Annotated in this window: 46 protein-coding genes (2 of these 46 cut by a window edge); 10 read left to right on the plus strand and 36 right to left on the minus strand. The window is 52.6% G+C overall.

Translation table 11 applies throughout. The features are described from left to right. Window positions 1–426, plus strand: partial view of a ferritin gene (locus IDM49_RS07470; RefSeq protein ID WP_168615572.1) — the 3' portion only. The gene continues 93 nt to the left of window position 1, outside the view; 426 of the gene's 519 nt are visible here — the last part of the coding sequence; its start codon lies off the left edge, out of view; the stop codon is at window positions 424–426. A gap of 91 nt (window positions 427–517) precedes the next feature. Here IDM49_RS07470 and IDM49_RS07475 read toward each other — a convergent pair whose 3' ends face one another. The 25 genes from IDM49_RS07475 to dinB form a co-directional block, all read right to left on the minus strand. Next, complete coding sequence (locus tag IDM49_RS07475) at window positions 518–790, minus strand: hypothetical protein (protein WP_190724048.1); 273 nt, start codon at window positions 788–790, stop codon at window positions 518–520. Between the two features lie 12 nt (window positions 791–802). Further along, window positions 803–1033: a hypothetical protein gene (locus IDM49_RS07480; RefSeq protein ID WP_193836645.1), complete on the minus strand. Its 231-nt coding sequence runs from the start codon at window positions 1031–1033 to the stop codon at window positions 803–805. Between the two features lie 425 nt (window positions 1034–1458). Then, a complete protein-coding gene (dnaE, locus tag IDM49_RS07485) occupies window positions 1459–4998 on the minus strand; it encodes a DNA polymerase III subunit alpha (protein WP_190724050.1) in 3540 nt (1179 codons plus the stop codon). A 43-nt stretch (window positions 4999–5041) separates the two neighbouring features. Then, complete coding sequence (locus IDM49_RS07490) at window positions 5042–5992, minus strand: RluA family pseudouridine synthase (RefSeq protein ID WP_190724051.1); 951 nt, start codon at window positions 5990–5992, stop codon at window positions 5042–5044. A 3-nt stretch (window positions 5993–5995) separates the two neighbouring features. Then, on the minus strand, window positions 5996–6589 hold the full coding sequence (gene lspA, locus IDM49_RS07495; RefSeq protein ID WP_190724052.1) for a signal peptidase II: 594 nt from the start codon (window positions 6587–6589) through the stop codon (window positions 5996–5998). 113 nt (window positions 6590–6702) lie between these two features. Next, a complete protein-coding gene (locus IDM49_RS07500) occupies window positions 6703–7359 on the minus strand; it encodes a DivIVA domain-containing protein (RefSeq protein ID WP_190724053.1) in 657 nt (218 codons plus the stop codon). A gap of 358 nt (window positions 7360–7717) precedes the next feature. Next, window positions 7718–8017 (minus strand): YggT family protein, encoded by a 300-nt coding sequence (locus IDM49_RS07505; RefSeq protein WP_190724054.1) that lies wholly within the window; start codon window positions 8015–8017, stop codon window positions 7718–7720. 8 nt (window positions 8018–8025) lie between these two features. Further along, entirely contained in the window at window positions 8026–8652 is a 627-nt protein-coding gene (locus tag IDM49_RS07510; protein ID WP_168615564.1) for a cell division protein SepF, read from the minus strand. Between the two features lie 85 nt (window positions 8653–8737). Continuing rightward, the gene (locus IDM49_RS07515; RefSeq protein ID WP_190724055.1) at window positions 8738–9541 is read right to left on the minus strand and encodes a YggS family pyridoxal phosphate-dependent enzyme; all 804 of its coding nucleotides are present in this window, start codon (window positions 9539–9541) and stop codon (window positions 8738–8740) included. After that, window positions 9538–10311 carry a polyphenol oxidase family protein gene (locus tag IDM49_RS07520; protein WP_190724056.1) on the minus strand — a complete coding sequence of 258 codons (774 nt, stop codon included), beginning with the start codon at window positions 10309–10311 and terminating at the stop codon, window positions 9538–9540. Before IDM49_RS07520 ends, IDM49_RS07515 begins: the two co-directional genes overlap by 4 nt. Window positions 10312–10406: 95 nt before the next feature. Beyond that, complete coding sequence (gene ftsZ / locus IDM49_RS07525; protein WP_168615561.1) at window positions 10407–11636, minus strand: cell division protein FtsZ; 1230 nt, start codon at window positions 11634–11636, stop codon at window positions 10407–10409. A gap of 201 nt (window positions 11637–11837) precedes the next feature. Continuing rightward, entirely contained in the window at window positions 11838–12743 is a 906-nt protein-coding gene (locus IDM49_RS07530) for a cell division protein FtsQ/DivIB (RefSeq protein WP_190724057.1), read from the minus strand. Between the two features lie 54 nt (window positions 12744–12797). Then, on the minus strand, window positions 12798–14279 hold the full coding sequence (murC, locus tag IDM49_RS07535; protein ID WP_190724058.1) for a UDP-N-acetylmuramate--L-alanine ligase: 1482 nt from the start codon (window positions 14277–14279) through the stop codon (window positions 12798–12800). After that, window positions 14276–15373 (minus strand): undecaprenyldiphospho-muramoylpentapeptide beta-N-acetylglucosaminyltransferase, encoded by a 1098-nt coding sequence (murG, locus tag IDM49_RS07540; RefSeq protein ID WP_190724059.1) that lies wholly within the window; start codon window positions 15371–15373, stop codon window positions 14276–14278. Before murG ends, murC begins: the two co-directional genes overlap by 4 nt. A 106-nt stretch (window positions 15374–15479) precedes the next feature. Next, entirely contained in the window at window positions 15480–17300 is a 1821-nt protein-coding gene (locus IDM49_RS07545) for an FtsW/RodA/SpoVE family cell cycle protein (RefSeq protein ID WP_190724060.1), read from the minus strand. A 118-nt stretch (window positions 17301–17418) separates the two neighbouring features. Beyond that, entirely contained in the window at window positions 17419–18960 is a 1542-nt protein-coding gene (gene murD / locus IDM49_RS07550; protein ID WP_190724061.1) for a UDP-N-acetylmuramoyl-L-alanine--D-glutamate ligase, read from the minus strand. After that, complete coding sequence (mraY, locus tag IDM49_RS07555; protein WP_168615555.1) at window positions 18960–20075, minus strand: phospho-N-acetylmuramoyl-pentapeptide-transferase; 1116 nt, start codon at window positions 20073–20075, stop codon at window positions 18960–18962. Before mraY ends, murD begins: the two co-directional genes overlap by 1 nt. Window positions 20076–20099: 24 nt before the next feature. Then, window positions 20100–21656: a UDP-N-acetylmuramoyl-tripeptide--D-alanyl-D-alanine ligase gene (locus IDM49_RS07560; protein ID WP_190724062.1), complete on the minus strand. Its 1557-nt coding sequence runs from the start codon at window positions 21654–21656 to the stop codon at window positions 20100–20102. Window positions 21657–21670: 14 nt separating this feature from the next. Further along, complete coding sequence (locus tag IDM49_RS07565) at window positions 21671–23329, minus strand: UDP-N-acetylmuramoyl-L-alanyl-D-glutamate--2,6-diaminopimelate ligase (RefSeq protein WP_190724063.1); 1659 nt, start codon at window positions 23327–23329, stop codon at window positions 21671–21673. 70 nt (window positions 23330–23399) lie between these two features. Beyond that, window positions 23400–25244, minus strand: coding sequence for a peptidoglycan D,D-transpeptidase FtsI family protein (locus tag IDM49_RS07570; RefSeq protein WP_228008041.1), 1845 nt, complete (start codon window positions 25242–25244; stop codon window positions 23400–23402). Between the two features lie 40 nt (window positions 25245–25284). Beyond that, on the minus strand, window positions 25285–26001 hold the full coding sequence (locus tag IDM49_RS07575; protein WP_168615552.1) for a hypothetical protein: 717 nt from the start codon (window positions 25999–26001) through the stop codon (window positions 25285–25287). A gap of 13 nt (window positions 26002–26014) precedes the next feature. Further along, on the minus strand, window positions 26015–27016 hold the full coding sequence (gene rsmH / locus IDM49_RS07580) for a 16S rRNA (cytosine(1402)-N(4))-methyltransferase RsmH (RefSeq protein WP_168615551.1): 1002 nt from the start codon (window positions 27014–27016) through the stop codon (window positions 26015–26017). A gap of 43 nt (window positions 27017–27059) precedes the next feature. Continuing rightward, a complete protein-coding gene (gene mraZ / locus IDM49_RS07585; RefSeq protein WP_190724064.1) occupies window positions 27060–27488 on the minus strand; it encodes a division/cell wall cluster transcriptional repressor MraZ in 429 nt (142 codons plus the stop codon). Window positions 27489–27729: 241 nt separating this feature from the next. Further along, window positions 27730–28128, minus strand: a complete 399-nt coding sequence (locus IDM49_RS07590; protein ID WP_168615549.1) for a DUF3040 domain-containing protein — start codon at window positions 28126–28128, stop codon at window positions 27730–27732. Between the two features lie 143 nt (window positions 28129–28271). Continuing rightward, window positions 28272–29483 (minus strand): DNA polymerase IV, encoded by a 1212-nt coding sequence (dinB, locus tag IDM49_RS07595; RefSeq protein WP_190724065.1) that lies wholly within the window; start codon window positions 29481–29483, stop codon window positions 28272–28274. A gap of 146 nt (window positions 29484–29629) precedes the next feature. On the opposite strand from dinB, the gene IDM49_RS07600 reads away from it, so the two are divergent. Continuing rightward, the gene (locus IDM49_RS07600; RefSeq protein WP_190724066.1) at window positions 29630–30757 is read left to right on the plus strand and encodes a polyprenyl synthetase family protein; all 1128 of its coding nucleotides are present in this window, start codon (window positions 29630–29632) and stop codon (window positions 30755–30757) included. 107 nt (window positions 30758–30864) lie between these two features. Here the strand turns inward: IDM49_RS07600 and IDM49_RS07605 are convergent, their stop codons facing one another. Beyond that, the gene (locus IDM49_RS07605) at window positions 30865–31230 is read right to left on the minus strand and encodes an Rv2175c family DNA-binding protein (RefSeq protein ID WP_228008042.1); all 366 of its coding nucleotides are present in this window, start codon (window positions 31228–31230) and stop codon (window positions 30865–30867) included. Window positions 31231–31360: 130 nt separating this feature from the next. Between IDM49_RS07605 and IDM49_RS07610 the strand changes: the two genes are divergently transcribed. Then, entirely contained in the window at window positions 31361–32800 is a 1440-nt protein-coding gene (locus tag IDM49_RS07610) for a serine/threonine protein kinase (protein WP_190724067.1), read from the plus strand. A 105-nt stretch (window positions 32801–32905) separates the two neighbouring features. Here IDM49_RS07610 and IDM49_RS07615 read toward each other — a convergent pair whose 3' ends face one another. Next, window positions 32906–34267: a class II 3-deoxy-7-phosphoheptulonate synthase gene (locus tag IDM49_RS07615; protein ID WP_190724068.1), complete on the minus strand. Its 1362-nt coding sequence runs from the start codon at window positions 34265–34267 to the stop codon at window positions 32906–32908. A gap of 168 nt (window positions 34268–34435) precedes the next feature. Next, entirely contained in the window at window positions 34436–35140 is a 705-nt protein-coding gene (locus tag IDM49_RS07620; RefSeq protein ID WP_228008043.1) for a lysophospholipid acyltransferase family protein, read from the minus strand. A 320-nt stretch (window positions 35141–35460) separates the two neighbouring features. Between IDM49_RS07620 and IDM49_RS07625 the strand changes: the two genes are divergently transcribed. The 4 genes from IDM49_RS07625 to IDM49_RS07640 all read left to right on the plus strand — a co-directional run bounded on the left by IDM49_RS07625 (window position 35461) and on the right by IDM49_RS07640 (window position 41276). Beyond that, the gene (locus IDM49_RS07625; RefSeq protein ID WP_190724069.1) at window positions 35461–36207 is read left to right on the plus strand and encodes an alpha/beta hydrolase; all 747 of its coding nucleotides are present in this window, start codon (window positions 35461–35463) and stop codon (window positions 36205–36207) included. 8 nt (window positions 36208–36215) lie between these two features. Continuing rightward, entirely contained in the window at window positions 36216–38618 is a 2403-nt protein-coding gene (locus tag IDM49_RS07630) for an AMP-dependent synthetase/ligase (protein ID WP_190724070.1), read from the plus strand. Window positions 38619–38872: 254 nt separating this feature from the next. Further along, on the plus strand, window positions 38873–39022 hold the full coding sequence (locus tag IDM49_RS07635; RefSeq protein ID WP_168615541.1) for a hypothetical protein: 150 nt from the start codon (window positions 38873–38875) through the stop codon (window positions 39020–39022). A 1861-nt stretch (window positions 39023–40883) separates the two neighbouring features. Continuing rightward, window positions 40884–41276 carry a hypothetical protein gene (locus IDM49_RS07640; protein WP_193836647.1) on the plus strand — a complete coding sequence of 131 codons (393 nt, stop codon included), beginning with the start codon at window positions 40884–40886 and terminating at the stop codon, window positions 41274–41276. Between the two features lie 73 nt (window positions 41277–41349). Here the strand turns inward: IDM49_RS07640 and IDM49_RS07645 are convergent, their stop codons facing one another. Together IDM49_RS07645 and IDM49_RS07650 are read right to left on the minus strand one after the other, a co-directional pair. Then, window positions 41350–42759, minus strand: a complete 1410-nt coding sequence (locus IDM49_RS07645; RefSeq protein ID WP_190724072.1) for a mycothione reductase — start codon at window positions 42757–42759, stop codon at window positions 41350–41352. A gap of 194 nt (window positions 42760–42953) precedes the next feature. Beyond that, complete coding sequence (locus tag IDM49_RS07650; protein WP_190724073.1) at window positions 42954–46403, minus strand: pyruvate carboxylase; 3450 nt, start codon at window positions 46401–46403, stop codon at window positions 42954–42956. Window positions 46404–46747: 344 nt separating this feature from the next. On the opposite strand from IDM49_RS07650, the gene IDM49_RS07655 reads away from it, so the two are divergent. Further along, window positions 46748–47572 carry a ParA family protein gene (locus tag IDM49_RS07655; protein ID WP_190724074.1) on the plus strand — a complete coding sequence of 275 codons (825 nt, stop codon included), beginning with the start codon at window positions 46748–46750 and terminating at the stop codon, window positions 47570–47572. A 74-nt stretch (window positions 47573–47646) separates the two neighbouring features. Here the strand turns inward: IDM49_RS07655 and IDM49_RS07660 are convergent, their stop codons facing one another. From IDM49_RS07660 to IDM49_RS07680, 5 genes are all read right to left on the minus strand, one after another. Continuing rightward, window positions 47647–48234, minus strand: coding sequence for a MerR family transcriptional regulator (locus tag IDM49_RS07660; protein ID WP_190725453.1), 588 nt, complete (start codon window positions 48232–48234; stop codon window positions 47647–47649). A gap of 305 nt (window positions 48235–48539) precedes the next feature. After that, complete coding sequence (gene ftsR, locus IDM49_RS07665; protein WP_190724075.1) at window positions 48540–49298, minus strand: transcriptional regulator FtsR; 759 nt, start codon at window positions 49296–49298, stop codon at window positions 48540–48542. Further along, the gene (locus IDM49_RS07670) at window positions 49298–49750 is read right to left on the minus strand and encodes an FHA domain-containing protein (protein ID WP_168615152.1); all 453 of its coding nucleotides are present in this window, start codon (window positions 49748–49750) and stop codon (window positions 49298–49300) included. The genes ftsR and IDM49_RS07670 overlap by 1 nt, the downstream gene beginning before the upstream one ends. Before the next feature lie 294 nt (window positions 49751–50044). Further along, window positions 50045–50431 carry a glycine cleavage system protein GcvH gene (gcvH, locus tag IDM49_RS07675; protein WP_168615153.1) on the minus strand — a complete coding sequence of 129 codons (387 nt, stop codon included), beginning with the start codon at window positions 50429–50431 and terminating at the stop codon, window positions 50045–50047. A gap of 334 nt (window positions 50432–50765) precedes the next feature. Next, window positions 50766–54251 (minus strand): bifunctional proline dehydrogenase/L-glutamate gamma-semialdehyde dehydrogenase, encoded by a 3486-nt coding sequence (locus tag IDM49_RS07680; RefSeq protein ID WP_190724076.1) that lies wholly within the window; start codon window positions 54249–54251, stop codon window positions 50766–50768. Between the two features lie 156 nt (window positions 54252–54407). On the opposite strand from IDM49_RS07680, the gene IDM49_RS07685 reads away from it, so the two are divergent. Then, window positions 54408–55319, plus strand: coding sequence for a LysR family transcriptional regulator (locus IDM49_RS07685; RefSeq protein ID WP_190724077.1), 912 nt, complete (start codon window positions 54408–54410; stop codon window positions 55317–55319). Here IDM49_RS07685 and IDM49_RS07690 read toward each other — a convergent pair. After that, window positions 55302–56249: a sugar-binding transcriptional regulator gene (locus IDM49_RS07690; protein WP_190724078.1), complete on the minus strand. Its 948-nt coding sequence runs from the start codon at window positions 56247–56249 to the stop codon at window positions 55302–55304. The genes IDM49_RS07685 and IDM49_RS07690 overlap by 18 nt on opposite strands. 105 nt (window positions 56250–56354) lie before the next feature. On the opposite strand from IDM49_RS07690, the gene IDM49_RS07695 reads away from it, so the two are divergent. Next, window positions 56355–57671, plus strand: the 5' portion of a protein-coding gene (locus IDM49_RS07695; RefSeq protein ID WP_190724079.1) for a glycerol-3-phosphate dehydrogenase/oxidase. Its footprint extends 432 nt past the window's final position; only the first 1317 of its 1749 coding nucleotides appear in the window; its start codon is at window positions 56355–56357; its stop codon lies off the right edge, out of view.

The following is a 57671-nucleotide window of genomic DNA, read 5'->3' on the forward strand; positions in this document are numbered from 1 at the left end:
GCCGATGAGCAGGACCTTCCCGGCATTTCAGCCTGGTTCAACGCTCAGGCTGAAGAAGAAACTGAACACGCTCTCAAGTTCATCAAGTTCCTCTCAGACCGCGGTAACCATGCCAATATCGGCGCTATTGCTGAGCACAATGTAAAGACCGGTCTTACCCCCGTTGAGATGTTCGAAGCAGCCCTTGCCCACGAGCAGAAGGTTTCAGCGTCCATCCGCGATTTGTACCGAGAAAGCGATGCGGCTGGTGATCTTGAATCACGCCCTCTGCTCAACTGGTTTGTTGAAGAACAGATTGAGGAAGAAGCTACCGTCTCAGAGATTCTTGCGCATCTCAAGATGATCGGTAACGACGGCTCAGGTCTCTTGCGCCTAGACCGTGACCTAGCATCTCGCCAGCCCGCGCTGGACGCACCCGGCGAGTAAATGGTTTTATTCACTCAAAGATTGAGGGGTTCGGTACATCTACCCGATGTACCGAACCCCTCTTTTCGTAGTGGTTCAGTGTTTTGCCTCGTTAGTCGATGGTGCTGTGACGATGGCGTCCTACCAGCAGATACTCGAGCGAGAACTTACCGGCTCCGGTGAAGAAAAGAACCACGCCGGGAACAAAATAGAAGAGCGCCGGTTCAAAGCTCAAGCCGCCCTGCTCGCTGATCAAACCATTAGTGGGAATATTGACAGCGAGAATGATGAAAGCAAACATGCAGGCCAGCCAGAGGCCAGACCAGCGAGTGAAAATTCCAAGAGCCAGAGCAATGCCCAAAAGCAACTGCCCTGCAACAACCAAGAAACCGAAGAACTATGGAGCCAGCTCACCTACTGGAGCTGTTCCCAAGAATTTCACGATCCCCTGGTAGCCGTGAAGTTTATGCCAGTCGTGAAGGAAAATCGCCAAGGTTCCCAGACACAAAATCAGAAGACCGAAGCTTCGCATATTTTCGTGATTCAGGTAATCCAAAGTGACAAGGCGCTTCCAACCGCTGGTCTGTGCAGTGGAGTTGGCCGCGTACGAGCTGGTAGACGTAGTCATCATTTCTCCCATGAAACTATGAATGTAATGTGATGAATTACTTTCATTGTAGGAAGAGCTTTTAAAACTGTTAGTTATAAAACAACCTTATTACGTTGCCTTCTGCGGGGTTCACTGAAGAATCTAGGGCTGATAGCCATCAAAGCTTCTAGTCACCCGGGATATTCTTTCCAGCACCCAACTACCCCGCAGATACATTCACGCAGCACCAGCTATGAAGTTACCCAAATGTTAAGTTAGAGATTATAAGACTCAGAGTTCTCTCATCTTCTACGGAGTTTACACGTAAGAACTAGCAACCCTGCGATTGCTTCCAGAGCGTCCTTTACGAAGAGGGTTTCGTCCCCTCCCGGAGAAGACCAGGCATGCAAAAGCCCCGCATCAGCAAAGACTGCGGATGCGGGGCTTGAGTGTACTTCGATGGTCTATGCGGCGTCCAAACAGGTTGGCCCAAAGAGCACCTTTAGATCGCCGAAGAGGTTGGGATTAGGCGTCACCCGAAGGTTCGGCGGTATGCGCATGTGCACCTTCTTAGTGCGAGTTGAGAGCATAATGCGCACCTCTGACTCACCGCGGTGGTTCTCCAGCACATCGCGAAGCGCAGTAATTGAATCCTGCGTGGCCTTATACTCAGGGATAAAGATCGTGACCGGCCCTGCCTTGCCGTCAGCTGAAATCTCAGGAATCTGCATCTCCTGAGCAGAGATCGTCACAGAGCCATCGTCGCGACGCTGCAGGCGTCCCTTAATCGTACAAATCTGATCTTCGACGAGCGCGTTGGAATACGGACCGTAGACCTTACCGAAGAACATGATTTCAATCGAACCGGTACGATCTTCAAGTTCAATACGCGCGTACGGGTTACCGCTAGCTTTAGCGATACGACGCGATACAGAGGTAATCATGCCTGCAACAGTCACAATCGAGCCATCACCGCGCGTAGAGTCCTCATCCAACAGCGACTGTACAGACGCGTCCGACAGCGCATCCAGCTGCTCCTCTAAGCCACGCAGAGGGTGGTCAGAGACGTAAAGCCCGAGCATTTCGCGCTCAAAGTTGAGCTTGTCTTTCTTCTCCCACTCGGGAACATCCGGGATTGCAATCATGAGATCGTCGGAGGGATCATCGCCGCCCATTCCCATATCGCCAAAGAGGTCGAACTGGCCAGCAGCTTCTTGACGCTTGACCGAGACGGTTGCATCAATAGCTTCTTCGTGAATCATCGACAGCGGACGACGCGAGTGCCCAAGATCATCGAAAGCACCAGCCTTAATGAGTGAGTCCACGGTGCGCTTATTGCAGACGACCGCAGGGACTTTCTTCAAGAAGTCGTGGAAAGACTCAAAGCGTCCCTTTTCCTCACGGGTTTCGACCATTGCTGTCACAACGTTTGCGCCGACGTTACGAATAGCGCCCATGCCAAAGCGAATATCTTTACCTACAGGAGTGAAGTTCAGCGCTGATTCGTTGACGTCGGGCGGGAGCACCGTGATCTTCATGTGACGGCACTCGTTAAGGTACAGCGCGAGCTTGTCTTTATCATCGCCCACTGAGGTGAGCAGTGCTGCCATGTACTCCTGCGGATAGTGAGCCTTCAGGTAGGCGGTCCAGTAAGAGACCAAACCGTACGCCGCGGTGTGTGCCTTGTTGAACGCGTAGTCAGAGAAGGGCAGCAGAATGTCCCATAGAGCCTTGACAGCACCTTCTGAGAAACCGTTATCGAGCATGCCCTGGTGGAAGGTTGCGTACTGTTTATCCAGCTCCGCTTTCTTCTTCTTACCCATTGCACGGCGCAAAATATCCGCCTCGCCCAACGAGTAACCAGCGACCTTCTGAGCGATTGCCATTACCTGCTCCTGATACACGATCAGGCCGTAGGTGGTATCTAGGATTTCTGCCAGCGGCTCTTCGAGCTCAGGGTGAATAGGCGTGACTTCCTGCAGTCCGTTCTTACGCAAAGCGTAGTTGGTGTGCGAGTTAGCACCCATGGGGCCGGGACGATACAGTGCCAAAACCGCCGAAATGTGCTCAAAGTGATCGGGCTGCATGAGCTTAAGGAGCTGACGCATGGGACCACCATCGAGCTGGAATACGCCCAGAGTATCGCCGCGCGCTAGGAGCTTGTACGACTCGGCGTCATCAATCTCAAGCGTCTCAAGGTCGATCTCTTCGTTTCGGTTCATCTTGATGTTCTCAAGAGCATCCGAAATGATGGTGAGGTTTCGCAGACCCAAGAAGTCCATCTTGATCAGGCCAAGACCTTCACACGTGGGGTAATCGAACTGAGTGATGACCTGGCCGTCTTGCTCTCGGCGCATAATAGGAATCACATCGATGAGGTCGTGGCTCGACATAATAACGCCTGCCGCGTGCACGCCCCACTGACGTTTCAGACCTTCCAAGCCTTTAGCGGTCTCAAAAACCTTGGCGGAATCGGGGTCGGTCTCAATCAGTTCACGCAAATCACCGGCGTCCCCGTAACGCTTATCATCGGGGTTGTAGACATTGGCGAGCGCGATGTTCTTACCCATAATGTCTTCGGGCATCGCCTTGGTCAGGCGTTCACCGGTTGAGAAGGGGTAGCCGAGGACGCGAGAGGAGTCTTTCAGCGCCTGCTTCGCTTTAATGGTGCCATAGGTAACGATCATCGCTACCTTGTCTTCGCCGTACTTCTCGGTCACGTAGTGAATCACTTCAGAACGGCGGCGATCATCGAAGTCGACGTCGAAGTCGGGCATGGAGACGCGGTCGGGGTTGAGGAATCGCTCAAAGATGAGGTCGTGTTCAAGAGGGTTGAGGTCGGTAATACGCATAGCGTACGCCACCATGGAACCCGCACCGGAGCCGCGTCCGGGACCTACGCGAATACCCTGACTCTTTGCCCAGTTGATGAAGTCCGCGACCACAAGGAAGTATCCGGGAAAGCCCATCTGAGAGATGATGCCGACTTCGTATTCGGCCTGTTTGCGCACCTCATCGGGAACTCCGTTGGGGAATCTGTAGTGTAGGCCTTTTTCAACTTCTTTAACGAACCAGGATTCCTCGTTTTCGCCCTCGGGCACGGGGAAACGCGGCATGTAGTTCGCTTTGGTGTTGAATTCGACGTTGCAACGCTCAGCGATTTCTAGGGTGTTATCGCAGGCTTCTGGGAAATCACGGAAGAGATGACGCATTTCTTCCGGGGATTTCAAGTAGAAATCATCGGCATCGAATTTGAATCGCTTGGGGTCCTGCAGTGTTGAACCGGACTGCACGCACAGTAGAGCTGCGTGGGCTTTCGCGTCCTCCGCATGGGTGTAGTGAAGGTCGTTGGTGGCAACCAGTGGAAGATTCAGCTCTTTGGAGAGCTTGATGAGATCGTTCATCACGTTCTTCTCAATGGTAAGACCGTGATCCATGATTTCGCAGTAATAGTTTTCTTTACCGAAAATATCGCGGAAGTCGCTGGCTGCCTGCACAGCTTCTTTATACTGTCCCAGTCGCAAACGGGTTTGAACTTCGCCAGAGGGACACCCCGTGGTTGCAATCAGACCTTTACCGTAGGTCTGAAGCAGGTCGCGGTCCATACGCGGCTTATAAAAGTGACCTTCAAGCGATGCCAGGGAGGATGCGCGGAACAGGTTATGCATACCCTGCGTGTTTTCTGCCCACAGGGTCATATGGGTGTAAGCACCGCCGCCTGAGACGTCATCACGACCACCGTCAGCAAACTTCACTCGAGAGCGGTCCTGACGAGCAGTACCGGGAGTGACATAGGCTTCAACACCAATAATAGGCTTCACGTCTGCTTGTTTTGCCTTGTTCCAGAAATCAAAAGCACCAAAGAGAAAGCCGTGGTCAGTGGTCGCCAAAGAGTTCATGCCGAGTTCTTTGGTGTGGTCGAAGAGGTCAGTTAGACGTGCTGCCCCATCGAGCATCGAGTACTCGGTGTGTACGTGAAGGTGGGTAAAGCCTTTGCCGCTCACTGCATTCCCCTGTTTCTCGTGAAGTTATAGTCAATCAAAGTGTTTAGAAGTCGCCGTTGCGCAGAGTTTCTACAGCGTATTCCAGGTCTTGCGGGTACGGTGATTCAAACTCAACGTACTCCCCCGTGCCCGGGTGTGTAAAGCCTAGTTTGTGAGCGTGCAACCACTGGCGAGTGAGACCGAGGTTCGCACTCATGGACGGATCTGACCCGTAGGTTAGGTCGCCTGCGCACGGATGCTTGAGGGCAGAGAAATGGACGCGAATCTGGTGGGTTCGTCCTGTCTCAAGGTGAACCTCAACTAACGAAGCCGGTCCGAACGCCTCAATGACCTCGTAGTGCGTTACGGAGTCGCGTCCACCCTCAATAACCGCGAACTTCCATTCGTAGCCGGGGTGGCGTCCGATCGGCGCATCGATCGTGCCTTTGAGAGGATCGGGGATTCCCTGTACGAGGGCATGATAGACCTTCTCAACGGTGCGTTCTTTGAAGGCACGCTTGAGTTCGGAGTACGAGTTCTCATTTTTGGCAACCACCATGAGCCCGGAGGTTCCAACGTCCAAGCGGTGCACGATACCCTGGCGTTCAGCGGCTCCAGAAGTAGAAACCGTGATTCCTGCCCCGAGTAATACCCCCACTACGGTGGGGCCGTGCCAGCCTTGCGATGGATGCGCCGCCACACCGGCAGGCTTATCGACGACCACGATGTCATCGTCTTGGTACACGATAGAAAAGCCATCAACGTATTCTGGCTGCACATCGGTGATATCCCGCGGCGCAGGCGCATCCACCACCACGGTGTCGCCTTCAGCAACCTTGGCAGATTTTGTACTCTTAACCGGTTTACCGGCTCGCTCAATCTTAATCTGGCTATCTTTGGCCCAGTCAGCAGCAACGCCACGCGGCACATCCAGTGAGGACGCTACGAAGGCGTCCAAGCGCGTCCCTGCATTATCAGGGTCCACAGTCAGACGCTGGGTAATACGGTTACTCACTAGTTATTTCTCCTCGCTGGTTGATGCAGATTTTTCAAAGGTTCCATCGAGCTTAAGTCCCGCAACTGTCATGATGATGATTGCTGCCATCGCAAGGCAAATAGCGCTATCTGCAATATTGAAAATAGCGAAATTGCCCACGGAGATAAAGTCAACGACATGCCCAATCGCAAATCCAGGTGCGCGGAATAAACGATCCGTGAGGTTCCCTAAAATGCCGCCCAGCAGGCAGGCAAGAGATACGACCCACCACAGCGAACGAGCCCGCATCAATGCCGTCACAACTATTACTGCCGCGACCGCCTGAATCACCGTAAAAACCCAGGTATGACCTTCCCCGAACGAGAAGGCGGCGCCAGGATTCAGAATGTAAAACCAACGAAAAACACCGGGAATAACTTCAATCCTTTGCCCCAGTGTCATCGCGTGTTCGACCAACCATTTAGATCCCTGATCGATCATGTAGACCAGCACAAAGAGAACGATAGCGAGACCCCACTTAGAACGAGAACTCACTATACGACCGGTACGAACAACATCCTGTCCTGCGTTCACCTCACGCAACCCTTTCGCGAAACCGAATAACTTATCAAGCATACACGCGAGCTACCACTGAGACCTATGACCTCAGACGGCACACTCATCACACATAAAAATGGTGGGCAAGACCTGTACTGTCTTACCCACCACTTTCAATAAGTTTTATACGCCTAAACAGCGTCAGCCACTTGCGAAGTACTCACTTTCTGAGCTTCGATATTCGGCGTCGAATTCAGTTCTTTCAAATTCGCTTCCATGAATTCACGCAGACCCTGACGGTACTGCTTTTCAAAGGTGCGTAAGCTATCAACAGAATTCTCAAGCTGCTTCTTGGTCTGATCCAAATCAGCCAACATACGATTACGCTCGGTGCGAGCATCAGAAAGCATAGTGTTTGCTTCTTTTCGAGCCTCACCAATCATACGTTCTTTTTCTGCCTTGCCAGCAGCAACGTATTCGTCGTGCACCTTCTGAGCCATAGCAAGCAAAGAGGTTGCGTTATCAGGTTGCGCTGTAGAAACAGGTGCAACTTCAGGCTCCGCAACTACAGACTCAGTGTTCTGAACAACGGTTTCAGAAGCGTTAACAGGCGTTGAATCTTCAACCACCTCTGCCTCAAGCACTTCATTTTCAGAGGCACTAGCCTGAGACAGCTGATTCTCAGCTTCTTCGAGCTGCCGCTTGAGTGAAGCGTTTTCAGCATTCAACCGGCGAAACTCAACCACTACCTCATCAAGAAAGTCATCGACTTCCTCCATGGAGTAGCCCTTGGTGTACTTCGTGAATTTGAACCCCTTGTTGATCACGTTTTCTGGCGTAAGAGCCACGAGTGAATCACCTCATAATTTGAATACAACCGTTTTGGATAAAACGGTCAGATGTTACCCCAAAACATCTCTAACGGAATAAGATTCTACAATCTTTTGAGCGCTCGACAACCCCAAACCCGCCAGAAAACCCGTGCAGATTTATTTTCAAAGGAAATCTTTATCGTTATTAGTGTCTACACACAGAATTTGAAATGAAACACATCATTACGATACAACGCCCACCAATCCATGCGTTCGCTTTATGAAATGCTCAGCGTCATAGCGTTGGTGAAGTACTAAAATTCTATCCCCTAAACAGCCCACAAAGCTACCAAAAGAGAAAAATTTTATACTTAAAGCTCAAACAAATTAAAGACTATGAAAGTCCCGCAGTAATTCCACGCAAGATCGTCTGAGCAAAACCAACCGCAATCACAAGAATAAGGAAGCCGACATCCAGGCCAACAGCGCCAAGACGCAAAGGAGGAATCAGGCGTCGCAACGCATTCATCGGAGGGTCAGTAACGGCATAAACAGCCGACGCCACCACCAGCACAACGCCCTTCGGCTTCCAATAACGCGAGAACATCTGCACCCAGTCAAAGACCAAGCGCAAAATGAGAGCTATGTAAAAGAGATACACAGCGATTGTTAACAGCGCAAAAACGTATCCCATTCAACAACCTATGCCTGGTTGAAGAGGTGGTTTGAATCCTCATCTACAGAAAGAGGAATATCAGCACCTTCCGCACCTAACACCTCGAGGTTAGCGGGGGTCAACAAAAAGACCTTGTCTGTCACACGCTCAATGGAACCGTGAAGAGCGAACGCCAAGCCAGCTGAGAAATCAACCAAGCGCTTAGCTTCTCCCTCACCCATATCTGTCACGTTCATGATGACGGGAATATTCTCACGGAATGATTCACCGATAATTTTTGCATCATTGTACGAACGGGGGTGAATAGTGGTAATACGGCGCAATTCTTCTTCGCTTTCGTAGTGGGTTTCAAGAGGGCGGACGGCGCGAGCTGCTCTACTGCCAGAGGTAGAAGGTTGAGGACGCTCAGCAATAGGAGTAGATTCAAAAACCTCATTAAAATCTGACTCTTCTTCGACCTCTGGCTCTTCTTCTACGGGCTCAACTGTCGTAGTAGTGTAGTCCTCAAAGAACTCTTCGCGAGGGAAGTCCAAATCATCGTCGCTGTAATATTCTTCCTGATGAGCAGGTGCTTTACGCGGCTGATTAGGCACGGGCTCACCTGGTTCAGCGAGTCCAAGGTATGCCATAGCCTGCTGCAGGGTTCGAGCCATCGTCTCTCCTTATACTGAGCATTTTTATCAATAATAAATCTATTGGATTGGAACTTGCTGAAAACTACGCTCCTACCGATATGTTCTACTGTACCAGCGGACGCGGTCCCATAATCTGCGACCCCACACGAACGATGGTGGATCCCCAGCGGATTGCAGATTCCATGTCGCCACTCATTCCTGCTGAAATCTGATCTGCGTGTGGAAACTGTTCGCGAAGACGCGATGAAATACCATAAAGACGTTCAAAGGCCTGGTCAGGGTCTCCACCCAGCGGAGGAACACCCATCACGCCCGCGCAACTCAACCCCGGTAGCTCTTCAAGAAGTTGCGCAATCTCAAGAGCAGCATCAGCGTCGCTTCCGCCGCGCTTTCCTTCAGCAGCTTGACCTGCTGTTGCAGCAGCGTCCTCATCAAGGCTCACCTGCACAAAGCACTTCAACCCGCCCAAGCTGTGCGCCAACGGAGCAGAATCTTCTTCTGCCTCATAGCGGTTGAGCTGGTTAGTGTAAGCCTTCGCCAATGCCTTAGCCAGCGAAGGACGATCCACGGAATGCACGTCCGTTGCGTAGCGCACCACTGACTTTGCTTTGTTTGTTTGCAACTGACCAATGAAAGACCAGCGCAAAGGACTCTCATTGTTCAAGGTGAGCGAATCTAGATCACGTGCCTTGACAGATGCTTCTTGATCTCGGTTTTCACCGACATGGCGCACGCCGATCGAATAGAGTTTTTTCACATCGGATGCGGGAAAAAACTTGGTCACAACCATGAGCTCAACATCGCGAGAGGTTTCGTTCCGAACAGCAGAATAATCAGTGGATGCCTCAGCAATAGCGTCCTGAACTTTCTCAAGACGAGCCCGAAGCTCCTCTACACGTTCATTCATTGTTCTTCCTTCCAAATTACTCCAGCAATTCGGCCGTGGGGTGCGCCGCGTCTGTGCGAAAACAAATTCTTATTTTCAAAGGTGCAAGCGTTGAACTCTGTACTCACGCGAGCTACAAGGTGATGCCGGCTGGCAATAGCAACAGCTGCTGCAGGTAGATCAAGCGCAGGAGTACCCCAGCTCGTCTCAGAATCAAGCTCAGGGTGCTGCGCAACAGACTCATCATGCATAGCTGATGGCACCTCATAGCATTTACCGCAGATTGAAGGCCCAACCCATACCTGGATGCCAGTAGCGCCCTTTGCTTCTAAGGACGCCAAGGTTTGTTGAATAACACCGTCCAGCAACCCACGTCGTCCAGCGTGAGCCACAGCCATCAGAGGAAAGCCCTCTTGTCGAGATGCACAAAAAACAAGCGGTACACAATCTGCCACCATCACAGCCAAAGCGCGAGCGTTCTCACTGATGGCAGCATCGGCAACAGGTGCGGTTTCCAGCAACTCAGCACCCGACTTCTCTGCCGCATCTCGACGAGTAACTGGCTCCAGCTCCTTATCGGTAGCCACGTGGATTCCATGCACCTGGTTGAGGTAGGCGACAGACCCCTCCATCAGCCCCAGCTCTCGATCAAGCAAGACCCTGGACATCTGCACTGCACGTGCATTATCACCCACGTGCAAGCCGAGATTTCCGGTATCTACCGAAGTAAAACCAACACACACTCGATGCTCGCCCAAGGTCACTTTTTCTTGGGCAAATAAAGTGCTCACCGAGACTCCTTAGAACAGCGCATAACGTGAAGTGGTACAGCAAGAGGTCGAGACTCAAAGCCTCGACCTCTTACTCAATAGCCCATAGGCAAGAATTACTTCAGGAAGTCAGGAACGTCCAGTGAATCCTTGCGAGAATTTGATGAAGAATCATCAACAACCGGAGGTAAATCTACATCGAAGCCTGCGGAAGCGGGAACGTCGTTGTTGGACTGTGACCAGTTGTTGGACGCGGGAGCTGATGAGAAACCACCGCGCTGAGGCGCTGAGCCAACACCGGGCTGCTGCTGTGCAGAGTTACCGCCGAAGGTCTGCTGAGTGCGCTGAGCCTGTGAAGCTGCCGCGTTGTTGTTGTTTGAGTTGGTTTCGGGGTTTACCGAATCGAAACCAGCTGCAATCACGGTCACGCGCGCTTCATCACCAAGAGCGTCATCGATAACAGCACCGAAGATGATGTTCGCATCGGGGTGTGCAACTTCCTGAACCAGGCGAGCCGCCTCGTTGATTTCGAACAGACCCAAGTCTGAGCCACCCTGGATGGACAGCAGAACGCCGTGCGCACCATCGATGGATGCCTCGAGCAAAGGTGATGCGATTGCAAGCTCAGCTGCCTTGACTGCGCGGTCTTCACCTGAAGCTGAACCAATACCCATCAATGCTGAGCCAGCACCCTGCATCACTGACTTAACGTCAGCGAAGTCAAGGTTGATCAGACCCGGAGTGGTAATCAAGTCGGTGATGCCCTGAACACCGGAGAGCAGAACCTGATCAGCTGACTTGAACGCATCCAGCATTGAAACGTTTCGGTCTGAGATTGAAAGCAGACGATCGTTAGGAATAACGATGAGGGTATCAACTTCGTCGCGAAGAGCTGCGATACCGGTTTCTGCCTGGTTTGAACGACGGCGGCCTTCGAAGGTGAAGGGGCGGGTCACAACACCAATGGTCAAAGCACCGAGTGAACGAGCGATGCGCGCAACTACGGGAGCGCCACCGGTACCGGTGCCACCACCCTCACCAGCGGTTACGAAGACCATGTCAGCACCCTTGAGTACTTCTTCAATCTCCTGTTCGTGATCTTCTGCTGCCTGTCGGCCAACCTCGGGATTAGCACCCGCACCGAGACCGCGAGTAAGTTCGCGTCCTACATCAAGCTTGACGTCAGCATCTGACATCAGCAGCGCCTGAGCGTCAGTGTTGATAGCAATGAATTCAACACCGCGAAGACCAACCTCAATCATGCGGTTAACAGCGTTTACGCCGCCGCCACCGATACCAACTACCTTGATAACAGCCAGGTAATTCTGGGGAGTTGCTGCGTCCATTTGTCCCTCAATAAATCTTGATTTCAATCGCTCAGACTTAAACCTTCATCTTTAGATTGAAGGAACCTGAACGACTATTTACCTACATACTCACATAAAAGAGTATCAATACAATATGCGCATGTCGCATATGTTTCTTACAATCAGGCACTTTTTACCCAAAAACAGCAAATTGCCTAAAACTTAAAGTTTAACTTTAGACTATTTAGTGGTGGGGTGAAGCGGGCTGGAAACATCATAAGTATCTACCCCGCCATTCTCCGACAGTGCTTCACGCAATGAAATTAGAACCTTAGCTTTAAGTTCACTTTCAGAGGAGGTCCCCCACATCACCGTACTACCGTCTTTCATTTTCAACGTGATAGTCGATGAAGAATCCGCTTTAGTCTCAGAGACCTCCGAAATCAACGAACTCGGCAAGGACGCAAGAACCTGCGTGATAGGCCCAAAGGAATCTTTATGAGTAGCGTCTAAGCCTCCTCCGATTAGCGGCACGCCGGCATCCTCAACAGAGTCTACGGTACCAAGTTGTACACCGTCAGAATCAACCAGATAGAACTTTTTATCCTGTTCGACTACAGCAACCGGAACGCGCTCTTGCAAGCGAACTACCAACTCATGGGGCGGATGCGACTCAATAGTGACACCTCTAAGAATGGAGTTCTCCCCCAACCTGTTCTGAACATCTTGTTCGCTCACACGCGTCAGCGGCACACCGTCTAGATCAGAGAGCTGCTGCTGCACATAGTCCTCTGATAGCAGATGTGCCCCCTGCACGGTGATGGTGCGAACAGCAAGTAAAGGCGAGTAAAAGACAATTCCTACGAATAGCACGGTAGCTACAAGAAAAGCTCCAAGCGCAACCGCCCACCGCTTAGCTTTCTTGCGCTTACGTTGCTGACGCAATTGCGATAACCGTCTATCAATCTCGGGGGTATGAACTGCCTTTTTCTGTCCCTGTTGCGTATTGCGTTCTTTCGTTGCAGCCCGCCACTGAGTCAGCCGACCAACTTTTTGGTCCTCGACGCTCACCAGCTCATCAGCAGTATCAAGGCGTCGCACCTTCGGCGAGTTAGCACTCACCTCAGGATTCTGTTGTTCAGCCACGTGAGAGACATCCTTTACTGGTTGTGTCTTGATCAAGAAGTTGAGATGGAAAGGCTAGTTTTCCTGGGTAGCCAGCGCTTCGATGAGAGCATTCCCGTACGAGGTGATATCACCAGCACCAACCGTCATGACAATATCGCCGGGCTGAGCCTGCTGAGCAATCAGTTCAACAGCCTCATGGCCACTATGAGCGTACTTTACCTCTGAATAACCGGCATCGGTAATAAGGTGGCTGGTGACGCCCTCGATTGGGAGCTCACGGGCCGGATAGATATCTAGCACGTAGGAACGGTCAGCTAAAGACAGAGCCTGAGCGAACTCGCGTGAAAATTCCTGCGTACGTGAGAACAGGTGCGGCTGGAACATGACATACAGGTTGTGTCCGGCAGCTACGGTTCGTCCGGTTTCAAGAGCGCGCTGAACTTCGGTGGGATGATGCGCGTAGTCATCAAATACGCTCACACCGTTAGCTACACCGCGCAAGGTGAAACGACGGTCGGTACCGGTAAACTTCCTCAGCGCCTGAACAATTTCAACGGGGTCAGAGCCCGCGAGCAAACCACACACGAAGCCTGCAGTTGCATTGAGCTGATTATGGATGCCGGGGATGTTAAGAGTCAGAGTTGTTGCACCTTGGTAGCTCTTTCCACCCAGTTCAAAGTCCCATCGGATGTTTGAAGAACACACGGTTCCTTCGCTGGTGGAACCCAATAGCTGCACATCTGCCTCTGCAGATTCGCCGTAGGTGACTACCTGAACACCTGCCTCGCGGCTACGGCGCGCCAAATCCATCGCCCCTGCATCGTCAGCACACGTCACGAGCACACCGTCATCATTCATGGACGCCACAAAGCGGTTGAAGGATTCATACACTTTTTCAGCGGTGCCATAGAAATCAAGGTGGTCAGGCTCAACGTTAGTAACCACTGCAATCTGGGGCAGATAACGAACAAAAGAGCCATCAGACTCGTCAGCCTCAGCAACAAACCATGAGGTTTCAGAGGTACTACCCAAGTGAGCATTGGTACCGTAACCTGCAATTTCTGAGCCCACAGCAAAGGAGGGATCCTGCGCAAGCCCGTCAAACATCACTGCAATCATGGACGACGTGGTGGTCTTACCGTGCGTACCTGCAACAGCAATAACCTGAGAATCTCCCATTGCAGCAGCCAAGGCTTCTGAGCGGTGAATGATACGAAGACCCAGCTCACGAGCAGCAACCATCTCGGGATTGTCCGCCTTGATAGCGGTCGAAACCACAACGGTCTGGACGCCCTCAACGTTCTGCGCAGCCTGAGGCACAGTAACCTTAGCTCCCTGAGCTCGAAGCGCGTTAAGCCCGGCGCTTTCACGCTGATCAGAGCCTGAAACTTCAACCCCAGCCTGCAACATCAAACGAGCCACGGCAGACATACCGGCGCCACCGATACCCACAAAGTGCACGCGTCCTAGATCTGAAAGACGGGGACGCGCCGCAAACGGAGGATTCAGAACGTCGGGCATCTCAAGATTAAGATTCATCATTGATTTAGTCATTTACCTGCCACCTTCAATACTTCGTGTGCCATAACCTGCGCCGCGTTTCGAATACCGTGGCTGTATGACTTAGTTGCCATGTCGGCTAGCGTTTCGCTGTCTTTAACAAGTGTGGGAATATTCGCCGAGAACCATTCAGGGGTGAACTCGGAGTCTTTCACCAGCAGGGCTGCACCAGCGTCCACCAATCCACGGGCGTTCAGTGCCTGCTCACCATTGCCAATGGGAAGCGGAACAAAGACTGCGGGTACGCCCACAGCTGCGATTTCGCTGACGGTTGCAGCTCCTGCTCGTACTACCAGTAAATCTGCAGCGGCGTAGACGTCCTGCATACCGTTGATGAACTCAACCTGTCGATAGTTAGTGGCTTCAAGCGGTTTGCCTGAATCATCGAGTACGACCTTGTCGTGTCCGGTGATGTGAAGCAACTGAATGCCCCACTCCTCGAGCAAACCGGCAATGGCTTTAACGGTGGTGTTCATGCTCAAGGCACCCAAAGAACCACCGGTAACAATAATGGTGGGAAGATCAGCATCGAGTCCCAGAGCTTTACGGGCGTCATTGCGACGAGCATTGCGATCAACGGACGCTACCTCACCGCGCATGGGCATACCAACATAGCGGGCACCCGCAATAGGGGTGTTTTCAAACGCGGTAGCTACAAGGTGAGCTTTCTTTGCGCCGACCTTATTAGCTAGGCCAGGTTTCGCATTGCCCTCGTGAATTACTACAGGAATGTTCAGCTTATGCGCAGCCAGATACATCGGTGTGCAGACGTAACCGCCCACGCCGACCACTACGTCTGCCTCTGCACGACGCAAAATATCGGCCGCTTGTTTCAAAGCCTTATTGAACTGAAGAGGAAATTTTAGAGCAGCCGCATTAGGACGACGCGGAAAAGGAACCTTAGGAATGAACTCAATATCGTAGCCTGCCTCAGGCACTAGACGTTCTTCCATGCTTCCGGCTGTTCCCACTGTCAGAATCTTCGTCTCTGGCGCTTCAGCCTTGATGGCATCTGCAATAGACAGCATCGGGCTAATATGCCCAGCGGTTCCACCGCCAGCAAGTACTACTGAAGGTGCTTTGCTCATCTCAAACTCCAATAAAATTTTGCGTATTAATCCTAAGTCTACGCGGTGAAGCGATGATTCTCTAAACGTATCCTTTCCTCAAACCACGCTGCTCTAGACTCAAGAATTAGCGGTCGGTCTTACGTGCTTTGCGAATTGGCTTTAGCCCCGGAGGCAGCGGGGCTGCTTGCGGTGAAGACTTCTTTACGGGTTGTTGCGGTTGTGTTTTCGCAGGCGAAGACACTTTCTTGCCCGTCTGCGACGGAGTTGCGCGCCGCTCAGTAGAAGCATTCTTTGGTCGACGAGTTACCGCAACTTCCGCACCGCGCGAGGACGTAGTGCCCCTAGATGAAGCTGAGTCTGCAGATACAGGACGCTTTGCGGCAGGAGAAGCACTCACCTTTGATGAGTCAGTACGGCGGGCTTTTGCCGAGGCATTACGTTGCGTTTGCTGCTGACGCTTACGTTCTGTACGAACAGGCGAAGGAGGATGCGCACCGCGTCCTTGACCGGACTGGGCCGGTGCAGGACGCCTACGTTGAGGTGAAGAAGTAGCGGTCTGCAAACCCAGGCGAGCCAGCACAGGACTCCAGTCAATGGGAGCCTCGTGGGCGCGAGCTTTTTCTTCTTCGCGGATAACAGGCAACAGCTTAGCGCGTCGTTCAGCGTCCTTACGTTCTAAGGGATTGGCAAGACGCGCGGGATCATCAAGACGCGGCTCCCCCGCCAGAGAGGTCAAAGGGGTTTGTCGGGCAAAAGCCACCAGGCAGCCAGCAGCTGCCATTGAAGCCATGAGAGAGGTACCACCGTAAGAAACGAACGGTAGCGGCACACCGATCACGGGGCCCATGCCTGTCACCATTGCAACGTTGATGAGCATCTGAGCTGAGAGCCACAGCAGAATGCCCGAGGTTGCCAAACGGATGTAACGGTCTGAGGAGCGCAACAAAATGCGCACCGCACAATAAATCAGACCCACATACAGCACCAGCGTCATAATGGTTCCGACCAGTCCCAGTTCTTCACCAATAATTGCGAAGATGTAGTCGTTATGCGCCTCAGGTAGGTAACTGTACTTCTGGCGCGACTGGCCAAGACCTACTCCCCAAATACCACCGGTCGCTAGAGCAGCCATACCGGCATTGGACTGATCGCAGACAAAGCCGGTGCAGTTACCAAATACCGCGAAAATACGATCAAGACGGTTAGGGCTGGTGAGTACAAAAATCAGGCCCACGAAACCGACCGCCGCGATTGCACCGAGCATAAGTTTCTTCGGCACACCGAGCATCCACAGCATACCCACATAAATAATCGAATACACGATTACGGTACCTAAGTCGTGGCCCAGCAGAATCATGAAAACCAGCGCACCAAAGCCCACAGCGGATGGCACAACGATTTTGAAAATACTATCGCCAAGCTTAGATTTCGATAGATCTCCGCGCAGGTTCAAAACATAGGCCAGCCACAGGATTAAGAGAAGTTTGCTAATTTCTGAGGGCTGAAGGCTCTGTCCACCTAGCCGAATCCAGTTACGGTTACCGTTGATGGTTACACCCGCAACAATCACAGCTAACTGCATGACAAGGGCCAAGGCGAGCAAGAGATGAGGCACAACCTTATTGCGATACCAGGTCACCGGAGTCAGCGACGCAACAAGCATGATAATCACGCCCAATGCAGCCGAACGCAGCTGGCTAAACGCCTGAGCGTAGGGCTCAAGTCCCTGAGCGATACTTTCAACAAACGACGCTGAAAGAACCATCATGCAACCGAAACCGGTCAGCAACAAAGCAAGCAACCACAGCAGTAGCGGCACATCTTTGATGCTCATCATCGAAAAACGGTTATATGCCCGATCATAGGTACGACGTAGCGAAGACACTTTGCGCCTAGGCAACGGCATACGCGAAGAATCTGACCGGCTAGCGGCAGGTGCGCTCATGAACTTCTCTCCTCAATATCAAAAGATATCTCAGTGGTTTTACGCTGTGATTGTACAAGCTAAAAGTGTAAAGAACAGCCGAAAATCCTAGGACTTTCGGCTGTTCTTAAAGCGGGTTTTAACCGTTGATGTCATCTACTAATTTGGCAACCGCATCAATAAATGTATTGCCACGGTGCGCATAGGTGTCGAACTGGTCCATGGATGCAGCAGCCGGAGCCATCAACACGGTGTCATCTTGAGCTGACAGTTCATGCGCTACAGCCACTGCTTGGCTCATTGCCCAATGCCCATCGGTCGGGTCAAGACCCTGGTCTTTAGCTCGCTCTGTGATGTTATGAACCGGGACCTCCGGCGCGTGGTGCTCTAGAGCGTCCAGTAGCTTTTGGTGATCGGTGCCAATCACAATGACCGCTTTGAGTCGGTCTTTGTGTTCGGTGACCAGTTCATCGTATTCCACGCCTTTAGAGAGGCCGCCGGCAATCCAGATAACAGGCTTAAAAGACGCCAGCGATGCGTTTGCTGCGTGCGGGTTCGTAGCCTTAGAGTCGTTTACCCACAGCACTCCGTGAGTGTTTGCTACTAACTGGATGCGGTGAGCACCGGGCTCGTAGGCACGCAAACCTTCGCGGATCTTTTCAGGTTCAATCTCGGCTGCGCGTGCTAAAGCAGAAGCAGCCAAAGCGTTTTCAATGGTGTGGCGGGTTGGAAGCTGACCGGTATCTTGAACCGCACCAATTTCCAGAGCCTTCGTGTGGCGATCGTCCAAGAAGGCACGGTCAATTAGCAGGCCGTCAATGACGCCAAGCATTGAGATGCTAGGAGTATTTGCCCAGAAACCGATAGCACGCGCGCCTTCAATCACGTCAGCTTCTTCAACCATCTTTACGATTTCGTTCTGGTTAGCGTTGAAAATGCAGGCAACCTGAGTGTTCTCGTAGATACGAGCCTTATCAGCCAAGTAGTTAGCGTAACCCTCATGCCAGTCGACGTGATCTTCAGCGACGTTCAAAACAACCGAAGCTAGTGGAGACATGCTGTGGGTCCAGTGCAACTGGAAGCTTGAAAGTTCAACAGCGAAGAAGTCGTATTCCACCGGATCGCGTAGCGCATCAAGAATGGGAGTACCCACATTGCCTACAGCAATCGCTTTGAACCCAGCGGTCTGCAAAATCGATTCGAGCATACCCACAGTGGTGGTCTTACCGTTTGTGCCGGTAATGCACAGCCACTGCGCCGTCTTGCGTCCTTCGCGTTCGCGCAACCGCCAGGCAAGCTCTACATCGCCCCAAATTTGTACCCCTTGCTTAACCGCGTCGGCAAGAATACCGAGGGTCGGACGCAATCCGGGTGAAGTGATGACGAGGTCAGCTTTGTCACCGTCAACGGTGGGAAGATTGTCCATGACGCCTTCGCCCAGAAGGACGTCTGCCGCACCGATAATGCGAAGAGTCTGTTCTTTTTCTTGATTGACATCGCTGGCGTTGCCGTCCACAACAACAACGCGGGCACCAAGTTCAATAAGGGTGTCTGCTGCTGAGAAGCCTGAGACGCCCAGACCAGCCACAACGACTTTCAGTCCCGCCCAGTCAGAATCCCAGCTAGTGAGCTGATCTAAACGAGCATTGGGCAAAATAGGGTTTTCGTTGGTTGCTCGCATTAGAGCATTCCTCCCTCGCTGATGAGCCAATCACCGTAGAACAGGCCAAGCGCGGCGAGTACAAAGAGACCGGCAATAATCCAGAAGCGGACAACAACCTTAACCTCGGGCCAGCCCAGCAGCTCAAAGTGGTGCTGCAAAGGTGCCATACGGAAGATGCGCTTACCGCCTGAAATTTTGAAGTAGCCAACCTGCAAAATAACGGATGCTGAAATCATGACGAATAGACCGGCAATAATGATGAGCAGCAGTTCAGTACGAGTCAGAATTGCGAAAGCAGCAAGTGCACCGCCCAGACCCAGCGAACCGGTGTCGCCCATAAAGATGGATGCAGGTGAGGTGTTCCACCAGAGGAAACCGATGAGTGAGCCAACCAGTGCTGCCGCCATCATAGAAAGTTGCAGTGAGTCACGTACTTCGTAGCAGACCCCATCTGTTGCGCCTGGCAGGCACAGGTGCTTGTTCTGCCACATGGTCATCAGCATGTAACCGCTGAATACCATGATGGCGACGCCTGATGCCAAACCATCAAGACCGTCGGTCAGGTTAACCGCGTTGGTGGTTGCGGTAGCAATAAGGTTAGCCCACAAGACAAAGAGAATAACGCCGATAATCGACCCGAAGAAGGCCAAGTCAAAAGCGGTATCTCGAGTAAAAGATACGTGAGTGGAGGCCGGAGTCCAACCATACTGGTTGGGGAACCACAGTGCCAAGACACCAAAAATAACGCCGATGAGACCCTGCAAGAAAATCTTGCCTTTAGGAGTCAAACCTTCAGACTGCTTCTTAGCGATTTTCTTGTAGTCATCGATGAAACCAACGCCGGCCATGCCGAGCATCAAGAAGAGAAGAAGACAGACAGAAACAGAAGGCAGCGCCTGGGTACCAAACAGCAAAGCTGAAAGCAACATAGACAGCAAGAAACCACCGGTTGCACCAGCCATAATGACGACACCGCCCATAGTGGGGGTACCGCGCTTAACTTGGTGCGAGGTAGGGCCGTCTTCACGAATGAACTGGCCGTAATGCTGTCGCACCAAGTACTTGGTGAACATCGGTGTACCAAAAATCGAGATAAGCAGACCAAAAGCGGCTGCTAACAGGATTGGAATCATAGGAGTTCTTTGTGCCTTCCCTTGTTATTCCTGCGTATCGTCCGGCGTCGTTTTCGCGCCAAAGTCTGAGTTTACAGGGTTCACGAAGTCTCCAGCACTTAACCACGATGCGGTGCGCGTCTCAGTAGCGTGGTTTTCCGGTGCGTCCTGCGCTACCTGATCGCCGAGATCTTTGACTTTGGCCGCGTTGGAAGACTTGAAAAGTACAACGTCGCCTGGTGCAAGCTCAGAACGTAGGATTTCCAGGGCCTGGTCGTTGGTTTCTACCCAGGTTGCTTCATTTCCCCAGGACCCCTCAAGATGAGCAGCATTGTAGATAGGCTTAGCTTCTGCGCCGATAGCAATCAACTTAGAAATATTCATGCGCACCGCTAGGCGACCGAGCTTGTCATGTTCCTCAGCAGAAGCATCACCCAGTTCTAGCATGGCGCCAAGCACTGCCCATGTACGACGCGGGGGCTCCTGGCGACCGAGCTGAGTCAGCGCGCGAAGTGCTGCTGCCATTGATTCCGGGTTGGCATTGTAGGCATCGTTAATAACGGTGACGCCGTCTTCACGTTCGGTACGTTCCATGCGCCAGCGGGATGTGGCACCGAGCTCGTTGAGTTTTTCTGCGATAACAGAGGTTTCGATTCCTACCTGGTACGCCAAGGTAGCAGCTGCCAGCAGGTTGTACACGTGGTGTTCACCGATCAGGCGTGAAGCGATTGCAAAGCTTTGCCCATCGGGAAAATGCAAGGTGAATTCCGGGCATCCGGTAGCGCCGGTGACCAGGTTGGTGGCAGAGACTCGAGGCTGAACGCCACCGTCGTGGTTGGATTCTCCCACACCAAAGTAAATGGTGGGTACTGAGGAACGAGAAATCATACGACGCACGCGGTAGTCGTCATCGTTGAGTGCGAGCGCCTGGCTGACGCCTTCGGCAAGTTCACCCTTGGTTTTTTCGATGTTGTCGACTCCCCCAAATTCGCCAGCGTGAGCTGTACCGACTTTGAGAATCGCACCGACGTCAGGTTTGACAATATTAGCGAGGTACTCGATGTGTCCCAGACCGTCCGCACCCATCTCGATTACGAGATAGCGAGTGTCGTATTCTGCACGGAAGACCGTTAGGGGCACACCGACTTCACCGTTGAACGAGCCCACGGGAGCTACAGTTTTTCCTGCGGTTGCGAAGATGCCGGCAAGGAGGTCTTTAGTGGTGGTTTTACCTGCGGACCCGGTGATTCCGATAACAGTGATTTCGCCCGCTCCACGAAGCTTCTCAATAATGAAAGCAGCCAGGCGCCCCATAGCAAGAACAACGTCGTCCACAAGGACGCTGGGGTACAGCGCTCCGTTGGCGTCAGTGATCTGACGTTCGACTAGGGCTAGTGTTGCACCGGTTTCAAAAGCTGAGGGAACAAAATTATGCCCGTCAGTGGTCTCACCTGGCTTAGCCAAGAACAAAGTACCGGCTACAACCTCGCGTGAATCTGTGGTTGCTGAGCTGACACGGATACTTTGAGCGCTTTCGTCGTCTGCTCCCATAAGCGTTCCGGCTACTGCTTGAGTAACCTCGGCTGCTGAAAGTTCAATCATGGGTTATTGCTTCCTTAGTCCAAGCGGTAGTCGGGCAAAACATCGTAGCCCTGCTGGGTGAGTGCGCGTGCAACTTCTACGCGGTCGTCGAGTTCAAGGTCTTCACCGGCAACGTCCTGAGCGGTTTCGTGGCCGCGTCCGGCAACGACGATTGAGTCGTGTTCACCGGCGATGCTTGCCGCGAATTCGATAGCTCGTGAGCGCGGCTCAATGTTGTGAACTTCTTGAGCGCGAGCGCCCTGTTCCTGAGCTGCGCGAGCGCCGGCTTCTACTGCTTCGCGGATGGGAGCGGGAGCCTCATTGTGAGGATCATCGTCAGTAACAATAACGATGTCTGCATACTGCGCTGCGATATCGCCCATGATAGGACGCTTGGTTTGGTCGCGTTCGCCCGTTGCGCCAAAGACTACGATCACGCGTCCGTCCGCTTCTGCCGGTTCAACAGCTTCTAAGGCTCGTTTGAGAGCATCGGGGTTATGTGCGAAGTCAACGAGCGCGGTTGGCGTGTGAGCAATGAGCTGCATACGACCGGGCACGAGCGGGGTCAAAGTCTCAGGTCGCTTCAGCACAGCCGAGAGAGCCTCAAGGTCTACACCACTTTCTGCCACCATGACAGCGGCTAAGGCAGCGTTCGAAACGTTGAAATCTGCGGGGAGCTGTGTGGAGGTGCGTAGAGTTACGCCGTCGCCACGGACAACGGTGAAATCATGACCGATACCTGAGCGTTTTACGTCCGTAAGAGCCCAATCGTTTTCAGCGAGTTGCGGTGCTACATCATAGCTCTTGCCCATGTTGCTGTACAGACGAACCACGTTGCTCTGCCCCATTGCCTGATCAGCAGAATCAGCCATGGAGGTACCCCACGCATCGTCCGTCAAGATAACAGCTCGTGCGGCACGCTCGGGAGTAAACAAAGCAGCCTTGGATGCGAAATAGCTGTCCATAGTGCCGTGAAGGTCAAGGTGATCCTGAGTCAAGTTAGTAAATCCGGCTACGCTGTAGCGGACGCCATCCACACGACGGTAGTCCAAGGCGTGTGAAGATACTTCCATAGCTGCAGAGGTGATTCCGCGCTCACGCATCAGCGACAGCAAAGAATGTACGTGCGGTGATTCGGGGGTGGTGAGCTTAGAAGGAATAGCTACACCGCCTGCAACAATCTCAATGGTGCCAATCAAACCGGTAGTGTGTTCCAACGACTGCATGATGGAATTAATCATGTAGGTGGTCGTTGTCTTACCGTTGGTGCCGGTGACAGCAAACAGCGAGAAATCATCTGCGTTTTCGGGCTGCGAGTTATAAATTCGAGCAGAAATAGGGCCGACCACGGCGCGCAAGTCCTCGCAGACAAGCAGACCGATGCTCTCTGGCAACTCGCCAATGAGTTCAGCACCGCGCGCGTCCGTCAAGATAGCGGAGGCGCCAGATTTCACTGTAGCTTGAGCGAACTCAGCACCGTGAGCACGAGCGCCAGGTAAGGCCACATAGATATCGCCTGACTGGACTTCTCGCGAGTCCATGCTAAGACCTGTGATCGAAGAGCTACCTGCACTTTCGATCCGAGCCTGATAACCGAGCTCCTCGATGAGGTTCTTTACGCTTTCAACCTCATAGCCGGCAACGTTTGAAGGACGCAGCGTCTGCGCTGAACCCTCAAATTCTGCGGTGTCCACGGTTTCTCCTTGTCATCTGCACGTTTATTTCAAGTGCTCGTAAGCAACAGTAATTTTATTCTATTGCTTATTATTCTTTATCTTTGTCTTCAAACTTAGGCAACACGTTAGGTTCCGTGGTGGAATGCGGAACATTGTAGGTTTGCAGAACTTTCTCCATGAGCTGCGAAAACTGCGCTGTTGCGCCCACGGTGTATACAGAGCCCTGCGGACGCTGCAAAGTGATACCCACGAGGTATTGGGGATCCTCAATGGGCGCCAACCCAATAAACGATGTGGTGTAACCATCGAAACCGGCTTTGGTCTCGCTCGGCGCCTCCGCTGTACCGGTCTTGCCGCCCACGCGATAACCGTTCACCTTAGCATCGCCTGTTTTAGAATGCTCAACAACGTTTTCCATGAGAGTAAGGCACTGCTCGGCTGTCTTCTCAGACACCACCCGAATACCCTCGGCGACTTCAGTCTTATGCTCGGTGCCGTCGGTATCGATAATCGCATCGACGATGCGCGGCTTCAAGCGCACGCCCTTATTGCCAAGAGTCTGGTAAATCATACAGGTCTGCAAGGGAGTCTGAGCTACGCCCTGTCCAAACAGCACAGTGTACTGCTGACGCACGTCCCACTCGCGCCAGTCGCTCACCAATCCCTGGCTCTCACCGCTAAGCTCAATACCGGTGTACTCACCCATGCCGTATTTTTTAATCCAGTCATAGCGCTGTTCAGGGGTCAGCTGCTTTCCGGCAAGAACGGTACCCGTGTTCATAGAGTCGGCGATAATACCGTTCAAAGTACGCTTTTCAGCACCGTGATCAAACGCATCCGTAATCGTCTGACCATCAATCTCAAGTTGCGCGGGAACATCGAAAACCGTCAGAGGGTCAGCTAATCCCTGATCAATAACTGCCGAGGCTGTCAGCAACTTTTCGGTAGAACCAGGCTCAACAGCCTGCGAAATAGCACGCGGAGTCATGTCTTCTAGCTTAAACTTCTCAGAGCCAGGGTCCATGGTCGATGAATCAGCAAGAGCAAGCACAGAGCCATCGCGCACATCCATCACCACGGCACACGCCCACTCAGCTTTCAGCTCATCAGCGCGGGCTTTGACTACCTGCTGCGCGAAGTACTGAATATCCTGGTTGATAGTTAGACGTACACTCTTACCGTTTTCGGCTTGCTTAATGTGTTCCTCGCCCACGGGGATGCGCACACCATCGGCAGAGATTTCGTAGGTTCGGGAGCCAGAAACTCCGGCAAGTTCTTCTTCAAAGACCTTCTCGATACCCACCGAGTAGTTGGTATCTTGAACATCGTTTTCGGTGCCCTCTACCTTTTCTTCAATGATGCTGTAACGACCCACAATAGAGCCGCCGACAGAGCCATCAGGGTAGAGACGATCCGAAATCACCTCGCCGTAAATATACGGAATATCCAATGCGCTAATGCGGTTATAGACATCGGGAGTCACGTTCTCTTTAATCACGTGATAACTGCTATCTCCATCGAGAGCAGTCTTTACGTCGTTGTCCTTCATCTTAAGGATGTCAGCTAGTTCGTACACCACCTGGACAGGACTAATTTTCTCGGACTTATATGTGCCATCGTCCTGCTGCACGTTACGATCAAAATCCTGCACAGCTTTCTGGTCAACGGTGATGTTATACCGCTGAACGGTACGTGCCATCACGTTTCCATTGATATCCAAAATCTCACCGCGCAAAGCAGGAACCTCGACAGTTCGAGTTCGCTGTTCGAGTGCCTTCGCCGCGCGACCGGTCGGATCAAGGCCCTGCAAGTACAGCAAACGACCGCCCAGTGCAGCGGTACCGCCGACCGCCAAAGTACTTGCCAAAAAACCGCGTCGGCCCATAGCGTACTGGGTCTGACGCTTATCTTCAGCGGGCTTTCGTGAACTCACGTGCTCGATAATCCTTTGCGTAGGTGGCTAGAGGTAGAAATTACTGGTTGGACGAAGGAGTAGGCTTTGCTGAGCTATTGGGAGTAGCTGTAGCGCTTGCCGAAGCTTTAGCTTCTTTCTCCTTCTTCTCTTTCTCTGCTTTTTCTTTTTCTTCCTTTTGCGCTTGCTCCTGCGCACGCTGCGTTGCCGTTGCATACGCATCGGTATCTGAAAGCGCCGGAGGGTCAATCATGTTCTTGTTGTAGTCAGGCTTATCAGAATCGTTTTCTGACTTCACAACAGGGGCAGGAGTACCGCTAATAGTATTTCCGCGGATATCGAGAGTCGCCTGCTGATGAGCCGCCACCATTCCCAGCTGGCTCGCTCGCACGGCCAAACTCTGGGGCGCCTGGTAGAACTCAATCTCCTGCGATAACTGCTCATTTTCTTGACGCAGGGCAGTCTCTTGCGCACGAAGCTCCACCAGTTCATACTGACGCTGAGTGATTTTGATGTTCAAGACCAAGATCATCGCCAGCGCCATCAAGATACCGAGCACCACGAAGAAAACGTAGTGGCGGCGTCCGCGCGGACCAATGGAAGGCAGAACTGCTAACGGTGCTCTCTCTCGTCGGCGGGCAGGACGCGCCTGCTTGGCGGTGCCGGCTCGCTGAGACTTATGAGCGGCTTGCGAAGCAGCTTTCTCGCGCACAACCGATAGGTGTGCACCTGCTGGGGTGGACGCCTGTTGCTCGTTGAAGCGAGGTTCTGCGCTCATAACTTTCCTTTAGCTACTTAATCTTTTCTGCGGCACGCAATTTCGCGCTAGCTGCGCGGGAGTTCTCAGCAATTTCCGCCTCTGTGGGGGGTTCGGCTCCACGGGTGATGATTTTCAGTGAAGGCTTGTGCTCTTCTAGCTCTACCGGAAATCCCTTGGGAGCGCTCGAGGTAGCGCGTTCAGTTAGCACGCGCTTGACAATCTTGTCTTCCAAGCTGTGATAACTCATCGCAACGATGCGTCCGCCAACATTCAAAGTATCAATCGCGTTGGGAACAGCGCGCTCTAGGGCATCTAGCTCGTGGTTGACTTCGATACGCAAAGCCTGGAAGGTGCGCTTGGCGGGGTGCCCGCCTTTGCGCTGTGCACCAACGGGCACCGCTTTTTGAATAACTTTCACGAGCTCGCCAGTGGTTTCAAAGGGTTTCTGCTCGCGCTGACGGACAATAGCCGATGCGATTTTTCCGGCAAATTTTTCTTCACCGTACGTGCGCATGATGCGTCGGAGCTCAGCTTCTTCGTACTCGTTGACAACGGTTTGGGCGGTCAAGGACTCGGTGGAATCCATGCGCATATCAAGCGGCGCGTCGTACGAGTAGGCAAAGCCGCGTTCCCGCTCATCAAGCTGCATTGATGAAACACCGAGATCAAGCAACACACCGTCAATACCTGAAAATCCTAGGTCGGCAACAGCCTCGGGGATTTCGTCATACACCGCATGAACAGGCTTAAAACGATCTCCAAAGCGAGCAAGACGCTCCCCCGCCAAACGGTGCGCCATCAAATCGCGGTCAATACCAATCATCGTCAAATCAGGAAAACGCTCCAACATAAATTCTGAATGGCCGCCCATACCTAAGGTGCCGTCCACAACGACAGCACCGGGACGCGAAATAGCCGGAGCCAACAATTCAAGACAGCGATCAAGCATGACAGGAACGTGCCTATCTTTAGCAGCCTTTTCAGAAGCTAAAGGTTCTGGGGTTGCCCCGAACATCTCAGTGTTCTTGTCCATTCGCTTCCTCACCGTTGTCTTTATATCGTCTCTTTACCCGAGCCTAAAGCCCGGGAATAATGTCTTGATCAGTTTCAGCAAACTGACTTTCTTGCTCCTGCAGGTAACTCTCCCATGCAGCAGCACTCCAAATTTCGGCTCGAGTTCCAGCGCCAATCACCGCTAAATCTTGATCTAGCCCTGCATATTCACGCAGCATCGGCGCAATGGTTACGCGTCCTTGTTTGTCGGGTACCTCGTCGGTTGCTCCGGACAAGAACACACGCACGTAGTCTCGAGCCTGTTTAGATGACATGGACGCCTCACGCATTTGCTCATGTATACGTTCAAATTCTTGAACACTAAATACATATAAACAGCGCTCCTGACCTCGTGTAATCACAAGACCGTCAGCAAGCTGAGGTCGGAATTTAGCCGGCAAAATCAGTCGTCCTTTGACATCAAGACGAGGTGTATATGTTCCTAGAAACATATAACCGCCTCCTGCGCCATTTTTGACAAGTTATTTACCCGAAAAATAGCTATAAATTCCGCCCGGTTCATCTAACTTGCACCACTTTACTCCACAACGCTCCACCCGTGCACAAAAATTACCATTTTGTGAGTGACTTTATGGCTTTTCACACGAAACACTCGAAAATCTAAAGTTGCACAGACATCGCAAAACGGCGGATGCTTATTTCCAAGCATCCGCCGTTGAAAGTTTTTAAAGATTAGAAACCGTTTTGTCGTTTATCCCATTTATCTTCCAGGGTTTTCATAAACCCTGAAGATTGTTCTTGTTTTTGTCGGGAGGACGCGCGGTGACGGTTAGTGCCGGCAGGTTGTGCGGTTTTCTTCTGCGATTGGGTGGTGGCCCAGAAAATTCCGGCTCCTGCAATGATGAAGCCGAGAACTCCTACGAGAATGAGTTTGGTGGCAACGCCGGTAACGATAACACCAAGACCCACCAGAGCAACTAGCGAACCGATAACGATGTTACGGGGAGAAACACTGGCGGAACGTACAGCGCTACTACCGGAGTTCATGGAATGAGCAAAAGTGGGATCGTCTGCACCTAGCTGCTTCTCAAGCTGGTCTAATAACCGTTGCTCATGCTCTGAAAGTGGCATCTAGCTCTCCATCGTTGGTCTTTTGCGGCAACTCCCATGAATTTCCCGCTACCTATTGGGGTTTCATGCTCGTTTTACGTCTTGTTTCTCATCATACATTTGCCGGTCACAGCTCGCGCAACCTCTTCACCAATTTGTAGGTGTTACGGTTCTTTTTTCTTCAAGATTGAGGCTGGCACCAGCCCTGTTCCACCGAACTTCGAGTGGATAAGATCCATCGTTTTTTCGGCGTCGTTCCAGTTTGATTCGAACACGTTATCGGTTTTGAGGTTCTCTTCAAAGAGCGAACCTTGAACACCATGCTCTTCAGCCCCCAGCTTTTCAGCGCGAACGCCAATCAGGCGGATAGGGTGCGATACTTCGGGGTTTCCTTCCACCAGAATGCCCAGCTTGGTGAGTTCTCGAATAGAAGCTTTGAAAATTTCGTGACCGGAGGTAGTGGCAGTGGGCAAAATGCAACTTCTGGTGATGGTCTCAAAATCCTGGTTTCTGATTTTGAAGCTCAGCGAGCGCGTTTGTTTTCCGGATTTTCGAAGCCGTCTGGCAACTTTCAAGCTGAGGGTTAGTAGCTCTGCTTTTACTGCTTCTGCATCGCGCGCGTCATGATCGAAGGTGTGCTCAGCACCAATTGATTTTTCTTCCCGGTAGGGGGTAACCGGGCGCGGATCGATTCCTCGAGCGATGTTATACAGGTGTGTTCCTGATGCTGTACCAAATTTTGAGTGCAGGTATGAAAGGTCGTATTCGCGGAGTTGAGCTACCGTGTGGATACCGAGGTTATGGAGCGCTTGCGTGCTTTTGGAGCCTACTCCCCAGAGTTTTCCTACCGGCATAGGGTCTAGGAATTCTTGGACGCGATGCGGAGGAATCACCCACAGTCCGTTGGGTTTAGAGCCTGTTGAAGCCATCTTGGCAATAAATTTGGTGGACGCTATTCCCGCGGATGCGGGGAGCGAGAGTTCTTGCTGAATGCGCTCTCTGATGCTCTGCGCTATGTCTACGGGGTTGCCGAGGCGGGTCATTGCGCCGGTGAGATCCACAAAAGCCTCATCGACGCTGACTTGTTCAACAAGGTCCGTCACGTCGTGCAGGATTTTCATGATTTGTCTGGAGTAATCCCGGTAGATGCGGGAAGGCTCAACGACAATAGCGTGTGGACTCATGCGTAACGCTCTGGAAAGCGGCATGGCTGACCCTACCCCGTCAACGCGGGCTTCGTAGGACGCTGAAAGAACCACTGACCGGGGCGAGTTATGGGCGACTATGATTTTTTGCCCGCGCAGGTGGGGTTTATCGAGTAGCTCCACATTCACAAAGAAGGCGTCCATATCAAGATGCATGATGACCTTAGTCATAATCTCACCCACCTTACGAGCACCGGCCAATAATCGAAGATATATTCGATGATAGTTGTTCAGCGCTTCTCGCGCTACAGAGTGAACCTTTTATGCCATAAGCTGTAAGGAAAGAAACCTAACAGACACATCGGATGAGGAACTTAATGACTGCCAATACCAACGATGCAGGCTACCAGTCGTCCATTCAGGCTGAACAAGCAGAATTTATCGCGGCGCTTGAGTCACAGATGCATGATTTCTTTGCATCGCAGCGGACGGTTGTGGAGCAGGTTTCGCCCGATGCGCTTCCCCTTCTTAATTTTATTGAGTCGCTGTCAACCGGTGGCAAGCGTCTGCGAGCGCTGCTGTGTTACTGGGGTTGGCGAGGCGCTGGCGGTGCTACATTAGCGTCGGAGGTGGTACGTGCAGGTTTGGCGATTGAACTGTTTCAGACCGCAGCTCTGATTCACGATGACATTATCGATAACTCCGATACCCGTCGTGGTGCCCCCGCTGTTCACAAACGATTTGAAGCGATGCATACCGAGAATCGGTGGGCTGGTTCGGTCGCAGATTTTGGTGTCGCCGGTGCTATTTTGTCTGGCGACTTATGTCTATCTATGTCAGAAACCGCGTTCTCATCCGTCGGTCAGGCAGGCGCGTGGGGTACCTATGCCCGTGAGGTCTTTGACGTCATGCGTGCTGAAGTCATGGCGGGCCAGTACCTCGATATTCTGGCTGAGGTAGAGGACGCCGCTGACCCCGATACCGCTTTCCAACGAGCTGAACGCGTGATTCGCTACAAGTCAGCCAAGTATTCCTGTGAGCATCCCCTTGTTTTGGGTGGAGCTCTAGCCAGCGGTGCGACAGCCGGAAAGCCATCTACTTTGTTGCAGGATTTCAGTAACTTCGCGCTTCCCCTGGGTGAAGGCTTTCAGATGCGCGATGACATCCTAGGCGTCTTTGGCGAGCCTGAGGTTACCGGCAAGCCAGCGGGCGACGATCTTCGCGAAGGTAAACGAACCGTACTGATTGCGCTCACTGAAAAGAATTCGACCGCGCAACAGGTTCAGCTTCTCAACAGCTCGTTGGGTTCACCGAATTTGAGCCTTGAGAAGGTTCAGGAACTTCAGCAACTCATCTCTGGTTCTGGTGCTTTGGCTGAAGTTGAGCAACTGATTGATGATAAGCGCGCGGTGGTTTCTTCTGAGCTCGAAAAAATGTCGGTGGCCGATGATGTGCGTTTCGCGCTAGGACAGATCGCGGTTAAGGCGCTGCACCGTCTGTCGTAGTCTCTTCAGCACCTATAAAGAGGGGTAGAACGCGACATCACAGCATGAGCTGTGACCTCGCGTCCTACCCCTTTGAAGTTCAAAAAGAAGTTCGCTCTTGCAGCTGTTTACCAGGCCATTGCCTGAGCGCGGCGGCGAATTTCGGTCTTGCGTCCGTCGATGAGGGCATCAATGGGACGGCCGGGCAGAGAATCGTCCTCGGTGTAGAGCCATTTGATAGCTTCTTCGGCAGAAAAACCAGCATCTTTCAGTACCTGCAAGGTACCGGGCAGAGGATCTAGCACGCGAGTATCTGAGATGAACAGTGCAGGAATCTTACGCACGTTCGTCTCGGGGTCGCGCAGGGCAATCAGCTGACCGTCTGTAATCAGCGCGTGCACCTTGGTGACCTTCAGGTCGAGTGCCTCGGCGATATCAGGAATAGTGGTCCATTCGCCAACAAGTTCAAAGAGTTCAGAAATATTTTCGTTCACCCTTTAAGAGTGCCAGAAATTTTTACTTTTTGCTCAGGCGTGACTGTTTTTGCCTCGATATCCGGTGCGATGACTACGATAGTCAGGTATCTTCATTATTTTTTAAGGTTGATGTTCTACTCTGGTGCTAATGAATACAGCAAAAAGTGGTAGGGCGTGGCTGACCGGCGCTATTTTCTCTGGTCACTATGAGGTGGGCTCTCTGATTGCCCGCGGCGGCATGTCAGAGGTGTACCATGCCGTTGATTTGTGGTCGAACAACCCCGTAGCCGTCAAGGTGCTACTCCCCCAGTTTTCGCAGGATGCCTCTGTTCAGCAGAAGTTCTTTCGTGAGGAACGTTCTTTGCGGCAGGTCCGCCACAAGGCTGTTGTAAGTGTTATTGATTCCGGCACGGAGTACCTCAACGGCTCCGATGTGATGTTCCTGGTGCTCGAGTACGTGCACGGTTGCACCCTTCACCAGCTCCTCAAAATACGCCCTGTTTTCTCGGTGGCCGAAGTTTTTGACATTATGCTGCCTATCGTTGAAGGGCTCTCCGAGGTGCACGCGCTATCGCTGATTCACCGCGATATCAAACCGGGAAATGTTCTCATGAGCTCAGCAGAACACGCGGTCAAGCTCGCGGACTTTGGGTTAACGCGTCGCCAAGATCAGTCGTGGACGGGTTCGCTGATGGGCACTCCCCCGTACGTGGCACCTGAAATTGTGTCAGCGCGCGGTGAGGTTGGCCCGCAAAGCGATATCTTTGCGCTCGGCGTCATGCTCTACCGTATGCTCAGCGGCCGCCTGCCCTTTGGCGGCATGGATGATCAGCAAGTTCTCTATCACAACGTCAATACGGAGCTCCCCAGCATCACACGGTATGCGCCGGGACTGTCGCAGGACATCGTAGGACTTATTAAATGGTGCACCCGCAAATCCCCTAGCGCACGCCCTGAAAACGCCACCGAACTCTTTGAAGTGATGTGTGAAATCAAGGATGCGTTGGCGCCTGCCGAACTCACCTACAAGGCTTCTATTGCTACCGAGGCTCACCACGATTTCTGGCTAGATGTTGCAGAGATTGCTGAGGTATCAGGGGCTAACCAGGCTCTTCGCCATCAATCTATCACTGCCTTCGGAAACGCAAAAGATCTGTTGGAAGAAACAGAGGGTTCCCCCGTGGATTTGCGCCCGTACGCGCATACTCCCACGGATTCTACCCCCGATGAGGACGACGATGAGTGGGGGGATCCAGGAGTCAATGATGAATCCGCCGCAGACAAAACTCAGGTCTACACCGTAAATGAGCTCCGGCAAGTACCTATTTCAGCTGAGTATTCTCCGAGCCACAGGTCGGTAGGCGCAAGCGTCACTTCTCGCCCATCCCAGCCCACCGTAACTATTGTTGCGCAGAAAGCCAGCGACCCGCATCGTCCCTTAGAACCCTATGTTGCCCCAAAGGCTCCGGCACAGATAGCGGGAATTGCCGTAGCTCTCGTTGCGGCCGCTTTTCTCGCAAGTTTTCTAGGCTGGTGGTTAGCAACTGAACTTATGAGCACCCCGTGGTGGCAGAACCTGATGGGCTAGCTTTCATCACCATCAGCCTAAAATGCACAAGCAGGACGCACGAAAGGGGCGGTTTTCATCTCTGCCAATGAAAACCGCCCCTCTTTTATGGCGTCGAGTCAAGTCTTACTTGCGCGCTGAAAGGTACTCAGCCACCATAAAAGCAATTTCAAGTGACTGGCGATGGTTCAGACGAGGGTCGCACAGGGTCTCGTAACGATCAGCGAACGCTGACTCATCCACGGGATCAGAACCGCCCAAGCACTCAGCCACATCGTCGCCCGTCATCTCTACGTGAATACCGCCGGGGAAAGAACCCAGCGCTTCATGCACCTCAAAGAAGCCCTTGACCTCATCCACTACATCGTCAAAACGGCGGGTCTTGAAGCCGGAGGGTACAGAAATGGTGTTGCCGTGCATGGGGTCAGTCACCCACACCACCTTGGCGCCCTCTCGCTGAACACCCTCAACGATGGCAGGCAGATTCTCGCGAATCTTGCCAGCGCCCATACGAGTAATGAAGGTCAGACGTCCGGGTTCGCGGTTGGGATCCAGCTTGTCGATGAGGTTAATGGCGTCTTCAGCGGTGGTTGTAGGCCCAAGCTTCACACCAATCGGGTTACGAACCTTCGACAGGAAGTTCACGTGAGCGTCCTCAAGACCGCGGGTACGCTCACCGATCCACAAAAAGTGGCTAGAAGTTCCGTAGGGCTGCTCGGTGCGTGAGTCGATGCGGGTCAGGGCACGCTCGTAATCAAGCAGCAGAGCTTCGTGCCCGGTGTACAGCTCAGTTGCCTTCAGTGCGTTGAAGTCTGCACCGCACGCATCCATGAACTTAATCGCACGATCAATCTCTCGTGCCAGTGACTCGTAGCGTGAGTGAGCGGGATTAGAAGTAAAGCCCTTATTCCAGTTGTGTACCGAACGCAGATCAGCAAAACCGCCGGTGGTGAAAGCGCGAATCAAGTTAAGGGTTGACGCGCTGGTGTGGTAACCCTGCAACATACGGTTGGGGTCGTGGACGCGAGACTCAGCGGTGAAGTCAAAGCCGTTGACCATTTCACCGCGGAAGGACGGCAGGGTGATATCGCCACGGGTTTCATCGTTTGATGAGCGCGGCTTGGAGAACTGCCCCGCCATGCGGCCCATCTTCACCACGGGAAGGGACGCGCCGTAAGTCAGTACGACGGCCATCTGAAGCAGAGTTCTAACGCGTGCTGAAATTTTATCGGCAGTTGCGCCTTCGAAGGTTTCAGCACAGTCTCCGCCCTGCAAGAAGAATGCGCGTCCTTCTGCAACTTCAGCTAGCTGTGATCGCAGGCGGTCTACTTCGCCCGCGAAAACCAGCGGGGGTACAGCTTCAAGTTCGCTGATGACGTTCGTAAAATCAGGGTGGTCAGCCCACTGCGGGTGCTGGTCGATGTGCAGGTTTCGCCATTCATCGAGCGCGGGGGCATGGTGGGTTTCAGGTGCGGGGTTAATGCTCATGAAAATTGTGTCCTTGTAACGTCTTGGGTATGCCCGCGCCAAAGCGGCTCGTTGTGTGCATGTCTTTGACTCGGGCACGTTTGCATCTGCTGTGGGACGCCTGTGTGTAGCGATTCTAGTGTGGCCTGGGCCAAGTTTCACTTTCGCTGTTCATCACATGAGATGCAGTTATTTGTTTTTAGTAAGTTTTTGTACTGCTTCTTCGGCCGAGATGCCTTCTTTTTTCATCAGGTTCTTAACACTGGATGCGTAGACATCAACGTACTCCTGCTGCGAGAGTTTTTGGATTTCGCTCAGAATGAGGTCTGAGACGGTTCGCAGGGTTTCGTAGGAATCCTTCGTGTCGTAGTAAGGGCTGAGATCAATGGGTTCGCCGATGATGGTTTTGACGGTGATTTTTTGACCGTTTTTACGAAGCTTTACAGCATTTGAACCCACCGGCTGAACGTCGCTAGTACCGATCTGTCCTACAGGGATAACGGGTGCTTTGCTTTCCAGAGCCAGTCTTGCCACACCTGTCTTGGCCCGGTAAATGCGCCCGTCGGGGCTGCGTGTGCCTTCGGGGTAGATACCCAGGAACTTGCCATCGCGCAGGGCGCTGAGACCAAGCTCCACAGCCGATGCGCTCTTGGTACCGCCTTCACGGTTGACAGGAATTTGCCCTACGCCGGTAAAGAAACTTTTAACGATTTTGCCCTTGATACCGGTACCGGTGAAGTAGTCCGCTTTAGCAAGATAGTTGACCTGTCGAGGGCTCGCTAGAGGGATAAAAATCGAGTCACCAAAAGCAAGATGGTTGCTGGCGATAATTGCTGGCCCGTGTTGTGGGAGGTTCTGAAGACCGGTCACTTCGTGGCGATAAAGCGCTTTCATGAGGGGCGCTACGAAAGCTTTCTTCAGGAACATGTACAGCATGGTGACCTCGTTTGTTGTATCGAGAAAGAGTGTTCTCTTTGGTGTTGTACGCTCGTTTATTGCGTCATCGTACGCGTCCACTTTAGCTTATTTTGGGCGGTTGCGAATGTGTTGGTTTGCAAGGTTACGTGAGCTCTAGCGATACCGGTGAGTGGTGCAATGTTCAGATACTAAACTGCGGCGGTGTTGCGTTATTTTTCTGGGGTATCTCATGAAATAATATGGTGCAGTTAGTTTCGTAGAATTCACCGTTAAGAGCCCAGAGCTGAAGAGGAACTATGGACCCATTATCTTTACACGAGCCGATGTCTCACGCCACGGATTCTTCAGTGGGTGTGCTTGTTCTTCATGGTTTTACCGGCTCTACTTTTTCGATGCGTCCTGTCGCTGAGTTTTTTGCTGATCGCGGCTACGCCGTTGAGATGCCTCTTTTACCCGGGCACGGAACAACCTGGCAGGATATGGATACTTATTCCTATCAGGACTGGGTTGAGGCGGTTGATCAGGCGTATTGGCGTCTGCAACAACGCAAACGCAAGGTAGTCGTGTTTGGGTTGTCGATGGGTGGCACCTTGGCTCTGGTGCAAGCAGCTCGACGCGATGTCGATGCCGTGATTGTAGTCAATCCTTTTGTGAAGGATATGAAGCCAACGATGCGGTTCGCTCACCTACTCGCCAGGTTCACTCCCGCGCTAGATGCCATTGGATCTGACATCCAAAAACCAGATACCGATGAGCACGGCTATCAAGCGACTCCGCTTCTGTCCGTTCGGCAGTTGCATCTACTGGGCAAGGAGGCGCGTAGATCGCTGAGGTCTATTATCTGCCCGGTCTTGGTTTTTAAATCCCGTGAAGACCATGTCATTCCGGTAAGCTCGGTGGAGCACCTGCGACAGTGTCTCCCGCACACTCGCGTCGTACATTTGGATAACAGCTACCACGTTGCCACACTTGATTACGATGCACCCACGATTTTTGCCCGTTCATTAGAGTTCATCGAAGAGCTCGATAATTCATCCCGATAGAGGCTTTGATGCAAGAAATAAATTCACCGCAAATTGTTTTGACCGACCCGGCTCAGAACATCACCACCATTTTGGAACGCAAGGTTGAGGATTCCTCTAACCCGGTGCTGTACCGCGTCCAAAAATCACCGGGTAACTGGCAGGACGTACGCGCCACAGAGTTCAAAGCCCAGGTGGTAAAGCTTGCAAAAGGTCTGATGGCAGCCGGCATTGAACCCGGTGATGCCGTGGGCATTATGAGCCGCACACGTTTTGAGTGGACGCTGGTTGACTTCGCTATTTGGTATGCCGGTGCGATTTCCGTTCCTGTGTACGAGACGTCATCTGCTGCGCAGGCTGGTTGGGCACTCTCTCATTCAGGTGCTAAGGCAGTCATTGTTGAAAAAGATTCCAATGCTGAAACCATTGAAAAGGCTCGCAACCTTGAGAACGCAGACGTAGATTTGAGCGCGCTGGAATTTATGTGGGTGATGGACCGCGGGGATCTGCAGATTCTGGAGCAGGATGCGGTTGATATTACCGATGAGCAGGTGGAGGCGCGTCGTGCCTCCCGTACTCTCGATGATATCGCCACGATTGTTTACACTTCTGGTACTACCGGACGCCCCAAGGGTTGCCCTATCTCTCACGGTAACTTTGTGCGGCTCTCAGCAAACACCAAGCTCACGATTCCTGAAATCGCTAACGAGACCAATTCAACGATTATTTTCTTGCCGCTGGCACATGTTCTAGCGCGCCTTATTCAGGTACTGGCACTGGACGCTGGTGTGGTCGTTGGTCACAGCCCGAATATCAAAAACTTGGCAAGCGACTTGGACAGTTTTAAACCCACCATGCTACTGGTGGTGCCGCGCGTTTTCGAGAAGATCTTCGAAGGAGCTGTTAAGAAGGCCGAAAAGGGCGGCAAGCTGAACTCGACTCTGTTCAACCGCAGCATCGATGTCGCCATTGCGTGGTCTAAGGCAAAGATTGCCGGCAATGTTCCGCTCAAGCTAGAGATGCAGTACCGCTTCTATCAGAAACTCGTTTACTCGAAGCTCCACAATGCTATGGGCGGTGCCGTGAAGTTCGCTGTATCCGGTGGTGGACGCCTAGCACCGCTCCTGGGTCACTTCTACCACGCAGTTGGTATTCAGGTAGTCGAAGGTTACGGCCTCACCGAGACCACCGCTCCACTGGCGGTGGGTCGCATCCGCGATTTTGCAATCGGTGATGTAGGAACGCTTATCCCCGGCAATAGCGTCCGCTTAGCTGAAGACGGCGAACTCGAGGTCAAAGGCGTCGGCGTTATTTTGGGCTACTACAATAACCCCGAAGAAGATCAGGTGGCATTCACCGAAGATGGTTGGCTACGTACCGGCGACTTTGTGCGCATCGATGAGAATAACCACCTAACTATCATTGGTCGCAAGAAAGAGATTATTGTGACCGCCGGCGGTAAGAATGTTGTTCCGGCTCCTGCTGAAGAACACATTCGCACTTCTCCCTTGGTGAGCCAAGCGATGCTGGTGGGCGATGAGAAGCCGTTTATTTCAGCATTGATCACGCTCGATCCTGAAGTATTGCCCGATGAGCTGGAGCATCTTGGACTGCCGCGCACGCTCACGCCTAAGGAAGCGTCCACCAACCCTACGGTGCGCGAAGCAATCCAGAAGTTTATTGATGAAGCCAACGCGTTTGTTTCTAAGGCTGAGTCAATTCGCGAGTTCCGCATCACCGATAAAGATTTCACCGAAGAAGAAGGGCATTTGACTCCGTCTATGAAGGTTCGTCGTCCGCAGGTTCTGCAAGATTTCAGCTCGTACATTGAAGATATGTACAACCGCACTCGCGAATCAATGAATGAGCGCAGTGAGAAGTTCCAGGCGTACCGCGCTGAGCGGAATGAAAAGTACCAGGCCTTTAAAGCTGAGTCAGCCGAGAAGTTGCACGAGTTTGGCGAGAAGGTACAGAAGTACTCTCCCAAGAATGCTAAAGCTATCGATGATGCAGAAACCCCTATTGAAGAGACGCTAGATGTAGACGGCGAGACTTGGGTTGCTGTGACCGATGAGGACGCGGCTGCTGCAGGTCTGTTGGGCGAGTCCAAGCAGGTTGAGCAGGTTGTAACGGGGCTTCCCGCCTCAGAGCCGTTGGATGAAGATTCCGCGGACTTTACCGAGCAGCCGTCAGCTCAGCCCGATGCCTCAGAGGCACCCGCAGATATTACCGTGGTTGAGCCTGTCGGGTCTGAGAAGCCTTCACGTGCAGAGCACGAGGTGATTGTAGGGCAGACGTCCCCGGCGACCGCGTCCATGTCGTTGGTACCCGAGGGCGAAGACTATGCGTCACAGCGCACCGAGGGTCAGGGCGACTGGGTTCAGGTTGAGTCGACGCCTGCTGATAGCAAGGACGCCAATAGCAAGAAGTAAATAAGTTACTCAACGGCAATGAAGAGGGGTGTTTTCAACAAACATCCCTCTTCTTTTATTTTTGAAATAATTTAAACAAGTACACTTATGTTTTATTTCAAGTTTAAATAAGTAAAGTTATCTTTTTCACTTCACATTAAATTGAAGTCTAAATATAACAAGGGGTAAAGTTTATACTAAGCAAACTTTATACTATCGGCGAACACTATTGGGGTGCGTGAGCCGAGAAATCCCCCTGGTAGAAAAAAGATAACATGAGCACAGGAGTTTCGCGACGATCCCTCACCAAAGGAGCAGCGCGAGCAGTACCCGCAGTGGCAGCAACCACAGCCATTCCCGCTTACGCATCATCAAAATGCGACCCAAGCATGCTGGATTTACCGGTCAACTCAAACATCGCTTGAGGCTCAGCCTCAGGCGTTCAGTACCGCACCTTCGACGGATCAGCAACGGTCATCAACCTGCCTGCCGATACCGTTATCACCGCAATCAACTACACCATCTGGACGCCCAACCGAGTTGATAACGATGCCAACAATACACGTTGGTACGAATTTGGTTCTTACGATCCAGGCAACGGTCACACCACCGACATAACCAACGTTGCATGTACTACTTCTTACGCAACTATTACCGGCTGCAACTTCCTACCCGCTTACCAGTCAGGCACCACCGCTAAATACAGCGATGTCCCCGCAACAAATTCCGAATCCCGCTTAATCAACACCACCGACTTTGGCGGCGTTGATAAGATTTGGACCTCTGCAGGTTCTTCAGCACGCCTAACGGCTAACTGGACCAACCACACCTACATTTCTGGTACCAAGTACGTTGAAAAGCACTCCGGCACCGATCTTTTCGGTGGCACCTCTGTGCCAGCTCATGGGCTGTAACCCACACTGGCGATGCCGCTGTAGCAAATACAGAGCTGGTCAATTATGGCGGCAACGGCTGTAAGGGTATTCGACTGGGCAGTACACCCCTGGCAATTTTTGAATCTAAGAATATTCAAACGCCAACCTCACCCTACGCAGCTACTTATACCCCAACGATTCCTGTAACCAAAGGTGTTTTCAATCTGGAATACACTTCAGGTGGCAAGAAGTACCGCATCACTGGTATTGCAAACACCACCGGCCTCAAGTCCTTCTCAGCTCCTGTTCAGATTGGCTAATCCTCATAGCCTCCTGTTCATCAAACACCAGAAGCTAACCGTAGTCATGTACTACATTTCTTATCACTGATCGCTATGACGTTTTAGCGCAGACGTATCAGACACCTGGCGCTTCAATAGCTGAGCTAGATAAAAACGGGGGGGTCACTCAGATTTTCTGAGTGCCCCCCCCCCGTTTTTTGTTTCAACAAAAATACAGAAGCCACCAGTTCTCACCCATCTCTCCCAACACACCCTTCAATAGCAGGTAAACCCAGCGTTTCCCTCGTATCATCCCATTCACCGCCAGCCCGAGCCCATTGTTTTGTCACCGCTCACCGCCGGAATAATAGGCTACATCAGGCAAGACTCCCCTCATCCACCACAGCTGCACCGACTTGCACCTTACGGCGATACCCAGCTCAAACCTGCCACCTCGAGCCTTCATAGGCGCCATCCCCTTCAGCAAGAGGCTGCGAATAGCTAAGATAAAAAATACATAAACTACCCAACGGTAAAGTAGCTGAATACCCCCTACAAAATACCGCTCTTTTTCTGTTTTTGAAAATAAAAAAAGTAAATTTATATTTTTATTGCAATTTTTTAATACATAAAATGAGTGATTTACGCAGAATTAAATTGATAGCCTAATATTTTTCGGAGTAAAGTTTTCATTAAACAAAATTTACTATCGGCGAACACTGTTGGGGTGGGCAAGCCGAGAAGTCCCCCTTGTAGAAAAGAGACACAACGAGCACAACAGTTTCGCGACGGTCCCTCGCAAAGGGCGCGGCATGGGCGGCACCAGCCGTTGCCGCAACCACTCTAGTACCGGCGTATGCAGCATCGCGCTGCGGAACCCCTACTGTTCGCACGAGCGGTGGCGTTACAACCCGCTGGGGTATTGCAGCCACAAGCACTACTGACACCCAGAAAACAAATATGCAGATTTCAGTTGGTGAGCAGGTATACGTCGATAACCTGCCAGCGGGTGTTACTGTAATCAGCGTTAACGAACAGTGGTTCATTGAAAATCACCAAGGACAAAACGCTCAGGGTAACGGTTTTTTCTTCATCGGCAATACCAGCTCAAGCTACAACAAATCAGGTCAGTGCACCGTGTCGGCTGTTCTGTCACTTGGACTACTCAGCCAGAACCGGAGACCGGACAGGGCGCAGATTCGACTCTTCCGCGTGCAGGATGGTCATCCACCGTCACGAATACTCAAAATAACCAAGACACGGTGTATTCAGATGGAGTCACCCGTAAGGCTTGGGATGTGAACCTTAAATACACCGGTAGCGGAACCTACACCACTACCGCCGCAGGCTGCCAGTCATACACCACTGGCGGCTCAGGAAGATTTGCGGTGAACTACACCGATGTTCCCCGAGAAGTAGCAGGAGCTGTGTCAGTAGCGGTGTTTTCTATCGTGACAGTCGCTCTCAGCACCGGGCAGGTACTCACTTACCGTAGCTCAACTCAAAAAATCGTCAGCAAGTAATCTATTCACTCAATAAAACGCCGTTGAAATCACTCAGATGACTTCAACGGCGCAATTATTTAATAACAGTTTTCTATTTTTCGGTTTCTAGTCCCAACAATGCATTTTCAATGACTTCGCTCAATGCCGGGTGAATCCAGTATTGACCTCGCGCCATCTCGTGCGCAGAAAGACCGAAGCTCATCGCCTGAATAATGGGCTGGATGAGGTTCGAGGCTTCCTCACCCATAATGTGTGCGCCTAGTAGCTCACCGGTCTTCTTGTTGGCAAGTAGCTTGACGAAGCCTACAGAATCTTCCATCGCCCAGCCGTAGGCAACATCGCCAATGTTCTGCACCTTAACAGCAAGCTCAAAGCCCTCGTCCTGAGCTTTCTCACGAGCTTCTTCTTCGGTCAGACCCACATGCGCAATCTGCGGGTGAGTAAAGACAGCCGCAGGAACATAGCGGTGGTCAGTCTCTCGCATGGTCTCGGGATGAACCAGGTTGTACTGCACGATACGCGCCTCGGCGTTAGCCACGTGCTTGAGCTGGTACATCGAGCTGACATCGCCCAGCGCAAAAATACCGTCAACGGGCTCACCGTCTTTGAGAACGCGCTGGGCAGCATCAACACTCACCAGGGCGGTTTTCTCATCGACGTCAAAGAACTTTTCAGCAGCCAACGTATCGCTGTTGGGACGGCGTCCAGTGGCCACAAGAATCAGATCGGTTTCGATTTCTTCTATCTTTCCTTTGTGCTTGAAGGTGACAGTTGCAGTCCCATCCGAGTTCTCACGAATTTCTTTGAGCGAGCGGTTTAGGCGTAGATCCCACTGCTTGGCTGCCTGTTCTGCGAACTTCTGAGAAATCTCAGAGTCATTTTTGCGGAGCAAAACATCAGAGCGATGCGCCTGAATAACCTCTGCTCCCAGTCCGTTAAAGACGTGAGCAAATTCGGCTGCAATAAATCCGCCGCCGAGAATCAGGACGCGGGCAGGCAGCGCATCAATGCGCATCACGGTGTCCGAGGTATGCACCAGGGATGAATCGATACCGGGAACGTTGGGAAGTACTGAGCGTGACCCGGTTGCCAGCACAATCTGGGGTGCGCTCAGGCGAGCGCCAGAATCAGTTTCCAGGGTATGGGTATCGACAAAGTGGGCGTATTCTTCGAAGACAGTGACGTTGTTCAGGCCCTTGCGGTAGTCTAGGCCGCCGTTGGAGATAGCGTCGATGCGCGCAAAGATGCGGTCGCGCATCGCTGACCAGTTCACGTCGGTAACTTTTGCTTTCACACCCAGGTGGTCGATATGTTCAGCGGTGTGTGCAACAGTTGCCGGGTAAACGTACTGTTTGGTGGGAATGCAACCGAAGTTAAGGCAGGTACCGCCGAAGGTTCCGCCGTCGATGATGGCTACTTTTTTGTTATCCCAGTTCCCGTCGATCAGTGAGTTACCGGAGCCTGAGCCGATAATGATGAGGTCAAATTCTTGGGTGCCCATTCGTGTGCCCTTTCTGCAGGGGTCTTTTGTACTACTGTATCAACATCGATTAGAGCGTTTTTGTTCCCGGCTGGTCGGCTCTTTGTTGGTTGCGAATCGGCGGTGCGCGGGCAAAAAAGTTACCCGATCCCGTGCAATATACCCGAAAAATCGGGTGTAAAGCACAGAACCGGGTAAGTTTTTCTCGCTAGAGGTTAGTCGGTTTTCACCACGATCAGCAGGTCGCCGCCTTGAACGTTGGAGACCTCGTTGTAAACAACGCGCTCCACAGTTCCTGCGACGGGTGAGGTAATAGATGCTTCCATCTTCATCGCCTCGATAGTCGCAATTTGATCGCCAACCTCGATCTTGTCGCCGACCTGCGCGGTGATAGTGACGCCACCGGCAAAGGGAGCTGCCACGTGACCGGGGTTAGCCGCATCCGCCTTTTCAGCGCTCTTCACGTTAGATTCCACCGAGTGATCACGAACCTCCACAGTGCGTGACTGACCGTTGAGAGTACAGATCACCTGACGCATGCCCTTTTCGTCGGGTTCAGAGATTGCCTGCAAGGTTGCAATCAGGCGAACGCCCTTACCCAATGAAATGACGTGCTCGCGGTTTTCGATCATGCCGTACAGGAAGTCACGGGTGTGCAAAATCGACACATCGCCAAATTCCTCACGGATTGCTTCAAACTCACGGGCGGGCGCGGGGAAGAGCAAACGGTTGAGGGTTGCGCGACGGGTCTGCGAATCCCCTGCCAGTGCCTGAGCATCCTCATCAGAGATCTCGTTAACCTGAGGCTTAGAAAGCTTACGTCCCTCAAGAGCACGGGTACGGAAAGGCTCGGGCCAACCGGCAGGCGGAGTACCAAGCTCACCATTGAGGAAGCCAATAACTGAATCCGGAACATCGAAGTTCTGGGGATCTTTCTCGAAGTCCTCGGGGCTAACGCCCATACCGACCAGCTGCAAAGCGAGATCGCCAACGACCTTAGATGACGGGGTCACCTTCACAATATGACCGAGCATCTTGTCAGCCGCAGCGTACATATCCTCAATTGCCTCGAAACGATCGCCCAGACCAAGAGCAGTCGCCTGGGCACGCAGATTAGACAGCTGGCCACCAGGAATCTCATGGTTGTACACGCGTCCGGTCGGTGAGTTCAGACCCATCTCAAACGGTTTGTAGATCGCACGAACCGCTTCCCAATAAGGCTCAAGTGCCAAAACCGCGTCCATCTCAAATTCAGGAGCACGTTCAGTTCCGTCCATTGCAGCCAAGAAAGCAGAGAAGGACGGCTGAGAAGTAGTACCTGCCATTGACGCGGTAGCCACATCAACAGCATCCACGCCAGCTTCAACAGCAGCCTGAAGCGTTGCCACCTGACCGCCTGCAGTATCATGCGTGTGCAGGTGAACAGGCAGATCAAAACGCTCGCGCAAAGCGGTGACCAATCGTCGAGCTGCTTCAGGACGCAACAGCCCAGCCATGTCCTTAATAGCAAGGATGTGCGCGCCGGCGTCCACAATCTGCTGCGCGAGGTCGAGATAGTAATCCAGCGTGTAGACGGTCTCATTCTCATCGAGCAAGTTGCCGGTGTAACACATCGCTACCTCAGCTACGGCGGTGCCCGTCTTGCGCACAGCGGCAATTGCCGGTGCCATCTGAGAGACATCGTTCAAAGCATCGAAAATACGGAAGATATCGACGCCGGTTTCAGCAGCCTCAGCCACGAAAGCATCGGTTACTTCGGTGGGGTACGGTGTGTAGCCCACGGTGTTACGGCCGCGCAGAAGCATCTGAATCGGAATGTTAGGCATAGCCTCACGCAGGTGCGCCAGACGTTCCCACGGATCCTCAGAGAGGAAGCGCAGAGCAACGTCGTAGGTTGCACCGCCCCAAGCCTCCATCGAGAAGAGGTTTGGAGTGGTATGAGCTACAGCCGGAGCTGCCGCCAACAAATCGCGGGTACGCACACGCGTCGCCAAAATAGACTGGTGAGCATCGCGGAAGGTTGTATCGGTTACCGCTACCGGCTTGTAGTCGCGCAGGTACTTCGCAAAGCCCTCCGGCCCAAGCTCCTGCAACTTCTGACGCCAGCCCGCAGGCGGCTCATGATCAGAAGCATCAAACGGAGTACGGAACGGTTCTTCCTGCTTATCACCGGGGAATCGAGGCAATTTCAGACGCGGGTCCGTACCTTCAATGCGCTCACCGTGAGGCTGATTGACCGTAGTATTCGCCAAGTACTGCAAAGCCTTGGTACCGCGATCAGATGACCCCTTAGTGTTCAGCAATTCGGGGTGCTCATCGATAAACGGAGTCGAGACGTCGCCAGCCTGGAAAATCGGGTCTTTCAGAACAGCCTGCAAGAAAGGAATATTAGTGGCAACACCGCGAATACGGAACTCCGCCAAAGCACGTTGCGCGCGTTGCACGGCAGCACCAAAATCGCGTCCGCGGCAGGTGAGCTTAACCAGCATGGAGTCAAAGTGGGGCGAAATCTGCGCACCGGTGTACACCGTACCGCCATCCAAGCGAATACCGGAGCCACCCGCTGAACGGTAGTACGACACTTTACCCACGTCAGGACGGAACCCGTTAGCAGGATCTTCAGTGGTGATACGGCACTGCATCGCCGCACCGCGCACCTGCAACTCATCCTGGTGAATACCCAAATCTTCAAGGCTCTCGCCAGCAGCAATACGCATCTGCGACTGCACCAGATCAACATCAGTGACTTCTTCAGTAACGGTATGCTCCACCTGGATGCGCGGGTTCATCTCAATAAAGACATGCTGACCAGCGCGCTCGCCGGCGGTATCAACCAAGAACTCAACGGTACCTGCGTTGGTGTAGCCCAGCTCCTTTGCAAAAGCTACAGCATCGCGGAACAGCGCCTGACGAATTTCTTCATCAAGATGCGGCGCGGGAGCGATCTCAACAACCTTCTGGTGGCGACGCTGCAGTGAGCAGTCTCGCTCAAAAAGATGAACGATATTTCCCTGACTATCAGCCAGAATCTGCACCTCGATGTGTCGAGGACGCAATACCGCCTGCTCCAAGAAGACCGTGGGGTCACCGAAAGCAGTGTCTGCCTCACGCATCGCAGCTTCCAGCGAATCCTTCAAAGCATCGCGGGTTTCAACGCGGCGCATACCGCGTCCGCCACCACCTGCAACAGCTTTAACGAAGATCGGGAAGCCAATTTTTTCTGCTTCTTCAAGCAGGTAGTCAATATCCTTTGACGGCTCCGATGATTTCAGAACCGGAATTCCGGCACGGCGCGCGGCCTTGAGCGCCGCTACCTTATTACCTGCCAGTTCTAGAACTTCGGGGGGCGGGCCAATAAAAGTAATTCCGTTATCAGCAGCCGCTCGCGCAAGCTCAGGATTCTCAGAAAGAAAGCCGTAGCCGGGGTAGATAGCATCCGCGCCTGCTTCTTTGGCAACGCGAATAATTTCATCTACGTCCAAGTAAGCGCGGACGGGGTGCCCCTCTTCGCCAATGGGGTAGGCCTCATCGGCTTGCTGACGGTGAATCGAGTGACGGTCCTCGTAAGGGAAAACGCCAACAGTCTCTGCACCGAGCTCGTAAGCTGCCCTGTACGCGCGAATGGCAATTTCGCCACGGTTTGCAACAAGAATCTTGTTAAACATTCAATTTATCCGTTTCCGCTTCGATCTCGCTGACAAGGTCAAAGCTCCATTCCACACTGTGTGAACACCACCACTATAACTGTGAGTTGCGCTAAAACGAGTATTTTTTTCGCATATCGAACAGCAGATGCGTAACGACTTAACTTTTTGTGACGTTCATCATTTACGAGATGCGCAGGGGTATCTATCTAGGTATAGACATGGTGCGATTGAGTCACTTAGCGTTCCTGCAGATGACCCCGGCTTTCAACGATTACCTACCGGTGTTGTTACCATTTTTTCAACTACAATAAGGTGTCTACGCATCATTTGCCCCGCTCCCCTCATGTAAGGACTTCGTCGCCATGACCACCACCATCAGCATCAGCAGCCTCAAAGGCGGCGTCGGAAAAACATCGGTGACATTAGGTCTTGCATCTGCGGCCTTAGCGCAGGGAAAACGCGTGCTTGTGATTGACCTTGATCCGCACGCAGATTCTTCAACGGGACTCGCCGTAGACACACGCACAGCTTGCGATGTCGGCACCGCACTGTTGGATAAAAACATCAGTTTTGACAAGGCGCTCTCTACAAGTGCATGGGGACGCGTGCCGCTACCCGAGGGCGCTGATATTAAGGTTTTGCGCGGTTCTGCCATGAGCTCCCGATTTGATGCGCTGACCTATAAGCAGACCCTCTACCTTCTGTCCCAAAAGTTAGAGAGTATCAAAGAGGACTTTGATCTCATCCTCATTGACTGCCCGCCCACGCTTTCGCGTCTAACAGCCACCGCGTGGGCTACCTCCGACCGCGTCATTGCAATTGCAGAACCCACGCTATTCTCAGTTGCCGGCACCGAACGCACCCTCAGAGCAATTGCCCAGTTCGAAGCGAACTCCCCTTATCGAGTAGAGTCTGCGTCCATCGTGGTGAATAGATACAATCGCAACAGCCCCGAACATCGCTTTCGCATGGACGAGTTACGCGATACCTACGGTGATCTCGTAGCCCACACTGTGCTACCAGAAACTCCTGAGGTGCAATCCGCACACGGCGCCGCTTTCCCCCTGCACTTCTGGAGAAAAAGCGATCTCTCCGAGCATGCGCAACTATATACTCGCCTTTTGGCAGGACTCTTGGCAGAAGCACAGCCAACAGTTTCCACAGAGACAGCTACCACAGACCGCTAACTAAATCTTTACACTAAAGGGCGGCTCTCAACCATTAAGAGCCGCCCTTTTAGTGATCTTCAAATAAGAAATGCTTACATACCTTGAGTTTTACGCGCGCGTCGCGCTGAGAGTTCGTCGTGAACTTCTTCTTCAGCTTCAACAGTGGTCTCGCCCGGCAACTGCGCCAGGTTAGTTTCAAGTTCGCGCCACACGCGTCCAATAGCAATGCCAAAGACGCCCTGACCAGCCTGAACAAGATCAATAACCTCAGAGGCACTGGTGCACTCGTAAACGCTTGCACCGTCGCTCATCAGAGTAATACCCGCAAGATCTTCAACACCCCGGGTACGCAAGTGCTCAACCGAAGATCGAATCTGCTGCAGTGAAACACCGGTATCAAGCAGGCGCTTTACAATCTTGAGAACCAAAACGTCGCGGAAACTATACAGACGCTGGGTACCAGAACCGGATGCTGAACGCACCGTGGGCTCCACAAGCTGAGTACGAGCCCAGTAATCAAGCTGACGATAGGTGATACCAGCGGCTTTGCACGCAGTAGGACCGCGGTATCCCAGGTTCTCATCAACCAGACTCACGGGGTCATCAAATAGGACGCCCTGCTCACCCTGCGGGGGTTGCTGCGGCATCACGTCGTCGAAACCTAGCAGAGGCTGATCCATAGGCACCTCACGAGCAACCCCGAGATGCGATGATGCAACAGAGGAACCATTCACAGGCTCATCGGCTGAAAAGTCATTAGCCACGATTCTTCCTTCCATCATCGATATGGTGCACTAGCTACCATCGTACCGGTTGCCAGCATATTTGCCGTGCAACTGAAAACCACGTACTAGCCAGCTTAAAACGCGCCTTAACTCAGCATCGGAATTAACACGCAGGTTGCGGTCGGATTTTTAAAGCACAAAATGGGGAGCACGCTCGCGTCCCTCACATTTCACGCTCTGAAATTATCTGCGTACCTATTCTAGTCGTAACTTGGCATGGATGCTGCCACCAACGCCATGTGAAGACGAAGACACAACTGCGCAAGCTCCCCAGCACGTTTAGAAGCCACCGCCTGAGCACCGGCGTCCTTACGCGAAGCCAAAGGCGCCACAGCGGTTTCAATCAGACCAACCTCGCGCTCAGCTGCAGCTTTGAAAGAGCGCAGGTGACGCGGCTGCAAACCGTGCGAGGCGAGCTCAGCGCACACCTGAGCAACGACAACATCGTACTCGTCAAAAACGCCATCAACCTCGCGAATCAAACCGAAGTTCATAAGCTCACGCAAAGTCGCCAAATCGCTATTGGTTTTCGCTGCGAGCTCACGAATGGTGTACGTACCACCGGGCTCTACGTCCGCCGCCTGAGGTGTAGAAGAAACGTCTTCACGAGCTGGAGGATCACCCTGCTCATCTAACTTCACTTCAGCATAGGGAGATGCGATGCGCCCATCATCCACGGCCTCAAGGCGGGCCTTGATCACCTTCAACGGCAAATACTGATCGCGCTGAAGCTCAAGAATATACCGCAAACGCTCAATATCTTTTTGCGAATACTTGCGGTACCCGGTATTAGTGCGCTGCGGAAAAACGAGGCCCTTATCTTCCAAGAAACGAATCTTAGAGGCACTAATACCCGGAAAATCAGCGTCCAACTGGCTCAATACTTGACCGATAGTCTTGTTCTTCAGGTCTCGCGATGAGCTCGTTGTATCAACAGAATTTTCTGGGGATTCAGTCATTAGTTCTGACGTGCTCCGAGGTAGAAAGCAAAGTGGAACTTACCGATGCGGATTTCATCGCCGTTTTTCAAGATGGCTTCTTCAACACGGTCACCGTTGACGTAGGTGCCGTTCAATGAGTTGCCATCGGTCAAAATGAAGGTGCCCGCATTGGGAACAAAAACAGCGTGCTCACGCGAAACGGTGACGTCGTCCAGGAAAATATCACTGGTGGGCTTGCGGCCTGCAACGATCGGCTGATCAGCACCGTTCTGGTCCTGCTCAACGGTCAGCAAGAAACGAGTTCCCTTCACCTGACCTTCAATACCGATCAGAAGTGCCGAGCCTGCAGGCAGAGTCGCAATGGTATCTGATTCTTCGGGGGTCAACGCAAAAGTGTTGTTGCCAAGTGACTCAACGTTGCCCAGCGAAATAGTTGATGTTGCCGGGTGTGCTTCGTGGTTTTGGGTCATTGGGGATTCCTCGCAAAAAGTATCGTGCTGTATGCTGTGGGGAGTTTCAAGACTTGCTTGCCGCACCGGTAACTTGGTAACGATTCGGTAAACAGTAAATCTCTTGTTTAATCTTAGCGGGCATTCTCCCAGATACATATTTCTGGTGCTTTACTACGAGCAAAAACACTCAAGCTTGCTCCCTTCTACACGGTCTGCAAAGCAACTCACACGCAAAAAGCCCCGCATCGTAGCGGGGCTTTTTCACAGGTTTTCCTCTTACGGCGGGCACGTGTGCCCTACTGACCGCAAGTGTTAGGCGATTTCCTGCTCATATGCGTCAGCAGTCAAAAGGTTCTCAAGGTCACCTTCGTCGTTGGGATGAAGCTCAATGAGCCAGCCTTCACCGTAAGGATCGGAGTTCACCAGTGAAGGATCAGTATCAAGAGCGTCATTGACGGTAACAACCTCGCCTGAGACGGGACAGAACAAATCTGAGACGCTCTTGGTTGACTCAATTTCGCCAAAAGTTGACTCTGCATCGAATGATTCGCCAACCTCAGGAAGGTCAACGTAAACAACGTCACCCAAAGCGTCCTGCGCGTGGTCGGTGATGCCGATACGAACGGTGCCCTCAGCAGTAACAGCTGCTACCCATTCGTGCTCAGCGGTGTACTTAAGTTCTGCGGGAATGTTGCTCATGGTCTATGAGTCCTTTCGCTAATTGGTGCGATGCGCCCCGTGCGTGAAGGGCAGTATGAGTGGTTGCGCAGGTGAGGGAACCTGCATAAAAACACAAGTAAAAGTATGTCACAGACAACACGTATTTGTGATGCGCAATGCAGTTGAGCCGGTCAAATTTTCCTAAGAGTTCACGTGCTTAACGCAATATACCCAATGCTTCTTATGCCTGCCCTGTTCCAGTTGCGCGCCCTCTGACAAGAAGAGACGCAACCTGCACCAGTGCAAGCTACGCCTCTTCTTCTGAATATTCAGTTTTGCCAACTAGTTATCCCAGTTAGCTAATACGGCTTTGTTAGATGACAGCTTCTGAGAAACGGTCAGGGTTACCAAAGCGATGCGCAGTGATAGATACTGCCTGCTCCTTGACGAAAGGTAGCATTTCTACGCGGCCTGATTCGGTAACAGGCTGGAAGTAAACCGCAATATCGGGACGACCGTTCAAAGCTTCGTAAATGCCCAGCTCGTCATCACCAATGTAGCGGATGCGTGAGCCACCGAGTGGAGTGTCCTCGAGCTCGCGCATTGACTTACCAGCCAGCTTGCGCAGACCTTCACGGTATTCCTCATCGCTTTCAACGACGATCTCAACGCCAGCGTTCTCCAGAGCACCGTGAGTTGCAACGGGTACATCGGTTGCAGTGGAGAACTGCAAGGGAGCACCTGCTGCCACGCCCGCCAAGACAACGCGCAGAGCTTGAGCAAGGTCCGCAGTTGAATCAGCACGAACCTGAACCTTCTGAGGAACATAACGCAGAATGTTACGCTCCACGCCTAGCTGTGAAGGATCATGCTTAGCGCCAAATTCCAAAGCCCATGCTTCAGCATCTGATGACGTTGCGCGTGAGAGGTAATCAAGCTGCTCACCGTTGACCGCTGTCGGTTCACGCAGTGTCGCCAGAGTCTCACGAACACCAACTGAAGAAGGCGCCTGCGATGCCTGAGATTCAGCGGACTTCCAATCGCTCAAAGCAACCAGGTAGTTGGGGCCACCGGCCTTGGTACCCGAACCCACAGTTGACTTCTTCCAGCCACCGAAAGGCTGACGGCGCACAATAGCACCGGTAATACCGCGATTGACGTAGAGGTTACCCGCCTGAACCTTGCTGAGCCACAGTTCCAGCTCATCAGCGTCCAACGAATGCAAACCAGCAGTCAAACCGTAATCGGGTGCATTCTGCAACTCAATTGCCTCTTCGAGAGTCTTAGCGGTCATAACACCAAGAATCGGGCCGAAGTACTCGGTCATGTGGTATTCGCTACCGGGCTTAACACCGCTGCGAACACCGGGTGACCACAGGCGTCCGGTCTCATCAAGCTGCTGGGGCTTAATAGCCCACTGCTCGCCGTCACCTAAGGTGGTCAAACCGCGCAACAGCTTGCCTTCAGGTTCAGCAATAACCGGACCCATTTCTGACTTGATGTCTTGCGGATGCGCTACGTGCAGTGATGACACAGCATCGAGCAACTGATTACGGAAGCGCTTTGAGGTTGCAACCGAACCCACCAGAATAACGGTGGATGCAGCCGAGCACTTCTGACCTGCGTGACCGAAAGCTGAATAAACAACGTCCTTCACCGCCAGGTCGAGATCCGCGTTCGGAGTGACGATAATCGAGTTCTTACCTGAGGTCTCACCGAACAAGGGAAGATCCTTGCGCCATGAACGGAAGGTCTCAGCGGTCTCATAACCACCGGTCAGAATCAGGCGGTCAACAGCAGGGTGCGATACCGCATACTTGCCAGCCTCACGATCGGTGAACTTGACCAGCTTCATGATGTTCTTGGGAACGCCAGCACTCCAGAGAATATCTGCAATAACAGCGCCGGTGCGAGCGGTGTTGGACGCGGGCTTGAAGATAACGCCGGAGCCAGCAGCCAGTGCTGCGAGCACGCCACCGGTAGGAATAGCGGTCGGGAAGTTCCACGGCGGTACAACCAGCGTTAGGTGAACCGGAATAGCCTCTGCACCGTCAACTTCTTCAAGTTGCTCCGCGAGCATTGCGTAGTAGTAAGCAAAGTCGATTGCTTCTGAGACCTCAGTATCACCCTGGTCGAGAGTCTTACCGGCTTCGGCAGCCATGACCTCTAGCAGTTCACCGCGGCGGGCAGCCAGCTCAACGCCAACCTTGCGCAAAACGTCTGCACGTTCCTTGCCTGACAGCGCACCCCAGCTCTTCGATGCTTCTACAACATCAAGGATGATTTCTACGACCTGCTCGTTAGAGCTGACCTCGTTAGCCTTCAGAGTTGCAATGCCAAGATCGGTATTTTCTGAACGCTTGAGGATCTCACGACCCCACTGACGGTTTGCGACCAGCGCTGAGTCAGTATCGGGAGTGTTCTCGAATTTTCCGCGCGGAACAAAGACGTTTTCGCGGGTTTCGGTCAAACGGTTCTGAGCGCGCTTTGGGCCGGGAACCTCATCCGTCACTGAGTTCAGCGAGCGCAAGAAACGGTTCTTTTCACGATTGAAGAGCTCTTCGGAGTCGTTGAGGTCAAAGACGGCGCTCATAAAGTTCTCGCTAGATGCGTTTTCTTCAAGTCGGCGTACCAGGTATGAGATTGCCACGTCGAATTCTTCGGGGCGTACCACGGGGGTGTACAGCAACAGGTGGCCGACGCGTCGGCGGATAATTTCTGCCTGCTGCGATGCCATACCGATGAGCATCTCGAATTCGATGTCTTTTTCGACGCCTCGGTCTTCTGACAGTAGCAAGGCGAAGGCAACGTCGAACAGGTTCTGGCCAGCAACACCGATACGAATATTCTTGGTGTGTTCGGGGCGCAGTGCGTAGTCGAGGATGCGCTTGTAGTTGGTGTCGGTGAGCTGCTTGGAATCCCAGGTGGTCAGTTCCCAACCGTGGATGACACTTTCAACAACTTCCATGGAGAGGTTTGCGCCCTTGACGAGGCGAACCTTGATGCGTGAGCCACCGTCAGCAACGCGCTGTGCAGCCCATGCCTGAAGACGTTGCATTGCGTCCAGAGTGTCGGGCAGATAGGCCTGAAGAACGATGCCTGCTTCAAGGTTCCTAAGGTGTGGCTGGTCAAGAATCTTGGTAAAGACGTCGATGGTCATATCGAGGTCTTTGTACTCTTCCATATCCAAGTTGATGAACTTCTTGGTGGGAGCGTTTGCAGCCAGTTCGTAGAGAGGAGTGAGGCTCTTGACGGCGTAATCCACTGCTTCATCGAATGCCCAGTGTGAGTGCGGGCCGAGCACAGATGACACCTTAATGGAGACGTAGTCGATGTCATCGCGGGAGAGCAGACGCTTGGTCTCGCTCAGGCGGCGCGCTGCTTCTTTATCGCCCAGCACTGCCTCACCCAGAAGGTTAACGTTGAGCTTGTTGCCGCTGGCGGTGAGGTGCTCAATGGCGGGACCGAGCTTCTCGTCGCGAGCGTCCACAATGAGGTGGCCAACCATCTGGCGGAGCACAGCGCGCGCGATATCAACGGTGGGCCACTGTGCCTGAGCAGCGAGCTTGCCGCCGAGTCCCACAGCTGACTTCATGTACCAGGGCAAGAATGAGGGAACGATGGGTGCAATACGTCCGAGGTTCTTACCTGCAACTACCTTGTCTTCAGGGCGAACAACGTTGTCCACAAAGCCCACAGTAAATTCAAGGCCGTGAGGGTCTTTCAGGACACCGGCAAGTTTTTCAGCTGCCGGATCGCTGGGTACGCTCTGGGATTCTCTCACCCATTGCTCTGCCAGCGCGACGGCGTCGTGTGCCATCTTCTGGTAGCGCTCATCTGCGAATACTTTCTCGCTCATAATCTAGAGCCTTTCGTTTACGTCGTTGTAAAAACTGTGTCCTAGGCAATTATGCTCCACATCACGCCTTTAGTAAAATTAAATTATTCTTATATGATTAGTTAAATATTTCTTAACTATAGCTACACCTTGTAACCTCGCGAGAAAGCCGTCACCATGTACGATATTCGCCGACTCAATATGCTGCTAGAAGTTCACGAACGCGGCACTGTTGCAGCCGCAGCAAAAACCCTACACCTCACCTCATCGGCCGTATCTCAACAGCTTTCACAGCTCGAAAAAGAGGCTGGCACTCCCCTACTTACTCATGTAGGACGCAGGTTGCAGCTTACCGCTGCAGGTCAAGTTCTCGTTGACGGCACCCGCTCAGTACTCAAAGAGTTTGACTCTATGAAAACGGCAATGGAAAGGCTCAGCGGTGAACCAGCAGGCACCGTACGCATCGCGATTTTTCAGTCTGCCGCCCTAGCCCTCTTACCGCTTACTCTTGAACATCTGCAGCAGCACGCACCGCAAGTCACCCTGCATGTTGTTCAAATCGAACCGGAGATCGGGTTAAGTCTTACAAAAAGTCGAGAGTTCGACCTCACCATTGCCGAAACCTACCCCAGCTACTACATCCCAGAAATTCCCGAACTCGCCTACGATCTCATCGCAGAAGATCCGCTCTATGCCATCACTGCCGAAGATGCGGGAATCATGCATCTCAAGCAAGCGAGTGAAATCCCCTGGGTATTGGAAAATAAGGGCAACACCAGTCGCGAATGGGCCATTAATCTTTGTCGCTCTGAAGGCTTTGATCCAAAGATTCAGTACGAAATTGACGACGTCATGACACACGTACACCTGGTACAGGCGGGCTACACCGCAGCGGTTATCCCCGGATTCATTGCGCGAACCGCGCAAAATCTAGATAACATCACCATGCTCAAGACATCTCATCAGTATCACCGCAAAATCTATGCGGTATCTCGGGAAGAAAACAGTGAACAGCTATCTATCACAGCAGTGAAGACTGCCCTCAAATGGGCGGCCCAACACAAGAAAAACTCAGCTTTCGACCAATAGTTTTGCCAACTGAGAATCCATAATCACATCTGTAATTGCGCCGGTGTTCAAGGCACCTTTCAGCGCTTTTACCCTGTGATTACCTGACACCGCGCACACGCGTCGTGGGATTTTGACAAGCTCGGCAGGGGTCGGCCCGGTAGCTCGCGCATTAATCTCGAGGTCCGCATAGCTACCGTCGTCGCGCAATAAAAGAGTGCACATATCCCCCACTACCCCCTGCGCGCGAATAGTAGCCAGCTCCTCACTGTCGAAATAGCCACCGCTATACACATGAGAAGGAATAGCGCCACCAAAAGCGCCGATTCCAAAAAGGGCAACATCTGCTTTTCTCTGCACCGAGAGAACGCCGGCAACACTTCTCTCCTGCCACATCGCATCCTTAGTAGCTGCAAAGTCAAAAAATGCGGGCACCGGAAAATGCACCATTTTCGCCCCATAAGCCTCAGCCACCGAACCCAAGATTGTGCCCGAATATGGAATACCTGTGTGTCTAGCATTGCCCGCCCCATTTAGCTGAACCACGGTGACGTCAGCGACCGGACGCTTGTGCAGGTGCTTAGCCACCTCACTCACCGTAGAGCCCCAGGCAATACCGGCAATAGTGCCATCGTTGATATAGCTATCAAAAACCTCCGCAGCAATACGCGCTACTTTATCCATACGGGTCAAAGGAGTCATGCGCGCGGTGGTCTCCACCACTCGAGCGCGCACGCGATATTGATCAGAAATGCGCTGGGACAAGCTATCTTGGGCGCGATATTTATCGTTGAGACTAATGCGCACGATGCCCTCCTCACGCGCCGTTTTGAGCAGACGAGAGACGCTAGGACGCGAAATACCCAGGTGCTCAGCAATGGCATCCATGGTCTGCCCCTGCATGTAATAAAGCTCAGCGGCAATAAAAGCCTGCTGTGAACGTTCGTGCATAAAATTAATTCTACAATGCACAATCGTTCAATTCTTTTGGTCTTATTTACCCTTTTGGGGTCGAATAAACGGTAAATACAGTTGACCATCTTTTCAGGAGTAACGATGCGCAGCACGCATTTCACCCAAGCAAGCTACCTCAACAAAGAATCCCGCGATCGCGCTTTTCAGGCCATGACCGATGATGAAGGCGTTGATATCCTGATTATTGGCGGCGGTGTCACCGGCGCCGGTATCGCGCTGGACGCGGCAACCCGCGGCCTGCGCACCGCTATTATCGATCAGGGCGACTGGGCAAACGGTACCAGCTCATGGTCATCAAAGCTTGTTCACGGCGGCCTGCGCTACCTCTATAACCTTGACTTCAAGCTCGTGGCTGAGGCACTAAAAGAACGCGGTCTCCTTCTCGAAAAGACCGCTCCCCACCTAGTGAAGGCACAGCCTTTCCTCTGGCCGCTGAAGATGCCCGTTATTGAACGCGCATATTCAGCAGTAGGCATCGGTATGTACGACACCATGGCATTTGCAGGTGCACGCGGCCGTCACACTGTTCCCGCCCAGAAGCACTTCACCAAAAAGGGTGCCAAGAAAATCTTCCCCGACATCAAAAACGATGTCTTCACCGGCGCTATCCAGTTCTACGATGCTCGCGTTGACGATGCCCGCTTGGTCATCGACCTCATTCGCACCGCAGCAGGCTACGGCGCGCTTGCCGCATCACGCGTCGAGCTCACCAACGTTGTCAAGAACAACCTCGGCACCGTAGTTGGCGCTGAAGTGCGCAACCTGGAAACCGGCGAGAACGCATCCATCAAGGCCAAGCACATTATCAACGCTACCGGCGTATGGACCGAAGAAACCGAATCTTTGGCACAGGAAGACGCTGGCCTTGAGGTACTGGCATCCAAGGGTATTCACATTCTGGTACCCCGCGATCGCGTTAAGGCAACCAGCGGCATCTTCACCATGACTGAAAAGTCAGTATTGTTTGTTATTCCGTGGCAGCGTTACTGGATTATCGGCACCACCGATACCCCGTACACCGAGGACATCAACAACCCGGTAGCTACCGCTGATGATATTCAGTATGTTCTCGATGAAGCCAACCGCCTGCTTGCTAATGAACTCACCAAGGACGATATTATCGGCACCTACGCCGGTCTTCGCCCGCTTCTGCAGCCTAAGCTCAAGGAAGGTTCAGAGTCTTCATCAACCAAGGTTTCACGCGAACACACTGTTACCCAGATTGCCCCGGGTATGAGTGCAATCGCCGGCGGCAAACTGACGACCTACCGAGTTATGGCTGAGGACGCTGTTGACTTTGCTCTCGGTGAGACCGCTAAGGCTCGCCCGTCAGTCACAGAGTCCATTGAGCTCGTGGGCGCAACCGGTTACAGCGCGGCTGAAGCACAGCGCGCTAAA

The organism is Rothia terrae, from assembly GCF_014705925.2.
Taxonomy (GTDB): domain Bacteria; phylum Actinomycetota; class Actinomycetes; order Actinomycetales; family Micrococcaceae; genus Rothia; species Rothia terrae.

Excerpts from the sequence above, each read along its gene's own strand:
- rsmH (WP_168615551.1), bottom strand. The coding sequence starts at position 27,016 with ATGGACAAGAACACTGAGATGTTCGGGGCAACCCCAGAACCTTTAGCT.
- IDM49_RS07620 (WP_228008043.1), bottom strand. The coding sequence starts at position 35,140 with ATGAAAGCGCTTTATCGCCACGAAGTGACCGGTCTTCAGAACCTCCCA.
- ftsR (WP_190724075.1), bottom strand. The coding sequence starts at position 49,298 with ATGACTGAATCCCCAGAAAATTCTGTTGATACAACGAGCTCATCGCGA.
- murG (WP_190724059.1), bottom strand. The coding sequence starts at position 15,373 with ATGAGCAAAGCACCTTCAGTAGTACTTGCTGGCGGTGGAACCGCTGGG.
- IDM49_RS07600 (WP_190724066.1), top strand. The coding sequence starts at position 29,630 with ATGACTGCCAATACCAACGATGCAGGCTACCAGTCGTCCATTCAGGCT.
- murD (WP_190724061.1), bottom strand. The coding sequence starts at position 18,960 with ATGCGAGCAACCAACGAAAACCCTATTTTGCCCAATGCTCGTTTAGAT.
- IDM49_RS07655 (WP_190724074.1), top strand. The coding sequence starts at position 46,748 with ATGACCACCACCATCAGCATCAGCAGCCTCAAAGGCGGCGTCGGAAAA.
- IDM49_RS07615 (WP_190724068.1), bottom strand. The coding sequence starts at position 34,267 with ATGAGCATTAACCCCGCACCTGAAACCCACCATGCCCCCGCGCTCGAT.
- IDM49_RS07545 (WP_190724060.1), bottom strand. The coding sequence starts at position 17,300 with ATGAGCGCACCTGCCGCTAGCCGGTCAGATTCTTCGCGTATGCCGTTG.
- IDM49_RS07650 (WP_190724073.1), bottom strand. The coding sequence starts at position 46,403 with ATGTTTAACAAGATTCTTGTTGCAAACCGTGGCGAAATTGCCATTCGC.
- IDM49_RS07660 (WP_190725453.1), bottom strand. The coding sequence starts at position 48,234 with ATGGATCAGCCTCTGCTAGGTTTCGACGACGTGATGCCGCAGCAACCC.
- IDM49_RS07630 (WP_190724070.1), top strand. The coding sequence starts at position 36,216 with ATGCAAGAAATAAATTCACCGCAAATTGTTTTGACCGACCCGGCTCAG.
- IDM49_RS07645 (WP_190724072.1), bottom strand. The coding sequence starts at position 42,759 with ATGGGCACCCAAGAATTTGACCTCATCATTATCGGCTCAGGCTCCGGT.
- IDM49_RS07635 (WP_168615541.1), top strand. The coding sequence starts at position 38,873 with ATGAGCACAGGAGTTTCGCGACGATCCCTCACCAAAGGAGCAGCGCGA.
- mraY (WP_168615555.1), bottom strand. The coding sequence starts at position 20,075 with ATGATTCCAATCCTGTTAGCAGCCGCTTTTGGTCTGCTTATCTCGATT.
- ftsZ (WP_168615561.1), bottom strand. The coding sequence starts at position 11,636 with ATGGACGCAGCAACTCCCCAGAATTACCTGGCTGTTATCAAGGTAGTT.
- IDM49_RS07480 (WP_193836645.1), bottom strand. The coding sequence starts at position 1,033 with ATGACTACGTCTACCAGCTCGTACGCGGCCAACTCCACTGCACAGACC.
- mraZ (WP_190724064.1), bottom strand. The coding sequence starts at position 27,488 with ATGTTTCTAGGAACATATACACCTCGTCTTGATGTCAAAGGACGACTG.
- IDM49_RS07685 (WP_190724077.1), top strand. The coding sequence starts at position 54,408 with ATGTACGATATTCGCCGACTCAATATGCTGCTAGAAGTTCACGAACGC.
- IDM49_RS07610 (WP_190724067.1), top strand. The coding sequence starts at position 31,361 with ATGAATACAGCAAAAAGTGGTAGGGCGTGGCTGACCGGCGCTATTTTC.
- gcvH (WP_168615153.1), bottom strand. The coding sequence starts at position 50,431 with ATGAGCAACATTCCCGCAGAACTTAAGTACACCGCTGAGCACGAATGG.
- IDM49_RS07670 (WP_168615152.1), bottom strand. The coding sequence starts at position 49,750 with ATGACCCAAAACCACGAAGCACACCCGGCAACATCAACTATTTCGCTG.
- murC (WP_190724058.1), bottom strand. The coding sequence starts at position 14,279 with ATGACTAAATCAATGATGAATCTTAATCTTGAGATGCCCGACGTTCTG.
- dinB (WP_190724065.1), bottom strand. The coding sequence starts at position 29,483 with ATGACTAAGGTCATCATGCATCTTGATATGGACGCCTTCTTTGTGAAT.
- lspA (WP_190724052.1), bottom strand. The coding sequence starts at position 6,589 with ATGCTTGATAAGTTATTCGGTTTCGCGAAAGGGTTGCGTGAGGTGAAC.
- IDM49_RS07680 (WP_190724076.1), bottom strand. The coding sequence starts at position 54,251 with ATGAGCGAGAAAGTATTCGCAGATGAGCGCTACCAGAAGATGGCACAC.
- IDM49_RS07625 (WP_190724069.1), top strand. The coding sequence starts at position 35,461 with ATGGACCCATTATCTTTACACGAGCCGATGTCTCACGCCACGGATTCT.
- IDM49_RS07690 (WP_190724078.1), bottom strand. The coding sequence starts at position 56,249 with ATGCACGAACGTTCACAGCAGGCTTTTATTGCCGCTGAGCTTTATTAC.
- IDM49_RS07515 (WP_190724055.1), bottom strand. The coding sequence starts at position 9,541 with ATGAATGAACGTGTAGAGGAGCTTCGGGCTCGTCTTGAGAAAGTTCAG.
- IDM49_RS07590 (WP_168615549.1), bottom strand. The coding sequence starts at position 28,128 with ATGCCACTTTCAGAGCATGAGCAACGGTTATTAGACCAGCTTGAGAAG.
- IDM49_RS07510 (WP_168615564.1), bottom strand. The coding sequence starts at position 8,652 with ATGGCTCGAACCCTGCAGCAGGCTATGGCATACCTTGGACTCGCTGAA.
- IDM49_RS07575 (WP_168615552.1), bottom strand. The coding sequence starts at position 26,001 with ATGAGCGCAGAACCTCGCTTCAACGAGCAACAGGCGTCCACCCCAGCA.
- IDM49_RS07505 (WP_190724054.1), bottom strand. The coding sequence starts at position 8,017 with ATGGGATACGTTTTTGCGCTGTTAACAATCGCTGTGTATCTCTTTTAC.
- IDM49_RS07560 (WP_190724062.1), bottom strand. The coding sequence starts at position 21,656 with ATGATTGAACTTTCAGCAGCCGAGGTTACTCAAGCAGTAGCCGGAACG.